Origin of the sequence: Micromonospora sp. NPDC005305 (assembly GCF_040607315.1) — a bacterium.
GTDB lineage: Bacteria > Actinomycetota > Actinomycetes > Mycobacteriales > Micromonosporaceae > Micromonospora.
Genome location: NZ_JBEXGL010000030.1, coordinates 1 through 57,671 on the forward strand (window position 1 = coordinate 1; position 57,671 = coordinate 57,671).

Genomic DNA, 57,671 nt, shown 5'->3' on the forward strand with positions numbered 1-57,671 from the left:
CGATTGGCGCTCACCCATGGACTACGAACGATCAGAGACCCGCCTGGAGGCCCAGGCCGCATAACGGAGCCCTCCACGAATCCAGGGGATTGACAGCTCGGCTACTGCCTCTTGCTTGCTGAGCCCATCGGTGATGCGGCGATGGGGCTAAGCGCGTGTTCGCTCGTCCTGGCGTATGCGGCACAGAGCGATGGTGTGCAGGGCGTGACTGGCGCCGCGGTCGCCTCCCTCGGTGGAGGCGGTGGCGGCGGACCGGTCCAGAGCTGGCCGGAATGAGGGTTGCGCCGCCGAGGTGGGCGAGGGCGGCTTCGGAGTGCAGGCGGTCGGGGTTGTCGCCGGCGGTGGTAGTGAGCAGCTGGGCGGCGACGTCGGGGCCGACGCCAAATAGGCCCATGGTTCCGGGTGCCGTTCTTGGGACGATGGGTGTCACCCAGTTGTTGGTTGATCAAGTCGCACGAGCGCTGTGACTAGTCTGTACGGGTGAATGCGCCCCGGCTCGATCGAACGACGTTGGAGTTTGCGATCGAGCTCTCAGAGCGCGCGGGCGCGCTCGCCGCCGAGAGGTTTTTCGCGGCTGATTTCGCGCTGGCGATCAAGCCGGACGGTACTGAGGTCACGGATGCTGACCTGGCCGTCGAGACGATGATCCGTGGCGAGTTGGCGGCACGCTTTCCGGCTGACGAGATCTACGGCGAGGAGACCGGTGCGACGGCAGGCACCTCCGGCCGGCGGTGGGTCATCGATCCGATCGATGGCACCAAGTACTTCGCGTATCGCATCCCCGTCTTCGGCACCAACCTTGCGCTTGAGGACGAGCACGGGCCAGCCCTTGCCGTGATCAACCAGCCCGTGGCCCGCCAACTGATCTATGCAGGTCGTGACTGCGGGTGCCGTTTGCGCATCGGCGGCAGGGATCTCCGACCGGTGCTGCGGGACAACCCCAACCTGGCCGCCGCCCGGGTGGAGCTCGTCAATCCGGCTGGCTGGCCCGCTGATCTGCTACTCACGCTGCATCGCCATACACGCATCGCCGGCCACCTGGGCGGTATCGGCGGTCTGCTCACCGGCCTGGTAGACGCGATGGTGATCGCGGGCCCTGAGATGGGATACGAGGACCTCGCACCGCTACCGCTGATTCTTGAGGAGGCTGGCGGAAGGGCGACCGACCTTCACGGTGGCCCCCTACTTACCGGAGACGGAACTGCCCTGCTCAGCACCGGACGCCATCATGACGCCCTGCTGGACCTGTTAGCGCCCGTTCTGACCGGCTGACTCCGCCGCCTTGGTCCTGTAGGCGTAGCCGGGTGAGACAGAGCATTCGATGCGCCACCGGGGCCGGGCAGCCGGCGGAACGAGCTTAAAGGACGTCGAACTCGTTGCCCTCTGGGTCGGCCATCGTCACGTGATCAGGCGTACCGTCCGGTTCGTCCACCCGGAGCACGGCCCCGCCCGCCGCTACCAGCTTGTCGACCACCGCCTGGACCCGCGGCCAGCGCACCTCGAACGGCTCTTGCCGGCCGCCGCCGACGTGGATGTCGAAGTGCATGCGGTTCTTGACTACCTTCGGCTCCGGCACCTTCAGGAACGAAACAGCGGGCCGGAAGCCGTCCGGGTCCTCGATGAAGGCGCCGTCGTCCCACTCGTCCTCAGGAATCTTGAAATGGGTCTGCCATTCCTCCCAGGTGGCGAACCCTTCCGGTGGGGCGGCCAGGACGTACCCCAGCGCGAGGCACCAGAACGCAGCCAGTTCGCGCGGGCGCGCGCAGTCGACGGTCAACGACCACTGCACGGACATCGCCCCACCATAGGCCGCTAAACGTCACACCGAGGGCCGGGCGAGTTCGGTCCGGCTACTCGCATTCGCCCGTGTGCAGCTCTGCACTCCATGCCGTACCCCGACCGAGGCGACGCCTCTTCAAGCACCGCCAGACATGGGGCGCACTAGCGCGTGTCGCGGGCACCGGACGGCGGTCTTCGTTGAGATCACCTCACTGGCCGTCTGACGCCTCGGCCGCCCCGATCTCTCGCCGCGGCTCACCCGCGGCATGCTTGCCCCGCTTCATCGGCTTGAACAGGGAGGTGACCCCCGCGCCGACGGTCCCGGCCGCACCGGCGATCGCCCCACCGACTCCCTTCACTGCGGTTAACGCCTGAGGCTCGTCAGGGACTCCATCGCCATCGAGGTCGACGCTTCGGAAGGGTCGGGTTACGGTGCCGGCTGCGTTCGCCACCCAATTGCCCGTAGCTTTGGCTGCGTCCTCGAGCGCCACGAGCGCCCGGTTCGGCTCATCCTCTTCTTCTTCCGCCGTGACATTGATCGGCACTGCGAGGTGGGCGGGGAACTCCGATGGCGCCTCGGCAAATGCCGTTCTCGCCGCCTCGACGACGTCGCGACCAAAGGCGAACCGAGCGACACCGCCAGCAACGGCGCCGACGCCGTACTCGATCGCTGCCTGCTGCCTGCCGTTCAAGCCGGAGCGCACGGTCTCCAACCGACCGGTCTGCACAGTCCGGACCAGGTCTTGTGCGGCGCCTCCTGGAAGGGTGTCCGCAAGGGTGTTGGCCCAATGCGACCAGTCTTTGCGGCCGGAGGCGATGCTGTGGCCGATGCCGACGTTGCCGTCCGTCGACGCGCTCGCGAGGTCGGTTGCCATGGCTGCGATCTGCTTCTGACTGACGCGTTCGTTGGACAGGCCGTAGACGAGAGCGTGGGCCTGGTCCCGGTCGAGATCCATACCGTGAATGTCGGCGATCGCGAGAGCGAAGATCGCGGTGATCTCGAACTGGAGTTGCTCATCACCAGCTGGCAGGAGTCCGGCGACCTTTTCGGCGCCTGTCTTCGCGGCGCTGAGCGCCGCGCCTTTCGCGAGCGCTTTCGCCGCCTCCTTGCCGGCCTTCTTCGCCGCGACCTTGCTAGCCTTCTTCGCCGCCTGGGCGCTCACAGTCTTGGCAGCCGTGGCGGCGCCACCGCCCGGGATCAGGGCGATACCGACGGCAGCGGCAATCGAGCCGGCAGTGACGATCCCCCCGGCGATGGTGATCGCAGCGACGTAGTGCCGCTCGAGCATCGTGATTACCTGGGCGGGAGTCGCGTGGGGGTTCCGCTTCCGCACCCTCATCACGTACTTGCGGGCGATCGCGTGCCGTGCGCTGACAGCCTTCGCGATCTCACGCTCGGCCTCTTCGTTGGGGAGTTCCGCCTCCAGGGTGATGTTCTCGACGTCAGTCACAGGATCGTCTCCCCCGCGGTCAGGTACTTCTCAGCGCCAGCTCAGCTGCACGAGTTTAGTTAGCGGACCGTGTCGCAGGCGACCCCGAACATCTCATCGCGCTGATAGCCGACAACCCAGCTTTGCCGCCCGCTGCCGGTGGTGGTCACAGACCGCCTCGCAAGCCCTGCCGTGGCCCTGGCCAACGCCGGGCTTCTTCACCGACGCTGGTGCCCGGCCGGCGACGTGCATCTGCCACCGCCGCCGGTCGCCTGTCAGAACCACCTGATCTGACAGGCATCCGGCAACCCTCGCGGCGCGGCCGTGACGCCGGCTGACACCGCAGGTCAGCACCACTTCCCGGCCACGGCGGGGGCAACGGGCGCTGACAGATCGGGCAGCTACCGTATCGGCCACACCACCCCACATTTCGCTGCATCCCGGTTCGGTCCCATCTCAGGGATCCCCGCCGCACCCCTGCGGTATCCGATGCCCACCCGCTTCGGCCGGTCGGCACACATCCCGCGCGGCGACCCCCTCGAGGACGACCAGCAACTCGCACCACTGCGTCTTCCCGTCCGCCTGAAACCGACCCGCGCCCCGTGGGCCGGTCACTCCTGTGCGCCCACGCGCAAGCCCATCAAAGGAGGATCACGCATGTCCCCTGTCAACGGCACTCCGCTGACCCGCCACGGCAGCCGGGTGCCCGCCGTCCCCGCACGACCGACCGCCACGACGGCCGCTCCGCCGTCAGGGCCCCGACCGGCCGCCTCCCGAGCGGCCGCCACCGCGTCGCGCCCGACCGTCACGCCGGCCCCGAGCGTCGCCACGATGGTGATCTGTCTGCCCGAGAAGTTGCCCGCCGCGGCGCTCACGAGCCACCACCTCGACACACACTTCGGTGTCACCGGCACCCTCACGGCGCTGTTCTGGGCGGCGCCGCAGCTGCGGCTCTGGCAGCACCACCTCATGATCGAGCTGCGCAAGGGCCGCCCCGCGCCGTGCGCGGGCGGACCGGTGCGGCTGCTCGACCTGGCTGGCATGCGCCACGCGGCCGCCGTGGGCGCCGGCATCCGCCACCAGGTCTGGCAGCGGGTCGTGCATGGCACGAGAGCGGCCACCCCTTGGCCGATGTTCGAAACCCGCCACCTCACCGACCCCGACCGCTACCCCCTTGAGTCCGCGGTCGCGGACTTCCATGCCCAGCCCCGCGTACAGGCCATGCGTCTGCACGCCGCCACCCTCGGTCCCGGGCAACCCTCCGTCGGGGAGCTGGAGATGTACCAGGCGGGCGAGGTCGCCTACCAGCACTACCGCGCCGCGAGTGCCGTCGCCGGTGATGCGATGCTCACCGCCGATGGCCGCAAGCTCGCCCCGGCCAGCGATGCCCTCGCTCACCGCATCACCTACCTGGAGCAGGCCCTGGCCCACCTTGATTCCCTCGGCCCACATCAGCGGCTGCTCGCCATCGCCCTTTAGTACGAGACAGGCCGCCGACCCCACTGTCACCTCAGGAACTCCGCCGCTCATTGTCTGACGCTGCCGCTGTCGGCCGCATCCGGCTATCGAGCTGCGGACCGCTGCCACTCCCCCGGGCCGGCCCAGTCGAACCGATCTCGCATCACCTCTGACCTGCCACGACTCCGGCCGGCGCGTCACCCGCCGCCAGGCGCGGTGGCTGCGCGCCGGCCGATGGACCGCCTGGAGGCGACCGGCGGGCCCCGCCAGCTCCCGGGCGCGGGGCTCTCTTTGAGCCGAGACCGGCGACAGGCCACTCTTTCCTCTTCCACATGCGATCCACAGGCGCTCCGTCACAACACACCGACTGTGCTCCGCGCCGAAAACGTGTGGCGCGCTGGCAGGACCTCCCTTGCCTGCCCTGCCACCGCCGCACTAGCTCGCGGGGTGCCGCTTCGGAGGTGTCGGAGCGGTTTCGGAAGCCGGGCGACGCCGAGGCGCCAAGAGGCAGCGGAAGCGTCGAGGCTACCTACCGCCGGCACGGACGAAGCTCCGAGCGGGCAGCCGCTAATGGACGGGTGCGGACGCGGCGCACAGAACCTGTAAGCGAGGCGTCGTCCTGCCGGTCAAGAGCGGGCCGCCAGGTCGTCGCGCTCCTCCGGGGTCATCTCCTGGTATGCGGTCCAGAAGGTCTGGAAGGACGCGGTCAGCTCCGTGCCGTAGGTGTTGCTGGTGGCTGCCTGGCGGAGGGTGAGTTGGCCGTCTTGGACTGCGGTGGCCATCTCGCGCAGCAGCGGGTTGTTGCTGCGGGCGAGTTGTTCCACGAGCTGGCGCAGGGCTTGGCCGCGCTGCTCGTCGGCGCCGGTGATGTCGTCCATGGCGTTCACGCCGTTGCCCCGGCAAGGGGGTGGTCGTAGCGGCCGCCGTCAGGGAGTGCCGGTAGGGCGACGGTGTCGAGGTCGCTGAGTTCGCGGGTGAGGGCGGCGCGGAAGACGAGGACGGCGGCGGCGATCTGTTGGCAAAGCTTTGTCGCTTCCGCCCAGATCCGGAACATGTTGGCGACTTCGGCGGCAGCGACGCCGTAGCCGACGAGCGCGCCGACACCGGTTTCGGCGGTGACGGTGCCGGCGGCAGCGGAGACGCCGGCGATGATGGCGGCGTCGATGAGGCCTTTGACGACACCGCCAAGGGATTCACCGGCGGACCACACGGCATCGGCCATCTCGCGGTATGCCTTGCTGATGGCGGACATGGGGGTGTGGAGGTCGGCGGTGGCGTTGGCGGTGGTGGTGAAGTAGCGGAAGGCTCCGTCGCCGGCGATGCCGTGCCAGAGGGGGCGCAGGGTGCTGCTGCCGGACTGGACGTTGTAGGCCAGGTCGTGCAGGGCGCCGCCGATGTTGTGGATGACGGGTGCCATGGTGGCCAGGGCTTCCCAGTCGCCGGAGACCTGGCTTTGGATCCTGCCGATGGGGTCGAAGCCGAACACGTGGTGGAAGACCTCGTTGAGCCAGCTCGCGGGGCTGAGGTAGTCCATCCACCCCAGCGGGTTCGCGGGCTTGTCCGGGTCGCCCGGGGTGTCGAGGTGGCCGCGGACGTCCCGGACGTCCACGAAGTTCGCCGGAGTGCAGGGGTTGTTCGCCAGTTCCAGCTCCAACGCGGTGACGCAGCGGTCGACCGCCGGTGGGAGACAGCGGTCGAGGCGGTCGGCGTTGGCCAGGTCGGTCGTGCGGTAGTAGCCGGCGGCGGCCCGCAGCTCGGGCGCGGAGTTCTCCAGGAGGCACGCGAGCCGGTTCAGGGTGCTGTTGAGGACCTCCACCGCGTGTTGGTGCGCCTCCTTGGCGATTTTGATCAGCTCGCCTCCCGTTGCGACGTCGGCGTGACAGTTGAGGTAGGCGCGGATCTCCCACACGTCGTCGGCGGCGCGATCGACCTGGCGAGCGAAGCCGACCAGCGCTTCCGGCGCGACTGACAGCGTCATCTGTGCGCCCTAGTCGGTGAGGAACATGCCGGTCACGCCCACCACGGCCAGGACGACGGCGACTGCGAGCACGTAGAGCCGCGGGCGCGGTTCCCGGACGAAATAGGTGGCCAGGCCGAACGCGCCGCTGAGGACCGACACGGCGTACCACGGGAAGCTCGCCGGGGTGACCTGGCCGATGAACAGCATCCAGGTGGCGATGACCGCGACGAAGACGGTGGCGTAGGCGATCCACTGCCGCAGGTTCCGGTAGGCGGTGTGCTGCAACCGGGCGACCGACTCCCGGTAGTCCTCCACCGCCGCGGCCCGTTCCTCGTCGCTGACCTGCCGCCGCTTGTTGCGGCTTCCAGCGCCCCGGCCCCCACTCATGCCGCAGAAGATACCAACGGCCGTCACGCCGCCGCTGCCCTGAGTAACGCCGACGGGCCATCTCGACCGCGAGCCACGAGCCGATCCACACACGCTGAGCTGGTGCGGGCTCGGCGGCAAGTCGCGCTCACCGCGAGCGCCATGCGCGCAAGAACCATCGTCGCCTCCCACCAGCTGGCGGCCTTGGCGCCATACACCGCCAACGCCTCGCTTTCGCCGGATCCGGCCACGTGATGCCCGGCTGCGCCGAACCAGGCTTCTGGCCTGTCCCGAGATGCGGTCCATGCACTTGATCAGCGCCGCCTTCGAAGCGTGGATCAGTGCGCGGACCCCCGACCCCGAATCGAACGATGAAAGGACAACTGGCATGACCGACATGCACACGGAAAGCCCTCCCGCGCACAGCGCGATCCAGGTCCTCGCGGCGCTAGCCGAACTCGGCCAAGCCACCGCCGCCGAAGTCGCCAAGCACGCCGGACTCGGCTACTCCACCACCACGCCGAAGCTGCGCGCTTGGGAAGGCTCCGGGCAGGCCGAGCGAGTCCGCACCGTCGACGGCCGCACCCTGTGGCGGCTCACCGACGCCGGCCGCGCCGCCACCGCCACCACCGCTACCCCGCCGCCAGCTGCGGCCGACGCACCCGCACCGGCCGCCGAACCCGAGGTTGCGCAGCTTGACGCCGCCGAGGCGCAGCTTCAGCCCGGTGACGCCGACCCGCCGGCCACCGTCGACACCACCGGCCCGCCCGACAGCTCTCCTGCCTCCCAGCAGGAGCTCGAGCCGGAAGTACCGGAGGCCGGGGAGCCCACCGCCGGCAACGTTGCGGGCAAGGCAACCGACCCGGCGTGCCAGACGCCGGCAGGCGGTCCCGACAGGGGCGACAGCCCGCGCGGCGAGGACCGCTCAACGGCGGGGCGCCGGAAGGGCGGGTCGCTGAGAGGGACGGTCCTGGACATCCTCGAAGCGCACCCCGACCGGGCCTACAGGACCGGCGAGCTGTGCAAGCTCATCGACGCCGCGAACGCCGGCACCGGCGCGGCCAAGGCCAGCGCCGGTGCGGTCGCCAACGCGGCCATCAAGCTCGTCGCCGCCGGCAAGGTGGTGCAGACCGTCGAGCGCCCCGCCACTTTCCAGCTCGCCCCCGGCAGCGGCGGCGAGTAGTCCACCTGTCCGGCAGCCCGAGGGCGGGCGTCGAAGTTGGCGCCTCACGCCCGCCCCCGGTGCTCCTTCACAGACAAGGAGCGTCCCGAGTGTCTCCCACCCTGAACACGATCGCTACCGCCACCGGCGGCATCCTCGCCGGCCTCGCCTTCGCCGGAGCCCTGCTCTGGCGGCAGCAGCAAGCCCTGCAGACGGCCCGCTACCAGGCCACCCACGACGACATCACTGACCTGCCCAACCGGCGGCTGTTCCTCACCCGGCTGCGTGCCGCGCTCGCCGACCGCACCCCGGTCGGAGTGGTGCTGCTCGACCTGGACCGGTTCAAGGCCGTCAACGACACCCTCGGCCACGACGCCGGCAACGACCTGCTCGAACGGATCGCACGGCTCCTGACCAACCTGCCCGCACCGGTGCAGATCGCGGCCCGGCTCTCCGGCGACGAGTTCGCCCTGCTCGTGTCCGGCGACCGGGACGACACCGCCGCCGTGGCCCACGCCGCCTGGCAGGTCATCGCCGCCGCCCCCATTCGCGTGGTCAACGGCGAGCTCCGGATGGCCGCCTCGGTCGGCCACACCCACAGCGGCAACCGGCACACCAGCCCCCGACAGCTGCTCGCCGAAGCCGACACGGCCATGTACCAGGCCAAGCGCTCCGGTAGCGGCGTGTGCGAGCACCATCCCCTAGCCGCCGCAGCTGGGCGGCGCAGCCGCGACCGCCACTACCGCTGACCACCGGGCGCCCGGCCCGCACGTCGCCGGCCGACATCCGCACCGGCCGTCACCGATGCCGGACCGCCGCGGCCGGCTGCCCCGGGTCTGCGCCGCCCGCGCGGCCCACCGGTCCCCCGCCCACCAATGGGCCCGTTCCTGATGCCGAGGACCCCGCAGCCGCCGGCTGCGGGGTCCTCGCCTTTCCCGCTCGATGACAAGGAGACCCCTGTGTTGTCCTTCGCCGCTGTCCACACCCTCGCCGGATGCCTGCTGGCCGTCGACGCCGACGCCGACGCGCTGGGCTGGGGCCGGCCCGTGACGCTGCTGCTCATCCACGACCGGCCGCTCATCACCGACGGGCCGACGCCGGTACGCCAGATGCGCAGCGTGGAGTTCCCGCTGCACCGCGACGACCTGCTCACCGACCGGGCCGGCCTGCCCGCGCTGCTGCACCGCCTCGCCACCAGCCTCGACGAGCGGAAGGCGGCCGTGCCCTACCCGGCCACCCTCGACGCCATCGTCCGGCTGATCCGCGCGACGCAGCCCGACGTGCGGCTGCTGGCCTGGGCCGCCTGCTACGACGACATACTCACCGTCGACGGCCAGCCGAGGCAGGTCCGGCGCATCGACGCCGTCGACACCGACGGCCGCGTCTACCAACTCACCCACCACCTGGGTGAGGACCACCCGCTGCTGCTCGTCGATGACGCCCCCGACCCGGACGACACCCCCGCCACCCAACCCGGCCTGGCCGCGCTGGTCGCCGCCACCGCCCGTCACCCCTACTGGAGCGCGTCGGGGGGCACGGCATGACCGGGCAGCTGCCGCCCGGCACCGGCCCTGACGAGCCGATCTTCACCGTGTGCGGGCCTGACGGCGCGTCCATCCGGTGCCGGGTCTGCGACGCGGTCGACCAGATCGTCTCCGACGAGGTGCCGTCCATGGCCGGCTACGGCGAGGACACCTACACCCGGTGCACCCGCTGCGGATCCGTCGAGACCACCGACCCGATCTTCGGCTGGCGCCCGCGGCCCGCCACCTGGCCGCCCCGCCCGGACCACGACGAGCCCTGACCGATAGGGCCCATCAGTTCCACCCGTCCCAAGTGGACGGCTCGGCCATACCGGCGGGCATCGCCACATGCAGCAGTGCCCGCGCCAGCCGCGGCAGGCCTGTCCGGGCCTCCCCACCACCCGAATGCGCCTGCCCGCCGCAAGGCGGGCGGGCGCACCCCATTTCATCCGCCTCTCAAAGGAGTCCTGTCCCGTGAGCAGCCACTGCTACGTCGGCGTCACCGAGCCCGACCGCCCGCACCTCGCGCGCGCCCGCTTCGTGCTCTGCGACGGCCACCCGAGCGTCATCCTGCCCAGCCTGGCCGCGATCTGGGCCGGGCCTGCCCACTACGACACTCGCGCGTTGGTCACCGCGATTCTCGCCTGCGACTGGGAGTACCTCGACCCGGACATCACCGCCGCGACCCGCTCGCCCTTCGCCGGCCAGCACCCGGTGCCGGGCGTCGGCATGATCCTGGCCTCGACCTGCGCCGACGCGACAGTGGACGTGCTGGAACCGCTCACCGTGTTCCCGTTGAGTCACGCCGGGCACCTCGACGTCGAATGGATCTACCTGCTTGACCCGGACACCGCCACGGTGGCCGTGTACACCGACGACGGCAGCCGCGTCGCCCGGTACCCCCTGTCCGGGTGCCTGCCCCGGTCCGCCGCGGCGAACCGGCGCATGGCAGAGCTTGGCGGCACGGCAGCGGCGGCGGGAGCGCCGCGGTGAGCGCCCGCGCACTCGCCGCCCTCGCCGCCGCGGTAGTCACGGTGGTGGTGCTGTGCGCGGGCGGGGTCGGCGCGCTGTTCACCGGCGGCGGCACCGCCTCGGCTGCCTGCTACGGCGCGGTCGGCGTCGACGGGCATGCCATGGAGGCAACCATGGTCGTGTCCCCGCCCGCGGCCGCCGGATGGAACAGCGACCAGGTGGCCAACGCCGCCGTGATCGTCGCCGTCGGCGCGCAGCTGAAGGTTCCGCCTCGGGGCCGGGTCATCGCGCTGGCCACTGCCATGCAGGAGTCGACCCTGCGCAACCTTCCCGGCGGGGACCGCGACTCGGTCGGGCTGTTCCAGCAGCGCCCGTCGCAGGGCTGGGGCACACCTGCCCAACTGCGGGAACCGCGCTACGCGGCCGGGCGGTTCTATCAGGCGCTGCTGGCCGTCGACGGCTGGCAGGCCATGGCGCTGACTGACGCCGCCCAGGCGGTGCAGCGATCCGCTTATCCCGGCGCGTACGTCCGCTGGGAGGACGACGCGATCGCCCTGGTCCGCGTCCTGACCGGCGGCACCCCAGCCGGGCCTGTCGCCGCCGATCTGGAGCAGGCCATGAGCGACCCGTTGTGCCTGTTCGACGGCGGCGACGGCCAGCCCGGCAGCGAGCAGGTGTCGCTCCCGCCGGGGTTCGCGCTGCCGCCGGGTACCTCGGCGCAGGTGGTGACGGCGGTCGGCTGGGCCCTGGCCCAGCTCGGCACCCCGTACACCTTCGGCGGGGACTGCACCGCACCCCATTCCGGTGTTCCCGCCCGCCAGTGCGACTGTTCCTCGCTGGTGCAGCAGGCGTATCGGGCGGCCGGCGTTGCCCTGCCACGGACCACGAGCGAGCAGGTCGACGCGGGCCAGCCTGTCACCGACTACCGGGACCTGCGGCCCGGGGACCTGCTGTTCATCCCCGGCAGCCGCGGCAGCGCGGCCCGCCCCGGCCACGTCGGCATGTACCTCGGTCAAGGGCTGATCGTGCAGGCCCCGCACGGCGGCGACGTCGTCAAGATCACCCACTTGGCCGGGTGGGTCGAGCAGCTGGCCGCGGTGCGCCGCGTCGCACCCAGTGGGCTCGCTCGCCCAACCGGGACCGGACACCCGCCTCGCGCTCTGACGACCAACTTCCAGGACCACGTGGACGGCCAGGCTGAGCGACAGCCAGCCACACGTGGCCTAACCTGCGACGCGACCATCCGGTCACCGATCCGACGGGCACCGTCACAATCCCTTGCAATGACGGCTGTTCTTAGCCATGTCTCAGCCGCGAGAGCACGAGGTCGTGCAGCAGGCCGTTAGTCACGATGGCAGTTCCACGGGCAGGGTCGGCACAGCCGCCCACGTCGCTGAACCTGCCGCCGGCCTCTTCCACAATGATCTGGCTCGGCGCCAGGTCCCAGACATACCCAGTGGGGTCGAGGGCGACATCCAACTTCCCCTCCGCCACTGCCATTTGCGCCAGGAAGCCACCTGATCCGAAAGTCCACCGCGCTTCCGAAACCAGCCCTACCAGGGGCTCCAGCAGCCGGCGGCCGCTCCACACCTCCAACTGGGCGAAGCTCAGGTGAGCCTCGGCCAAATCATCCACACCTGACACACGGGCAGGTCGGCCGTCGGCGAAAGCCCCACCACCGCGGGAAGCCCACCACCTGCGCTTCAGCGATGGCGCAGACACCACACCAACGACGGGGCGAGCGTCTTCCAGCAGCGCGATCAATGTTCCGTAGTGCGGCAGACCCCGAGCAAAGTTGTTGGTGTGGTCGATCGGATCGATCGTCCAGCAACGACCCTCTTGGATCTGCTCGCCATGCAGCTCCTCCGCGGCGATCGCGTCTCCCGGCCGACGCTCGGCCAACACCGCGGCGAGTTCCCGTTCCGTCGTCAGATCAGCTTCCGTCACCAAGCTGCGATCGGCCTTGACCGTGACGGCCGCGCCCGCATGGAAGAACCGGGTGTTGATCCTGTCGGCGCGCTCGGCGAGCTCCAGCGCCAAGCTCAGGTCCTGCTCATATCGGGCACCCACGGCCCGACCCTATCCCGGCCGTCCGCGGGAGGACCTCCAGGCACATGCCTGCGGAACGCCGAACGGATCTGGTTCGCATACAAGCGCTCTGCTCGTTGCTTCGACCCCGCCGCCCGCGAGGCCGGGCGGTTCCGCCGTGGCGCCTTCTGGTCGTTCCCGGAGCGTCACCACTTCTGTCCAGCAGAACGAAAGGGACATCGCATGACCGAATCACCAACAGCGTTGACGGGGACGGTGAGCTACCAACCGGGCGAGCGCGTCGCGCTCGAGCGCACCAGCGACCGGCACACTCTGCTTCGGCCGGGCGACGAGGGCACGGTGCGCCGCTACGACCCGCGCCAGCAGGTGCTGGACGTGCGGTGGGACAGCGGCTCCCATCTGGCGATGCTGCTCGGCGCAGGTGACCGCGTACGTCGCCTGCCCGCCACCAGCTGGAAGTGGGTGCTCGACGTCCTGCGCACCGCCGGACAGGCCGCCGGACGGGACGCCGCCGCATGGTGGGCGCAGGACACCATCGGCGGGCGGGCCACCGGAGACGTGGTCGCGGCTGCCCGGGAGATCCTCACCGCTATCGAGGCGGGCCGGGACATCGACGGGCTGCCGGTTGCCGACCCGTACACCCTGGCCGACGACGCCGACCAGTACGCCGAGCATGTCCCGCCTGGCGCGCCGGCATGGGAGCGGCCCACCGCGCAGCAGTGTGACCAGGCGCGGTGGGCGTGGTGCGACGGGTACGACGCCGCCGCCGAAGCCGAGGCGGCCCGGCAGTGCCGCGTGGTGCTGCACCCCGACGGCGACGACCGGGACCTGCACCATGTGTACCCGGACCGGGTGCGCCTGGGCGGGCCGGGCGTGTTCGCCGGCGACTGGGCGTGGGCCCCCAACGAGCACGGGGAGCTGCGCATCCCGGTCGGGTTCGTCGGGACCCTGGTCGACACGTGGAACGGGTGGGCGGTGTTCACCTGCACCCGGGAGGTGGCCGAGGCGATCGTCGCCGACCAGCACGATGCGCGCGACCGCTATCGGCAGCACCTCGCCGCCGACGGGATCATCGGTGAGCGGCAGGAGCAGATGGTCGACGAGTCGATGGCCCGCCTCCGGTTCGACGGCGACGTCATCGTGGCCGACGAGTCCCGGGTGTACGACGACCCGGACGCCGTCGACCGCATCACGGCCGACGTGCACGGCCGGTACACCGTGATGGGCCGCGCCTGGACCTGGACGGCGGTGCACCCCTACGACTGCGACCAGATCGCCGGCGACCTCCCTGGCCCGCCTGCGACGGCGGCTACCTGACCCGGCTTCCCCAGCTCATTCCCGGGTGAGGTCGTCCAGGTGCAGCCGGTACCACTGCTCGGCGGTGATCAGGTGCAGCACCGGGCCGCGGCCGATCGCGGTCACCTGCGGTGGGAGCGGGGCTGCGCCGGGCAGCACCAGCCGGTACTCACCGACGACTCGCATCGCCTGGCCAGCAAGTTCACCCACAACGAGGCGGTCCTGCTGCGGTCCGTACCCGCCGAGCAGTCCGACCCGGGTGCCGCTGACCGCCAAGGCCTTCGCCCCGAAGAACGGATTGCGCCAGCCGGCGACAGAGTCATCACGGATCTGCACGATCGGGAAGTCGCTGTAGTAGCAGGTCCACACCGATTCGTCGGTGACATTGACTGCATAGCAGTCGTCGATGGCACCCCATTGGTTGTCCGTGTGGGACGGGAATCGCCACGCCGGCTCGAGCTGCGGTGAGAAGCGCACCAGGCCCGTGTTGCCCATCGGCGGCGCCGAGTTGGGGTCGCCCCAGCCGTAGTTGCCGTAGACGCCTTCGTCGAAGTAGCCCACCCATACCTCTCCAGCGGTGGTGGTGAAGACGTGTTCGATGCCGTCACCGAGGGTCGCCTGCGCCTCGATGCGTCCGTCGCTGCCGTAGATCATGGCGTTGCGGTCCGGGCCGTCCTTGCGCCACCGGCAGCGGGCTCCGACCACCAGTACCCGCCCGTCGGGCAGGGGCTGGACCGAAGGGTGGGCCAGCGTCAACCCGGGCAACTCGGTCACGTCGACGGTGTCCCCCGCCTGCCTGGTCACTCGGGCGGTCACGGGTCGGGCCGCCGTCGGGTCGGGGAATGTCGCCCAGCCGGGTTGGGTGGTGACCGACCGCAGGGCCGCCTCGTCCTCGGATGTCGACCACAGCGCTACCAGCTCACCGGCAGGCCCGATGGAGGCCGACACGAGCGCGTCACGCGGGTCAGCCCGCAGGACCTGCGAACCCTCGCCGAGCTCCCACGTCGGCAGCGCCCGGCTCGTCTGCTTCCTCTTGCGCCATCGGCCCTTCCAGCTCGTCACCCCGGTACCTCATCACCTCACCACACCGCTGCGCCAGCCGATTCGATCTGCGGCAGACGCCCCCACGGCGGCGGCATACCGAGACGCGCTCACCACCACACAAGCGTTCCGTGGCTGCCAGACGGCCGGACGACATGAAGCGACACGACCGACAACGAGGAGCACCAACATGTTCGATGACCCTGCCGACGAGTTCGGCGAGTACGCCCACGAGGAGATCCTCCAGGCCCTCGTCCGGAGCTTGCTGACCAGCGCCGACCTGGATCAGCTCTGCGACGAGGCCGACCTGCCCCTGCTCACCCACGACGACGGCACCCCGGTGACCGTCACCTCCGCCCGCGTCTACCGCGACGCCGGCGTCATGACCCTCGACCGTGGCGTGTGGCTGGAGCTGTCCGACGGCAGCGTCTTCGGCCTGACGGTGAGCATCGCCCGCCGCCCCCGCGACGAGGTCACCCTCCGCCGCAGGTAGTCCCTCACCACCGGATCGACTTGATCGATCCGGGATTGGGTGCGTTCCTTGTCGTCGCCCACCGCCGGTGGCGGCGACACCACCACCCCGGCAGCCCTTCCTGGGCTGCCCTTTGAGCACCTCACGGAGTTGCTGATCGGCCCCTGCCAGGGGCTGTTCCAGTACCTGCCCGTCTCCGCCGCGCGAATACCGCACCAGCTGCCCGCGCACCCGGAGACGGGTGCGCGGGCCCCTATGACAGGAGGACTCGCATGGACCCTGCAACCTCACCCGACCCCAGCGACCCCACCCCGCAGCCAGCCGACGGCCGCCGGCCCGGCTACCTCTACCGGCAAGTCGCCGCTCACCTCGCCGCCCACCCCGATCAGGTGTTCAAGGTCGGCGAACTCACCGCGGCGATCGCCGCCCCGTCCACCGGGGCGGTGTTTGAGGCGTTGAAGAAGATGGCGGCGGCCGGGTATGCCACCCACACCACGGGCCCGCACCGGTTCCAGATCACGCAGGCCGGTGTCGACGCCGCCGGGACTTTGCCACCGCCCGCCCCGCGTACACCCCGCCAAGGACGTCGCGGGGCGGGTCGGCGGCAGCCGGTCACACGCCCCAACGGGGACCTGTATTTCCCGCGCAAGCTCGCGGGGGCGACCGATGTGGACGTACTGCGCCGGCTACGCGAAAAGCGTATACCGGTGCTGCTCTACGGCCCGCCCGGCACCGGCAAGACCGCCCTGGTCGAGGCCGCCTTCCCGGACCTGCTCACCGTCGCCGGCACCGGCGACACCGTCGTGGAGGACTTCCTCGGCAACTTCATCCCGCTGCCCGACGGCGGTTTCGAGTTCGTCTACGGGCCCCTCGTGACGGCTATGCGCGAGGGGCGGGCGTTGCTGGTCGACGACGCGACCCTCATTCCGCCGAAGGTCCTCGCGGTGCTCTACCCGGCGATGGACGGACGGCGGGTCATCACCATTCCCGGCTACCGCAACGAACGCGTCGACGCCGCCGACGGCTTCTACGTCATCGCCGGCCACAACCCGGGGGTGCACGGCGCGATCCTCACCGAAGCGCTCGCCTCCCGGTTCGACGTGCACATCGAGGTCACCACCGACTGGGACCTCGCCCGCCACCTCGGCGTCCCCTCCCCCGCCGTGGCCGCCGCCGTCGCACTCAACGGTGATCTGGCCTCCGGGCGGGTCAGCTGGGCGCCGCAACTACGGGAGCTGCTCGGCTTCGCCCGCGTCCGCAAAACCCTCGGCCTGCCCGCCGCGGCCGCCAACCTCGCCGGCCGCGCACCTGAGGAGGACCGGGAGCAGGTTCTCGCCGCGCTGCGGCAGCACTTCGGCACCGAGATCACCCCGCTGACCCTCGGCAAGCAGCGCTAATCCCCTGGAAGGAGTACTGATGCCTCAACCACACCACCTGCAGCCCAGCCCGACCCCGCCCACTGGCGGCGACCCGGCTTGGCGGGAGTGGAGCGACGCCTGGACACGGCATGTCCCGGTCCTGACCGGCCGGACCGATCTGACCGTCACCGTCGCCCCCGGCGCCGGCGGCGGCGCACCGGCCTGCTTCTACCCGGCGGCCGGCCGCATCGAAGTCGACGCCACCCACATCGGCACCCCCGACGTCGCCAACCCCCGCCGCGCCGGCCACAAGCGCCTCGTCCCGACCGCCTACGGGCTGCTCGTTCACGAAGCCGCCCACGCCGTCCACAGCCAATGGAGCACCCCGCCCGGCACACCGCCCGTCGTCGCCGCCGTCGCCGAACTGCTCGAGGAGTCCCGCATCGAGAACCGGCACCGCGCCCGCCGCCGGGCAGACCGGCGGTGGCTGCGCCACACCGTCACCACCCTGGTCAGCCCCGCTGACGCCCCCGTCGACGACCTGTGGCACGCAGGCCAGCTCGCCGGCCTGCTCCTGGCCCGGGTCGACGCCCGCATCCTCACCGCCAAAGACATCAAAGGTGTCCGCGCCGCCGTCACCGCCATCCTCGGCCGCCGAAGGCTGCTGCAGCTGCGCGACGTGTGGCGCGACGCCCACACCGTCGGCGACACCGACGCCGAGGCGATGATCGGCCTGGCGTGGCGGTGGTGCCGGATCCTCGGCATCGACCCCCGCCGCCAATCGGACACTCCCACCGTCGATGCGGGCGTGTTCGCCGGTGTGCTTGCCCAGGCACTGGCGGACTACCTCGCCCACACCGCAGGGCTCACTCCCGCGCAGTATCGGGCGCAGCAGCTCAACGCTCGGTTCTCCGCGCCCACCACCTGGTCGCTGCGGGACCCCACCGACGCCGAACGCGCCGCCGCCCGCGCCCTCGCCGCCCGGCTACGGCGGGCCCGCACCCACCAGCCGGAACCCGACACCCGGCCCAGCCTCGCCCCGCCGGGACGGCTGCGCACCCGCCACGCCATCACCGCGAAGGCGCAGATCGCCGCCGGCGCCGTGCCGACGGCTACCCCGTGGCAGCGCCGCGCTCAGGTGCCGCCGCCGAAGCCGACCCTGTACCTCGGGGTCATCGTCGACGCATCCTTCTCCATGCACCCCTGGGCGGCACCGATGTCGTCGGCCGGGTGGATCCTCGCCCACGCCGCCCGCGCCAATCAGGCGGTCACCGCCACCATCGCCTTCGGCAGCGACGTCACCCTGCTCGTCCCACCCCGCCAGCACCCCCAGCAGGTCCTCGAGCTGCGGGCCGACGGCGGCAGCGCGGCGTTCACCGACGCGGTGAAACTCGCCGACGAGCTGCTGCAGCTGCGCCAGCCTGGCCGGCTGCGGATGCTCACCGTCGTCTCCGACGGCGACCTACCCGACATCGCACCCGCCCAACGGCTGATCACCACCTTGCACCGGACCGGCTGCGCCGTGCTGTGGCTGCGCCCCGCCGACCTGCCCGGGCACACCTTCACCGACACCACCACCCTCACCGTGGCCGACCCCGTGCAGGCCATCGGGCACATCGCCAACGCCGCGGTCAGCGCCCTCGAGCGCGCCTGACACCTTCCGGCGGCCCCACACCGGACGGGCCGAACCGCGCCGCCCACAGGGCCGCGGGCGCCGCCACACCTCACCGGCTGGCCAGCAGGCCCGCGGATCCCGTCCCGCACCTCCATCGCCGTTGCCGGATACCGGCGCGACATTCGCGCGCCCCCGGAACGGCCGATCGACCCTGCCCGACTCCACCTCACCGAACGACAGGAGAAACCATGACCGAGTTCAACCGGCTGCTGGTCGGCTCACCGGCCGACCTGCTCACCGCAGTGCCGTACTTGCTGGGCTTTCACCCCACCGACAGTTTCGTCACCGTCGGCGTCGCCGGCACCCGAGTCGTCGTCGCAGGCCGCGCCGACCTTCCCGAACCCTCCCAGGTCGCCGCCTGGATCGAGGGAATGGCCCGGTCGCAGGTCCGCCTGCTGCGCCACGCCGCCGCCACTCGCGTCATCGTGATCGGCTACGGGCCCGCGACCGCCGTCACCCCGGTCATGGACGCCATGACCCCACGCCTCACCGCCGCGGGCCTCGACATCCTCGACGCCCTGCGGGTCACCGACGGCCGCTACTACTCCTACCTCTGCCAGGACCCCGCCTGCTGCCCCACCGACGGGACGCCCTTCGACCCCCACCGCAGCGACGTCACGATGCACGCCATCGTCGCCGGCTGCCGAGCCCTGCCCGATCGGGCGGCGCTCGTCGCCAGCATCGCCCCCACCAGCGGGGCCGCCCGCATCGCCCTTACCCGCGCCACCGTCCAGGCCCGCGCCCGCCGCCGCGCGCTGCTCGCCGCGGCCGGACACGACGGCCTGGTCCGCGCCGGCGTCGACGCGGTGACCGCCGCGTTCGCCCGCTACCGCGACGAGCAGGTCCTCAGCGATGACGAGCTGGCCTGGCTGACCGTGCTGCTCACCGACCCGGTGATCCGCGACGCCGCCTGGCAGGTCAGCGACGACTGGCAGGTGCCCATGTGGACCGACATCACCCGCCGCGCCCACCCGCCCCTCGCGGCGGCGCCGGCCAGCCTGCTCGCCTTCACCGCCTGGCGATGCGGCGAAGGCGCCCTGGCGTCCGTCGCCGTGGACCGTGCCCTCGCCGCCGACCCCGACTACAGCCTCGCGCAGGTGATCGACCAAGCGCTACGCGCCGGGCTTCCCCCGTCCGTGCTGGATGGCTGGCCCCACATCGACCAGCCCCCGTTCTGACCGCCGGGAAAAACGCCGATGCTGCCATTCCTCGACGCCGTGTCCCGGCTCCTGCACGACCACGGCTATGCCTTCGAGCCGGAACAGCTCGCCGACGTGTGCGCCCACCACCCGGACGAGGTGTGCGCGCTGCTCGCCGCAGCGGGCACCATCGCCGCTACCAGCGCGCAGATCGCCGTCCTGACCGACGCCACCAACGCGCTCGCCGCCACCCGCACGCACCGCGGCACACGCCCATCGCTGCGGGAACGGCTCGACCGCGTCGGGGAGGCGCTAACCACCGCCCTCGCCCGCCACGACAAGGCCACCACAGCTCTTCACCGCGCCTGTGAGTCCCTCATCCACGCGTGCACTGACCCGGTATCGATTCCCAATCCCAGCACCGCAGCGCGCAACAGGCAGACCGGCCGCGACGCGAGGCCCTGACGACGCGCCACGGCGCCGTTCACCAAGTGGCCGCGATCGGCAGGCCGAGGACCAGCACCACCACCGCCCGCTGACCGACGTCGCGCGCCGGTGCCTTGCCCGACCACACCCACGCCCAGAAAGGGGCGCTACCGCCATGGCCCTGCACCTCTACTTCGACCTGACCCAGACGCTACGGCTGGCTGAACACGCCGTCGCCACCACCGACCAGGCGCCCTCGTTCACCGAGCACGAAGATGGCATCGCCTGCCCCGGCGCGCTGGTGTGGGTTCACGACCACGGCGTCTACCTGATGTCCAGCGGCCTGCCGCGCCTCGAGGATCCGAACCGACCCGGCAGCAGCCTCGTCGTCTACGCCAACGGTTGGAACCCCGGCACCGACGGCCACCGCCGCGACCCGGATCTCGGCGGCGACGACTTCGCCGAGCACCTGCACCTCACCGACCAGCCCACCCCGCTGATCACCACCCTGCGCACCGCCGCAGCCGCCGGCTACCCGTGGCTGCACCTGACCGTGCGCACCGACACCTACGAGGTCCGGGTCACCCGGATCCGCCACCAGTCCTGACACCAGCCGACGGTCCCGCCGCCCGCCAGGGCGGCGGGACCGTCTCCGTTCTCGAGGAGCAACCTGCGATGACCACACCCGAGACGACGACGTCACCACCGACCCTGGAATCCGTCCTACTCGACGCCTGGAACATGTTCCACCCGGGCCAACCCGCACCACTGGGATGGCTCACCCACACCACCGCCCAGATCCACGCTCACCTTCACCACCAGCACACCCCGCCGCAGGCCCAGCCGCCCGCCGCCGATGCGTACGCACTGGCCCACTTCCGCCGCGAGGTGTGGCGATCCCTGCGCGAGGCCGCCAGTACCCACGACATCGACGCCGACGCTGCAGACCGGGTGCTGAGCGCGCTGGACCTGCCAGCACTGCCCCGCCGCTGGCAGGTCCGCCTCACCTTGTCCGTCCTCCTCGAGGTCACCGCTACCGGCCGTGAGGACGCCTTCGACACCGCCGAAGCAGCCGTCGAAACTGCCCTCACCGCCGCGGAGGTGGGAGCGCGGTTCGAGTGGGACGGCAGCGAGCGCGACGGCGCCGACCCCGGCGATGTGGACCCGGCCGCCGACGAACCGGCCGAGCTGAGGTGAGGGCCACGGCCCGCTGCACCGAGGCGATCAAGAAGCGCATCTTCTTCGGCTTGTCGAGGTCGACCCGCCGCACAGAGCCAGGCCAGACCCACGGCAGGGAATTGCCCAGCCGAATTCTGAGACCTGGTTCGCCTGCCAGCTCAGGCTGTCGCCGTGCTGGGTGCCGGGCGCGACGCCCGAGCGGCGAGGCGTGCCGAGTAGTTGGCCCTTGAAGATGTCCCCGACATGCGACTCTCACTCGCTATGAGCAAGATCTTGCCCCATCAGCGCCCAGGCTGGTCGTGCTGCTTCGAGTGGCCTACCTCGGCTTAACGAATGCGCTGGCGATGCTGCGGCTGCTGCTGACAACGAGATGACGTGCATTGGCGTCATTCGGCGTGGCCGTGGTTTGTCGAGGCCGATAGGTCCACTCCGGGCCCTGAAAGCCTGCTGATCACCACGCGTTCAATCCGTAAACCGTCCTCGACCGACCACGGCGACCACGACCCCACAGCCCGGCCCCGCGCACCCCTGGTTGAGTAGCCGTATGACGCCTTAGAGTGAGAAATCGGCGACGGGAGTTCTTATGAGAGCCGACATGGGCCGCGTGCGGGTGCGTCTTTTCTGGTGGGGCGGTGCCTTCCGACGACTGGTTCTGGTCAGAACAATCGACTGCTCGACGCACAGCGTCTGCGAGATGTGGCGGTCCCAGCCCGTCAACGAGGACGAGGTCGCCGCCGCCGGCCTCGTCCTCAAGCCCGCTCAATGGCATCAGCTGTGGTCCGGCCTGCCAGTGGAGAGGTTCGATCTGCCGGTCCCGCTGTACCGGGTGTCGTACGAGGACGACCCCTACGAACGGGAGGCGATGAGCGAGGCCCTGAGCCACCCGGACTTTCACCTGATCTTCTCCGTGCACACCATTGTGCACTACGACCTGCGCGAGTCGGTCCTGCTCGCCATGGACCGGCCGGAGGTCGGCACCCACAGGCTGGCCCGGCCGTTCCGCTTCTCCGCCGATCACTCGTCCCTTACGTTTGCCCGCCTGACCACCGAGGCGCCGCCGGCCCGTAGTTCGTACGAGGTCAACCTGAGCGACGTGCGCGGCGTAATGATCGGCGATGGCAACGAGCAGATCAACCGCTTCGACATCACGGTGCAGGACGCCGAGTTCGATCTCGAGCGGGTCCTCGCTCGTACGGAAGTTCGGAGGGCTATCGCCGAGGTCACCATGAACCCGGGCGACGAAAGCCGCCGCGCCAGGCTGATCAACGTGCTTGCGCATCCCGGCTGGTTCGTGTCGTGGCATCCGGCCCGCCTGAGCGTCAACGACCCAGGGGCCAAGCGATCGACCAGCTTCCTCGCCGCCCTGCTGGGCTTCAACGTCGACGTCAAGGTCGGCGACAACCAACGGCAGACCAATCGTTTCACGTACGTGACGTCTTGCCTTCCCAAGGCCCAGGACCTGCTGGCCAACAACGTGAAGCTGGCTCGGGCGGTCGCAGAGCTGATCTGCCCGGCCCACGCGACCACGGATACGGAGTCGCTGCTGAAGGTCGTCAACGAGGCCGTACAGGAACTGCCCGTGGACTTCGTCAACGGTCGCCTGCAGGCGCTCATCCTGGAGCCCTACCCGCGGATGAGCCTCGTCCACGTCGACGGAGCGATGGTCGGCGAGGACTTCGTCCAGGTGAACCTCTTTAACGTCGTCGCCGACATACCCAAAACCGACTTCGAACGGAAACGGCCGGAGCGCGAGTGGTTGGGCGAGCCCTACTTGCCGAAGAGCCCAGGCCGCCGGGGCGAATACCGGGGCCCTAGCGGACCAGCCCTCTTCTGATCAAGCACAAGACTACTGAGGGACATCGATGCGTGACGCTACCCTGCTGTTCATCCACGGATTTTGGTCGTCGCCGGCCACCTGGGACCGGATAGCCTCACGACTCGATGCGGACGTCGACCTGGCGCCCCTCCGCATCAAGCGTTTCGGTTACCGGTCACCCAAGCTGTCGCTGCCCCTACTGCCCACCCGGATCCCCGACCAGAACGACATCGCCCAGGACCTGGCCAGCTACATCGACCATCAGCTTTCGGCCGGACCGCTCGCCGTCGTCACGCACAGCCAGGGCGGACTCATCCTGCAGCGGTACCTCGCATGGATGGTGCACGAGAAGCGCGAGTCCGACCTCGCCCGGATCGAATTGATCGTCATGCTCGCGTGCCCGAACGAGGGATCCGAATACCTGCGCTCGATCCGCCGCGCCGCGGGCTTCGGACGTCACCCACAGGCGCGCGACCTGCAGACTCTCAGCGCGGACGTCGCCGACACACGCCGCACTGTCATGCACCACGTACGCATCCCACTGCACGCGTTCTCCGGCAGCTCCGACAACGTGGTACCGCGCGCGTCGGGTCAGGGAGCGTTCCAGAGGGTCGGGTCGCTGCCCGGCGACCACTTCTCCATCCTCAACCCGGACGTGCCCGGTAGCTCCACCGTTCCCGTGCTGAAGGACCTGCTGGTCCAGACCTTCATCAAGGATCCCGCCGATCCCCAACAGCCAGAAACGAAAGGCCCGAAGTACGTCGTCAACTTCCATGGCCCATCCATAAACACCTCCGTCGGCGACGGTCACCCGAACAACGGCGACTCCTGAGCACGCACCGGCCCGTCCCGTGATTCATCGTCGTCGCGCCCGTTCAAGCCCACTCGGTGGCAGATGACAGTGACCACCCGAAACCCCCGGCGCAACACGCCCTCGCCGGCACGGCCTACGGGTGCAGACACAAGCCCGCGAGACGACGGGAGCCCAGCCCCACCTGGGCGCCGCACGTCCTCGAAACTGTCCGATTTTCACGGCGCCGACCCCGGCGATGTGGACTCGGCCGCCGACGAACCGGCCGAGCTGAGGTGAGCGCCACGGTCCGAGGCCTGGTCGTCGCTCGGCTCCGCACACACGGTCGCCGTTCTGTACCCGCGGCACCTGCTGCTTCGCCGCACACGAGCACACCACCGCGCACAGGCACGACGGCGCCGAGCTGAACAGGGCCGCGCCTGTGCGCCGCGCACTACGACCACTATCTCGGTGACTTTCCAGCACGACAACCCGCCGCACCGAGCTGCTTCCTCAACCACCGGCCGACGAACCAACGGCACCGAAGCCCTCGCCGTGTGAACACGACTTGATCTATGGGGAAAGTCCAGCGTCACTGCATCCGGCCGCCGCCCCTGGCGAACCCGACAGCGACACCCCACACCGCTGGCCAGGGGCGGCGGACCCACGAACCAAACCCGTCGAAGGAGGCAACAAGCCGTGCAGATGCCGCACCGCCACGCCGTGCCGCGCACCGTCAACGACGTCCTGCTGTGGCTGCTCGCCACCGACGTCGCCGCCGCCCACCAACCCCATCCCGACCAGCCACGTCGCTGCGCCAACCTGCGTTGCGGCGGCTACCTATACCCGTGCCCGCCGGCACGGGACGCCCAGCGCGCCTGCCAGGCCGCGACCCGACCTGCCCCGTCCACACACGGCAGCGCCCGAGTGCCCGTACCGACCGCCCGGTTCGCCGGGTGGTTCCGGCCCGCGCGCACGCAGCCGGATGCCTCACCGCGCGCCGCCTGACCGACAGCGGAGCAGCCCACTCGGTCCGGCGCTACTGGCGCCCGACGACCCTGCACGGGCTGACGTACCGGTCAACCGGTAGCCGGACCCACGGGGTCTGTGCCTGGCACGGTCAGCGCTGGCTCTCCTCAGCCCTCGAGCAGGCGGCTCGGCACTCCCGGGGAGATCCCGGTCCGTCACGGCCCCATCGCGCATCCGCTTCGGCACCTCAACCTCAGTTCGGTCTGCAACGGGGCGCCGGTCACTGGCAGCGCCGCTGCGACCATGCGAAAGGAAGCCTCATGGAACCCGTTCTTGAACCCGACATCAAGTGCGACGACGACGCTGAAATCAGCGTCGGCGACGCGGTCCTCGGCAAGTCACGGCTGTTGTCACGGCAGTGCGACACCTGCATCTTTGCCCCCGGCAACCGGATGCACCTCGCCCCCGGCCGGCTGCGCGCCCTCGTTACCGAAGCCCTCCAGCGCGAAACGTTCATCGTCTGCCATCAGACATTGCCGCACGGCGGTAAGCCAGAGGCCAAGCCGGCAATCTGTCGGGGCTTCGCAGACCGCTACCGCACCCAATCGCTGCAACTGATGGAACGGCTCTTTGGCTTCGTCGAGGTCGACCCGCCACAATCAGCCGAGCACAGACCCGCGGCAGGGAGTTGACCGCCGTGAAGTACGAGGCCCGCTTCGCCTGCCGCCCGGGACTATCGTCTGCCGGTGCAAGGCCCGCCGCGGCTAGTGGTCCGCTGGAACCACCAATGTCGTAACTGACCCCTGCCGCATCGCCAGGCGTAGTGGGGTGAGCAGGCCGGCCTTCAGCGCTTGGTGCTCGGATTGCACCACAGCGCAGCCGATCCGCCCTCAGCCCAGGGAGGACTTTGCTTCTGACGGGGGTGTCGCCACAGCGAGGCGCCGGGCGTCATCATGGCCGGATGGTGGCAGTAGAGGCGTGGTTTCGCGGTGGGCCGGTCGACGGGAGACTGATGCCTGTGGAGGTCGCCGCCGACGGCAGCCCGCCAGCGGTGGTCAAGCTGCCTCAGACTGGCTCTTACGTCGGGGCGAGCGATGTCGCGGCGCCCGCAGTGGAGCACGTCTACGACCTCGTCGACAGGATTGATGACGTCGAGGTCTACCAGTACCGGCAGCCCGTCTCCGAGCCGGTCAGATTGACCGATTAGGCGGGCGGCCCTGCTCAGCTCAGCTGTTCCCGTTCGCGTTGCCGGGCGGCAAACCGTTCCAGTGCGGCCTGGTGGGCGCGTCGGTACTTGCGCCAGTACCGGATGCGCCACCAGCGCAGCTGCACTCGTTGCAGGAACGATGCCCGCTGAAACGATCCCACCTCGTAGCCGTACCAACCATGCTCATGCTCGGCTTCGCTCGGTGCCTCGCGTGTCATGCGGCCAGTGTCGCACCGACTCCCGCCGTTGACGTGGCGGCCACGCGCAGCACCAGGTCTCCACCTGGAACGCGTGCGACCGCCGCCACTGACGCGCTGACTGCGCTAGGTGCAGGTGAGCCGACCGTGGTGGCTGCGATCGAAGTGAGAACACCGCCTTCGCGCATCGGCGATGGCTCCACCGGGCTTTGTACGTGCGCCCGGGGCTAGACCTGCCGGGACACGACGTGTCGCTGCTGCTCGACGACGAGGCCGACCCGCTCTGGGATGACACTGCCGGAGCGCGACCGGGCGGCTGGCTCATCGTCGGGCGGTGGACCGGCCAAATCAGATGTTGCCCCAGGCAACCGGCGACTGGGTCAGGACTTCCGGGGGAGGCACCTGCGGAGACGCTGTGAGAGCGTTGGGGGTAGCGCGCTCGATACGGGGCAGCGCGCCATGCAGCCTGGGAGACCTCCACACCCATGACCACCTGCTATGACCCTGCCCAGAACCAGCCCGGCCAGCAGCCGATGCCGCCGACCGCCCAGTTCCCGCAGGTCCCCGCCCGACAGTTCCCGCCGCAGCCCGGCCAGGTGTTCCATGCCGTCGGGACCATCACCGCCAGGACGCCTCCGGCCGCGAGTACGACGTCGACGGAGAGGGCGCCATCTACGGCCACGACGACACCAAGGGCTTCCTCGACATGATCAACCCCGGCAACTCGGTGAAGGCGAACGTCTACTTCGAGGTGCCCAACGGCACGAAGCTGAAGGCAATCACAATCGCCGCCGGGCTGTTCACCTTCGCCGAGGACGCCGTCGTCAAACCCTGACAGGCCAGAGGCCTTCGACACCTACCCGGTCTCGACGCGCCAGCCCGCGCTACCCCCTCAACTGTTCGGAGCTGTTTCCCTTGCACGTACGTCAGGAGCCGATAATGGATAACGAGATTCAGCTGATCAGTGACGGCGATGGACTGGCGGTCATCGGACATCCGACGGCTGTCGAACGTTTCCTCGTCTCCGAGGGATTGCTGTCGAGGGACCTCGGACTGCACCGGCTCGGATCTGTCCTCAGTGCCGGGGCGGCCGCGGCACAGGCGGGTTCCGAGATTGCCGCCAACTCGGGTCGCTGGGTGCAGCTGACCAAGGAGTCCGCGCAGGCTGTCCACAAGTACGGGCTGATGCAAAGCAAGACTCCGGGCGTGCACCATGCGATGCTGGGGCAGCCGGGCTCGATCAAGAAATGGCTCCAGATCTCCTCGAAGGGGCCTGGCGCGATCGCGGGTAACCCGGCACTACTGGCCGGTGCTGCTGGGATCATGGCGCAGCTTGCGATGCAACAGAGCATGAAAGAGATCACCGACTATCTCGCCACGATCGACGAAAAGGTCGACGATGTGCTCCGCGCCCAGAAGGACGCCGTGCTGGCCCGCATGATCGGAGTCGGCTTCGTCATCGAGGAGTCCATGACCATCCGCGAGCAGCGGGGCCGGGTCGACGAAGTCACATGGTCGAAGGTGCAGGGCGCGCCGGCGACGATCGCAGAGACCCAGGCGTACGCGTTGCGTCAACTCGACGCGCTCGCGGAGAAGCTGGAGCGCAAGACCACGATCGGTGATCTCGCCAAGGCGGCCAAGGAAGCAGAGTCCAAGGCACAGGAGTGGCTCGCTGTCCTGGCTCGCTGCTTCCAGCTGCAGGACGCGATCGCCGTGCTCGAACTCGACCGGGTGCTGGACGCGTCGCCGGGAGAGTTGGACGGGCATCGCCTCGGGCTGAGGGCTACCCGGCAGAACCGGCTCGAACTCATCTCCCGGTGCACCGAGCGCCTGCTGGCCCGCATGGACGTGGCCGCGGGCCGAGCCAACGCCAAGGTGCTGCTGAATCCGATGGACTCCCCGGCTGTGGTGAAGTCGAGCAACCATGTCTCGACCGCCATCGTCGAGTTCCACGGGCGGCTCGGGATCGAGGGCGATCGACAGTCATCCGAGGCGAGACGATGGACGGACGCGGCCAAGGAGGCGAGGGACAAGGCGCTCGAGACGGGAGCAGACGGCGTCGGTGCCGCCAGGCGCCTCGGCGACGAGACCCTCGGCCGCGCCAAATGGGCGACGGGCAAGCTCTCCAGCCGGATCGCCGAGCGAACGCTCCGCCGGCGCGGGGACGACGAGGAACGCGAAGAGCATGACTGAGTGGGGCCGAGCGTCAGCCACATGGCCTCCCCGGTGGGTCTGGACCACTGAGTCTCGGGCTCGGTATGCCTCGACAGGCTTCATTTGAGCCGTCCTGACCCCGTCAGCGGCCACCTTCGTCTTGGGGTCCTCCCGTTGCTCTCGATCTGCAGGACTCCACGGCCGAGCGTCCGGTAGGAGAGAGACTTTCCTCTGCGGTTCTCAGCGCTGCTTTCCAAACCTTGTCGGTGGCGTCCTCGGGCGAGCGATCGGCGCAGCGAGCGGATGTCTGCGCACCGCGGGCCGCCCGACAACACGATCACATGGTGGCTGGCCCTACCGCGTCAGTTCTGACGCCACGTCAGTGAAATATTGAGATCGTCGTCTACCGGCCTCGCCACGGCGACGAGCGTAGATGCCGTCCGGACCGCTATCAGTCGGCCAAGGTTTCGGCCGCCTGCTGCAGGTGGCGGGCGGCCGCGGTCAGCGCGAGGACGGCCCGGGTCGGCAGCAGGCCCGGGCGTGACCCCTGGCGCAGGAATTCGCGGGCCAGGGCGACGTGCCATTGCCAGTGCCAGTCCGCCCTGCGCGGCTCCAGGTCGTCGAGGCACAGGTACGTGGCGCGCTCGGTGACCAGATTGAGAATGTAGGCGTCGGTGGGATCGCCGGGGTCGGGCTCGAGGCTTCCGGTGCAGTCGCACAGGCCGGTCGCGAAGCCGGCCTCGGCCGCGAGGCCCGACCACAGCATGGACTCGATGCCCGGGCGGCGGACCTGCAGGACCAGGTCGACCAGCAGGCGGGTCGTGTCGGTCGCCCAGTGGTGGAGGCCGTACTGGGAGGCGTCGATCAGCAGGGGATGGGGCTCGCCGACGGACTGCACCAGGACGTTGCCGGAGTGCAGGTCGCCGAAACCGCCGGCGTGCAGCACCTGCTCGCCGAGGCGCTTCGGCGCGACGCCGGGCAGCGCGCCCGTGTCCACGAAGTCGCGTAGCAGGGAGGCCATCTGCTCCGCGTCGGCCTGACCGGCGCCGCGGTCGTCGCGCCACACCTGTGCGTAGGTGCCGAGGGCCTCGAGGACGCGGCCGTGCAGCACCGGCGACATCGTGAGCCACTGGCTGACCGGCTGGCGCTCGCGCAGGCCCGGCTGCAGCAATTCTTTGAGGTGGCCGCGGTGCAGTTCGCGGGCCACCTTCGTCGCCTGCTCGGTGGTGGTGCCCGGCTGCTGCAGCCAGTCCTTGAGCGTGACCGCGTCTTTTGCCAGCTCGGCGGCGATCGCGCTGTAGCCCGACTGCTCGTGGGACCGCAGTTCGCGGTCGAGCCGGACAAGTACCTGCGATCGCAGCGCCCGCGCCGCTAGGCTGTTCGCCTCCTTCTCGGCCGCGAGGGATGCGCGATCGAGGCCGATCTTGAGGACGAACGACTCTGTGGGCTGGCCCGGTTGTACGCGAACGACCTTGCAGACGTGGGCGCCGGAGCGGCCGGGAGCGAGGTGCTGGACGGTCAGCGAGGTGCCGGTGTCGTCGTCGGTCCCGAGGCACTTGACGATCAGGGTGCGCGCGATCAGTTCGCCGCGCCTCATGGCGTCGCGGTATTCCCCGGGCGGGTCGCCCAGGCTGTGGAGCATGGATTGCACTCCCGCCTCGGGCGCGAAGACGATCCGGAATCCGTCCTCCCGATCCTGCACGCGCATCCGCTCGCGGATCCTGCGGGCGAGGTTTTCGCCATCCCAGCCGTTCCGGTCGCCCTCGAACGCTGGAGACATGGTCAGGTGGTTGTCACGGATAATGGCATCATCCGCACCGGCCCCCATGGAACGTTTTAGGAAATTCGGGTTTTTTTTCGATTCCCCGGTCACGACGAGGATGTAGCAGTTGTCCTTGCGACGTTTGCGTAACTCCTTCACCACGGGGAGGCAGGTCTCGTCGTTGAGGTCGAAGTCGAGGACTGCGAAGTCGAAGTCCACCTCGCGCGCCAGCTTGACCGCCTCGGCAGGGGTACTCGCCTCCTCGTACTCCACCTCCCATTCTCCTAGTTGGGAGAAGCCGTAGTCGAGGATGTCCTGGACCTGCCGGATCACGGCCGGCTTGTCGTCGACGACCAGCCCGCGCGCGAGGGTTTTCATGTCGGCATCCTCCATCGGTCGAGCTCCACCGTCACCGCATAGGTCCACGGCCGCTCGAACTCGGCCTCGTACAGCGTTCCGCCGAAGCGCTCGAGTCGGTGCCGCAACGTTTCCAGGCCTTTTCCGCTGCCGCCGGACTGCGGCGCGCTGCCGGTATTGCGGACCGTGATCACCAGGCGGTCCTGCCGGTAGTCGAGTTCTACCCGGAATTCCTGCGGCACGTCGGCCACCCGGTGGGTCGTGCGTGCGTTGTGCCGGATATCCAGCAGCACCTGCTGGAGCAGCCGATCGGTACAGAAGACACGGAAGGCTCCGCGCTGCTCGGCCGGCAGCAGCCCGTCATCGAGTACGTCGCCCCGTTCCCCGAAGAACTCCCGTACCGTCGGCAGCGCGTCGACCGGGCCGCGCGCGACGAATTTGCGCAGTACGGACTTGTCACCGTCGAGCGCGAACCGCAGCCACCACAGGAGGTCGGGGAGCAGGATAGCGGCCTCTTCCTTGCCGGGGACCATACCGGACTTGATCTTTCTTACGAAGTTGTCGACGCGCACCGTGGTCTCGTCGATGAACTTCGGCCCGTCCTCCGAGAGGGTTCGCTCCCACAGCGGAATCTCCTCCTGGGACAGGTCGCGCACTGCGCTGTGACTGACCAGGATGTCCCGCAGCATCGCCGCGTTCGGCAGGATCACACCGAGCAGGAAGTTTTGGCAGTGGCTCCAGGCCTCCCCGATCGCCTCGTGGTTGCGCGGCAGCCAGCCGGTGGCGATGACGAACTCTACGGTCGACTTCGCCAGCCACATCGGGGTGGAGAAGTCGTGCGCCGCGTAGGAGATCTCGTGCCTGATCTGCGACCAGGCCTCCTGCTTGCCGGCCGGCGGCGCGTACAGCGGCCGCCGCGTGTGCGAAAGCAGGTAGCGGACTAGCGGCACGCTGACGTAGCTGGACCGGATGCCCGGCGCCTCGTTTTTGTCGCGGAGGTCGTCTAGGAGGCGGCCCAGGGCGTCCGTGAGCTGCCGCGCCACGCGCAACCGGGGAAACGGTGCGCCGGTGCGCGGCGCGGCCATCAGCTGCAGGACCTCCAGCATGACCTGCGGGACGACGAGCCCCTCGTCACGGTTGGTACGCAGGATCCGGACCAGTTCGGCGGAGAACCGCTCGGGTGCGGCCCGGGCGAGCAGGATGACCGCTTGCACCCGCAGGCGCGCCTCGATCAGCAGCGCGGCCTCGCCCACGAGCATCGCCGCCGTCATGTCCACGATCAGGGCACGGCAGCGGGGAAACGACAGCGGCGCCGACGACAGCCACTGCGGCTCGGCGACCAGCAGCCGGATCAGCGCGTCGCGGTACTCCCGGTTGCCGGCCGCCTCTTCGAGCCGCTCCACCACCCGGGCGCGGCGCCTGGTGTTGACGTCGGCGTCGCGCAGGCGCAGCCGCCAGCTCAGATAGGCCACGCATTCGCGCTGGGTCACGTCGGCGCCGAACAGGTCGGCCGCCTGCTCCTCGAACAGCTGCTGCTTGGTGCGGGTCTCCAGCAGGTTCAGCAGCCACTCCCGGTGGTTGGCGAGCAACTCGGGCACGGGCGCGTAGAGCGTCAGCTCCGCGTACCGGCGGCGCAGCGCGCAGATGCCGCAGTGGCCGCTGCGCAGATTGCTCATGGCGGTCTGGGCCACGTAGTAGATCCTCACCGCGGCCCGTTCCTGAGGCGAGGACTCCTCCGCGCGGCGGACCCTGGCGATGCGCTGCAGGTTCACCGCGTCGCTGTCGCTGAGCCCGCTGACCAGCAGAACCACGGTGATTGTGACGGCGCCCTTGTCAGCCGCCAGCCCGACCAGCTGCTGCACCGTCCGGCCGCTGCTGGCACCGGAGTCGAGGATGAGCGCGTGCTCTACCGTCGGCAGCGCCGCCGATCCGGGCAGCTGCCAGTTCGCGGTGTGTGCCGCCCGGGGCACCGAGACCGCCTCCGCCCGCATGGCCGCCGGCAGCGCCTGCTTCATCTGGTCAGCGGTGACGGTCAGATCGTCCGCCGTGCCTTCGGGAAAAAGGATCGTCACCCTGGCCGACGCCTTACCGAAGGCCTCACGGTGGCGCCGTCTGATCTCGCTGACCAGGCGGCCGAACACCGCGTCGGTCCAGTCTCGCTCGCGGAACAGCAGCGTCGGGTCGACGTAGGCGGTGTAGTGCCGGTCGGCCGGGCGCTCGATGTGCCCGAGCCGGGCCGCGGCGTTGCGCTGCATCGTCTCGACGTACAGGTCTTGGTTGATGACCGGCACCGGGAGCGGCTGGCTGCCGTGCTCGGGGCTGCGCAGCACGGGGTCGATCGGCTGCGCCGGGCCGTCGTCGTCCGCGGGGAGGCCGACGTCCACCACGGCGAGCGACGCCAGCGGCAGGTCGACGCCGGGTTCGCCGGGCGCCCGCGCGTCGACGACGGTCGCGACGGCGACCGGATCCATGCCCAGGTCGAGCACCTCGGCCACGACGCCGGCTACCGAGTTGCCGCTGGAGACCACGTCGGTGACGAGCAGCACCCGCGGCCGCTCGTCGGTGTGGGGGACGTCGCGCAGGAAGTCGTAGTAGGCGCCTTGCGCGGTCAGCGTGCGGGCCACGGCGGCGGCGACCTCCGTCGGCGTGTGGGGAAGCCGCAGCACGACCAGCGGCACATCCTCGGCGGACGACGGCAGGCAGTCCTCGGCGCGGGCGGCGAGGGTGACGCCGACGAGCGCCCGCAGCTCCAGCTCGGACAGCACGCCGTCGAGGTTGAACCAGCGGCTGGTCCGGCGCAGGCTGGGCGTCAGGAACCGCCCGCGGCGCACGTTCCCGCCGGCCGCCGTGCCCTCGCCGATATTCTCGGGCGCGTCCCCGATCACGGCGGCGATCCGGTCGCCGACCCAGGTCGCCATGGCTCGCACAGCGCTTCGAGGTGACGCCCGCAGCCGGACCCGCTCGCCGTCGGCCACGACCAGCGCCGTGTGCCGGGCTAGGTCGTCCACGGCGGACATCTCGTCGGCGGTGAGCTCCGTCAGCGGCAGCGGCTCGCCTGCCGTGGACATCCGGCTCAGCACGTGTCGCTGCGCCGGCGTGCCGCCCGCCCAGTAATGCCGGTTGCCCGGCGCCAGCACGAGGACGGGCGGGGGTACCTCCTGACCGGCGGCGACGCGGTCGTCATACTCGGCGTTGACGTATTCCATCGCCACCGCCATGAGCGGGCGGTTGACGCTCGGGAACGCCAGGATGGCGGCCCGGTCGCCGCGGAAGCCCGCCACGATGTCGATTACCTGGAAGGCGGCGCGGCCGATCTCGACGTCGTGGGCGCCGCGACCCTCGTCCGGCGCGTTCACCGCCACGACGAGATGTGGGTTTTTCGCCAGGTTGCTGCGGATGTCGTCACGGCCGTTCTCGTTCAGCCCCAGGGGCGAGTAGAGCGTGACCGCCAGACAGCTCGTCGCCGCCGTCTCGCCGTCCGAGTCCGCCGTCGGCGTCCGCAACTCGCCAGCCTCCGCAAGCGCGGAGTCGCCCGGGTCGGCGAGGATGTCGCACTCGATGAGGGTGCCGGGCACAATCGCGGGCCCCCGGCCGGCGATTTTCTCGGTATTGCCCCTGTAGACGTAGCCGCTTGCCTGCCCCTGGCTGCTCAACAGCAGGGCGCCCTGGAAGGCGCGGACCACTCGGGCGACCTTCCACATCCCGCGGGCCGCGTCCTGCGCTCCGGTACGCGTGTCGGCCACGCTTACGCCCCCGTCGATGCCTCGGCCGGTGTCCGCCACGACTAGCCGGATCATCGGGCTGCGCGTCGCCGCGGCGTGCTGGGCGAAGCCTTCCAGCGACGGGTCGAAGTCGGTCGCCCGCTGCCCGTAGGTCTCGGGGTCGACGATCACCCCGCCGATCAGCACCTCGCTCGCCCCGGAGTGCCGTTCGGCGTTCTCGAGCAGCTCGAGCAGGATGCCGCGGGTCACTGCGGCGGCTGTCTCGGGCCGCAGGCCCAGCTCGCGCAGCGTCCGTTCCGCGGCGGTCGGCCGGGTGACCAGCGTGATGTCGCGCAGGCTCTCGCTCGGCAGCCACTGGTAGCGCATGATGCGTCGGTAGCGGTGCGGCCTCTCGGACGTCGGCGGAGCCATGAGCACGTCGCCGTCCGCGTCGGTCGACGTGGCGCCGCCGCCCGCGACCACCTGCTCGTCCAGGTGCTCGCCCAGCGCCTCGACTACGCCCGCCTGTTCCAAGTAGAGACGGCAGTTGTGCCGTTTCACGATGCGCTGCGCCGCGAGTGGATCGGCCGGTGTGCCGCTGGGCAGCGCGTCGGCGCTGGGCAGACGCACCTTGCAGTCGGCGCCCGCGGCCGCAGCTGCCCGGACGAAGACCAGCAGGTGGCCGAGGGCGACGAAGTCGGCGAAGCCCAGGTCGCTGAGGTCGATCAGCAGACGTCTGCCTCGCAGCGGGCCGGGTCCCAGGCGGGCCAGCGCCGCAGCCCACGTCGTCGCGTTGAGGCGGCTGCCGATTCTCAGATCCGTCATGGTGGGTGCCGTTCTGTCCAGGGCTGGATCGGCGATCGACTTCGAAGCTACCCACAGCGACTCGCGGATCACCATCCCGTAAACGCGTATTGATTTCGCACCGGCAGACATGATCCGATCCGACCGTGCCGAAAATAGGCCGGAGTGGAGGTGCACGGACGTGACGGTCCCCAGCTACGACGGAGCGCTCGCCGAGTTCAGCGCACTCCGGACCGAGATCGACTCGCGATCCAAGTATCAGCAGCAGATCCTGTCGTTGCAGCTGACCCTCACGAGCGCCCTTTTCGGACTCGGCCTGGCCAAGCCGGTGCCGCTGGGCGTCCTACTAATCATCCCGCTAACGTCTTACCTGCTCTGTGGGCGCTACATTGGACAGCGCTCTGCCATCCGCTGGGCGTCGCGGTACATATCCGAGCAGCTCAGCCCGCGAGTGCCGGATGGCCTCGGCTGGTCGGCGTGGGTCGCCCGGAACCGCCGACCCGACCGCCTTTTCGACTGGTACGTGCCAATGCTCATCTGCTTCCCCGGGGCGAGCCTGCTCGCGCTCGGCTGGACCCTGCGGCTCGTCTTCGTCCCAGGCCACCGCTCCGGCTGGGCCACCACCGGTCTGGTCGTCGTCTGGCTGGCCGGGCTCTTCGCCGCGGCGGGATGCGGCTATCTCGTCAGCCGCGTCTTCCGCGACCGATCACCGGCGGCACCCTCGAGCCCATGATGCGAAGCGCTGGGCGGAAGGCTTAGCCGCTTGCGCGGGCGACCGCTTCGCGCGAACGGCTGTGGTGGTTACATGGCCGCGTCCGCCTCCTATAAGATCCGGTCCGGCTTGTCCGGCAGCCCACTGGCCGCCTGAGTATTCGCTGCGACCCTAATGGAGATACCGGGTCAGCCGTTGGCAACCTTTCGATCGCCATTCCGAGCGCAATGCACTCACATCGGCGAGCAGCGGATGCGATGCGCCGGCGACGCCGCATCGCTAGTGATAGCGCCTTCAAGACCGCTGGTGGTTGGGCACGGTACTTGCCTCCCCTCATCGCCGTCGGTCCGCTGGAGGCTGTGCGCGTTGGGCTCAAGGCGGTGTTTACGGTGACCCGTGCGCGGACAGGTGTCAGCGAGGGCGTCAGCGAGGTGCCGGTTGACGTGCGCTGGAGCCGTTGCGTGCCGGAGACGGCCAGTGGCGGCGCACGGTGCGTTCGGACCTGCCGATTCGGGCGGCGACTTCGGCCGGGTGCAGCGTGGGGTCGCGTCGCCGCCAGTAGGCGACCGCTGGGGCGGTGTCGACCGGCACGTCGTCTGGGTTGGTGTCCGGGGCCGCATGCGGCAACTCCGGGCTGCTCGCGCCGTCGTTGTCTGCAGGTCCTGGCTGCGAGGCCTCAGATGGCCGTGTCGGCGGCGTGTCGTGAGCCGTGTCGTGAAGCGTGTCGCCGCGCCGTGCCCGGGTGCGGGCCGCACGGATGACGGTCGTGGCTGGTGATTGTTCGGCTAGTGGCGGAGCTATTGGCGGTGTGACCAGGGCTGTGCCGAGCGTCGCGGCGTGGATCCTGGCGGTGATCTCGACGAGGCTGACGCTGGCGACGATGACGAGCCCGTCGACGGAGATGGGCAGGAGGTAGGCCGCGCCATGTTCGGTCTCCCCGTAGCGGGCCGCGACGCCGACAAGGTGCCAGTAGCTGACCCAGGTTGCGATGGCGGCGATGACAGCGGTCGCGGCGAGGCGGATGGCGCGGAGCAGGCGACGGTGGTGGGGTGCGCGGGAGATCAGCTCGACGGTGAGCAGCAGCGCCAGAGGCGGCCACGCGGCGATGATCTGGCTTATCGGGTTCGGCCGGGCGTGCAGCACGTTCGCGGCCACTGACGCGACGACGCCGAGGGCGAGGCTTGCCCGTACCGCCCACCGCAGTCGCTGCAGTTGGTCAACGTCGTCACCAATCAGAGCGTCCGGTGAGTTGTGACTGCTGGATGTGTTCGCGGTCATCCGGCGCCTCCCTCCGTGTTGAGCGGGCGGCGGTTGCCGGAGGCATTGCTGTGGCGGCGAAGGTCGGCGATGAGTCGATCGGCGAGGGTGAGGCTGTCGTCGCTGGGTTCGGCGTCGATGTCGTTGAGCCGGCGTGCCAGGGTTCGGCGCAGCATCCGGATTCCCTCGACATCGCCGAGGTCTGCGCGGGCTCGCATCGCTGCCTGGTACAGGGCTTCGTGGTGGGGGTTGTGAGTGATGGCGGCGTCAAGGACGGCCAGTTGCTGCACGGGCTGCCCGGTGAGGGTGTCGGCGAGGGCGAGGTGCGCGTCGAGGGCTTCCTGGCGTATTGCCTCCCGGTAGGGCTCGATCCATTCGTAGTCGCAGCCGTCGGCGAGGGGACCGGTGTAGGCGTCGACTGCTTGGCGTAGCGCGGCGGCGCGGGTTTGTGGGTCGGTAGCCTGCGCGGCGTCGCGGATGGCTGTGCGCATGCGCCACAGGTCGATGTCGAGCAGGTCTCGGTTGAGGACGTAGCGGTGGTCGGGGTGGGTGACGTGTCCTGCGGATCGGCCGGCGTGGCGTAGGACGGCGCGCAGTCCGGAGACGTAGGTGTAGAGCCGGCCGGCGGCTTTGCTCGTTGGGGCGTCGGGCAGCAGGTCGTCGAGGATCGCCTCCGTGGAGGCCGCGCCGTCGTGCACCGCCAGGTACACCAGCAGCTCGAGGGATTTGGCGCGTGTTGTGCGGTGGGGGTCTGCGCCGACGACGGCGGGTGCGCCCAGCACCTGGATCCGCACGGGCTTGCCGTCCTCGGGGTCGCTGCCCCTGTCGCTGGTTGCCTGATCTGGCGCCTGCGAATTCTCAGGGAGCCTGGATGCTGGGCCGGCGGTGCTGTCCTGGTGCGCGTCTTCTGGCACGGCAGCGGTGCTGCGGGGTTTGTCGGCTCGGGTTTCGCCGCCAGCAGCCGGGTCGGTGATGGCCCCTTCGGTGTGGGTGGCAGGAGAGGGCGGAGTCTCGGCTGCGGGCGAGTGGGCAGCGTCGGCGCGCGCAGCGGATAGGCGTTCGGTGGGCGCGGGGACCTGTGGCAGCCCGGTGTGTGACTCCGCGAGGGTGGTGAGCAGGTCAAGGGCCTCGGCCGGGTTGAGGACGGTGAGGCGGTCAATCTCGTCAGGGTGGGTGGTGTGCCGGGCGTCGCGGTCGCCGGAGGTGGTGGTGCCGTCGGTGGCGACGGTGATGGTGTCGCCGGGGGGCCAGTGGCCGAGGAGAACGCCGTGGATGTTCAGGCGTGGGCCCTGGTTGAGCAGGGCGGCGATCCGGGCCTGCTCGCCGCTGGGGTCGGCCAGCAGCATGACTGGTGGGACGGGTTCTTCGTAGGGGTTGGCGGCGCGCAGCTCGTCGACGGTGCCGACGTCATGCTGCTGGAGCAGCCGGGTGCGGTGCATCGTCTGCGCTTCGAGGATCCGCAGGGCCTCGTCCAGGTCGGAGGTGACGGTCAGCCGCGGCGTACGGGGCACGTTGGCTTGGCCGAGCAGCGTCGCCGCGGTGGCTGAGGGCAGGACCACCTCGGTGCGGGCGTCAGGATGTTCGGCGCCGCCAGCGGCGAGGGCGGCGATGAGGAGTCCGCGGGCGGCAGCGTGCGCGCCGGGCCCGGTGAGGCCCAGTCCCGCCGAACGCCGCGGCGGCGACAGCAGGGTGTGCGGTGTCGGCACGACCGGCCTCGGGCCTTCGTCTTCAGCCTTGTCAACGGCAGGGTGCGCCTCGTCGCGGTCCGATGTCCGGTCGTGCCGTTCACCGCTGGCGGTGTGCCGGTCCGGGTAGGGGTTGGCGGCGCGCTGGTGTGCCGGATCGCCCAGGTGTGAGTAGCGGGCGGTGGCGCGACGCAGCCCGCGACGGATCTGGGCGACGACCGGCGGCATGGGGGTCAGGGTGGTGTCGTCGAGGCGAGGCCGGTTCGAGGGTGTGCGGGGGACGTAGCGGCGTCGGCGGTGGGCCCAGACCAGCGCGACGGCGGCGACGATGGCGCCGGCCAGGCCGAGGTCGACCCAGCTGCCGGTGGGAAGCGACACGCCTGGGGAAGGCTTCTCGGCCGGGCGGCTGGTGTCTGCCCTTGGGCTGATCGCGTTGCCTGTTGAGCTGGGTTGGGCGGCGTTTCCGTGGGGGTTCGTGGTGGCGGCGGGTTGCGGGGCGGGCGGGTGTTCGGTGTGCGCTGGCGCCGGACGTGACGGTCGCGGGTCGGAGTCCGGCGCCCCATGCTCGTCGGGATTGCCGCCCTTCGGTGGTGCTGTGTTAGCAGGCGGGCGTGCCGTGGGGGGTGGGTCGGCGTCTGCCGGCAGGTCGAGGGTCCAGCCGGGGTAGATGACGTTCGGGTCGCGCAGGGTGCCGCCGACGTGGGTGAAGTGGGTGCCGCGGTTGAGGGCGAAGATTTCCGGCCAGCGGTCGGCGTCGCCGAGGGTGCGTGCGGCGATACGGCAGAGGCTGTCTCCGCGGCGCACGGTGTAGGTGGGTGTCTGCGCGGCTGGTCGTGGATCCGGGCTGGCCTGGTGGTGGGACGTGGACGTGGTGGTGGTCGGTTCGGCGGCGGGCATTGCGCTGTTGCTCGTGTCGGTGGCGGGGTTGGCGTGTGCGGTGGCGCCCGTGGCGGTGGTGACGGCGGTGGCGCCGAGCAGCGCCGCGGTGAGGCCCTGGAGCGGGCCGGGAAGGCGGAGGGTCGTCGTCCAGCGCAGCCGGCGTGCCAGCGCGGCATAGGCGTGGGTGAGGATGGCGGTGGCCAGGAGCAGCCACAGCGCCACTGCTCCGGCTTCGGCGAGGACGATGACGAAGCCGGTGCTCATCGGTTGGGCGATCCACTGCCGAGCGGTGGCCGGTGAAGGTAGCTGCGGGGTCCATGTGCCGGTGGCAGCAAGGATCACCGGCACGGCTGTTGTGGACAGGACGACCGTGGTGGTGGCTGCTGCGCGTGCTGTTGGGAACGTCACCTGGCCTCCCCTCGTGGCCCGCGCTGGCAGGCGGGGTGCTGCCGGTGCGTGGGGATGGACGGTGCCGTGACGCTATGGCCGCCGTGGCGGTGATGGGCGGTGATGAGGGCTTACAGAACCTGACACGACCTCACACGACCTCACACCCGCAGGTCAGCGCCGCCCCGCAACAGCTCCTGACACGTGGCCGCACGGGCAGATCAATGCTGCTGATGGGGTGAGCGGCTGGGTCAGCGCGAGGTGGGCGCGGGTTGGTCGCTGGCGGCAATGCCAGCGAGTTGCAGCCGCCTCTGGTAGCCGTCCAGGAGCTGGGCAGCGGCGTCGGCGTCGCCCAGCGCGCTCAGCTGGTCGGCAGCGAGTTGGTGCAGCGTCTGGTTGTAGGGGTCGACGCGGATGGCGTCCTGCAGGAGCCGCAGCCGGTGGTGTGGATCGGTCTGGGCCGCCGCGGCGCTGGCGTAGGCGTCGAGGACGAGCCGGCGGGTGGCCTCGCGCGGCGGGTCGATCCAGGCCCAGGTGTGACCGGCGGCGAGGTCACCGGTGTAGGTGTCGATCACCGTTTGCCAGGCGGGTGCGGGGTCGCTCAGGGCGGTGGCGGCGTGGTGGGCGGCGGCGTGCAGCCGCCACAGGTCGACGTCGACTCGATCGGGGTTCAGGTGGTAGCGGTCGTCGGTGTGTCGGAGGACAGTGACGCCGGTGGCGGTGCGGATGGCGGCCCGTAGGTCGCTGAGGGTGGTGTAGAGGCGGCCGGTGACCGTGTGGGCGGGCAACCCGGGCCAGATCGCCTGGACGAGGTCTGTGGTGGTGGCGCCCTGGGGATGGACGGCGAGGAGCACCAGCACTTGCAGGGCGGCGCTGCGGCGGATCGTGACGGGCTCCCCGCTGGCGAGGAGAGCGAGCCGGCCGAGCACCCGCACCTGAAGACGGGGGTTCGTGACCGCTGGGATGTCAGGCACTGCCGCCCGACGGTCACTGCCTGCTTGGCGGGGAATCCGGGCGTGGCCAGTCTCCGCTGGCTGCCGCCGCGGCGGAGCCGGTTCGCCGACGGAGTCCTGCCGTTCGCGAGCGGGGTGGGCGATGACGGCGAGCAGGTCCGTCGCGGCGGTGCGGTTGAGGACGCAGAGCCGAGGTCCTGTCCGCCCGGTGTGCTCGTCGCGGCTGTGGCCGTCGCGGTCGATGCTCCAGGTGGTCACGGGCGGTCCGGCGCCGAGCATCACGACGGTCGCGCCCACGTGTTGCAGGGTCGCGAGTTGGGCGGCCGTCGGAGCATTCGGCGGGTCGGTGAGCAGCAGCAGCTCCGGAAGGCCCGCTCCCCCACCGGGCGCGGGAGGTGCCTTGATGAGGGAGGCAAGCAGCGCGGCCGCATCGTCGACGGTGTCGACGACGCGCAGGCCGGGGATCGCTGTGTCCGTGGAGATGTCGGGCAGGAGGGTGGTGAGAGCGGTGTGGGTGATGAGCAGGCGGGTCGTGTCTTGTGGGTCTCGCATGGCGGCGAGCAGTCGGGTGAGCAGGATGCCGCGGGCTGCGTCAGCGGCGCCGTCTCCGGTGAGGGCGACGCAGGGCGTCGGCAGGGCTGGCAGTGCCGCGGTGGCGGGTGTGACGGGCGGCTGCTGAGTGTCTGCGTCGGTGAGGGCTGTGCGGACGGCGGTGACGGTGGTTGGTAGCGGCGCCAGGTCCGAGTCGTCGGGTGAGGGTTGTCCGGGTTGGTAGGCCCGGCGGCGGCGCAGCCACACCAGGGCTGCCGCGGCGGCGACCTGTTGGGCGGTGGTGTCGGGTAGCCAGCCCCCGGGCACGGTGACCCCATCGCCGGCCTGCGTGTCGGCTGCGCCGTCGTGCGGGTGGAGGGTGCCGGTGGAGGCTGAGACCGGCGGGATCGGTGTGTCCACGGTGGGGAGGTGGGCGGTGTTGAGGGCGGCGGCGCCAGCCACGGTGGTGGCCGCGGCCTGCCAGGGTGTGGGCAGCGGTAGGTGGCGCAGCCATCGGGCGCGGGCTCGTGCCCGGCGGGCGGCGGTGGCCGCGACGGTGCAGGCCAGGCCCAGCCACACCAGCCAGGCGAGGGCGGTGAGCCCGGCCGTGAGGGTGTGCTGGTTCAGCGGATCGGCGATCCAGCTCCGCATCTGCGCCCCGGTGGGCGACGTGGGCAGCGGCGGCCCGGCGAGTGTGGTCAACAGCCCCGGCGGTACAACCAGCATGGTCAAGACGAAGGCGGCTGACACCACCCGCCGGGGCCACCTCATCCCCCGCACTCCCACCCGGTGACCTGGTCGCAGGCTGTGGGTCGTCGGGTCATCGGGCCGGCCGACGAGGCGGTGGGGCTTGTTGGCGCAGGAGGCGGGTCCACAGCTGGCGCAGCCACCACCCGGCCACGGCGATCGCGTAGATCACCCCGAGGATTCCGGAGGCGGGCCAACTGACCAGCGCGGCGGTGATGACGGCTAGTGGCGCGCCGAGGATCAGCCGCAGAATCGGCTGGGACACGACCGCCATGACCGCGCCGATGCCGAGGAGCAGGCCGCCGACGCGTCCGGCGAGGTCGATCCACAGGACCATGTTCGGCCAGCGATCGGCGGTCAGGGAGTACTGGATCAGCGCCATGCCGAGCCCTGCGGTGATCACCGATCCGGTGGGGAACGCGAGCAGCTTCGACCAACCGCCGGGTGGGGTGCGCCATTGTCTGGCGGCGACGAGCGCCATCACGGCGGCAGCGGCGACGATCGGGGCGATCGGCAGGAGCGTCCAGCGGAGGAATCCGCCGACGGGGTCGCCGATGTAGAGGCTGCCGAGGACGGCATACATTCCGGCGACGGCGACGCCGAGGGATGCCGACGCCAGGATCCCGGTGCCGGTCTGCGAGCCAGGGCTGGCAGACGGGCCGGGTGTGCGGCTGGTGCGGGCGGTGATGGCGGAGGCGAGGACCGTGCCGGCGCCAAGGCTGGCGATCACGGCGAAGACGGCTGCCACGGCGAGTTCACCCCAGTTGAGCAGCGCCCACTTGTACATGAGGCTGCCGTTCCACTCGGGGGTGAGCAGGAACTGGGAGATCAACGCGAGCGAGGCGAAGCCGGGTACGGCGATCGCGACCGCCCGCCGCACCGGCGGCACCGGCTCCTCCCCCACCTGCTGCCCGGCGGTGGCGTCGGCGGCGCCGGCTTCCGCTGCCCCGCGGGCCGCCGCCAGCGCAGGATCGGGGACCACGGTGGGGGTGATCCCTGCGGTTTCGGTGAGCACCTTTTCCAGTAGCGGCATCCGGGCGACACCGCCGACGCAGTAGACGCCTGCGAGGTCTTCGGCCCTGATCTCCGCGGCCGCGATCGCATCGGTCGTCAGTTGGGCGGCGCGGTGCAGGATCGGGTGAGCGGCCTGTTCCAGCAGGCCCGTATTCAGCACGATGGCTGAACCCTGCGGCTGCGGAATCGTGACCGCGACATGGTCGGCCAGGGCGTGCTTGCCGGTACGGACGCTGGCCATGAGCGCCCACCGTTCGCCGTCACGTTGGTCAGGGCTGGTGCCGGCGAGCAGGGCGGCGAGGGCGTCGTCGATCGCCGTGCCGCCGGCGGCCGTGTCGGCCAGGGTGGCGAGGACCTCGAAACCGGCCGGGCCGCGTCGCAGGACGCTGACCTCCGCCCCCGCGCCGACGTCACAGACCGCGATGAACGATCCGACTGGCAGCTGCACGCCCGTGGCAAGGAGGTGCCCGGCGACCGCCACCGGCGCCTCGATCAGCGTGGGTTGGGACAGGCCTCCGCGGTGCGCCGCGTGACGCATCCACGTCCGCCGCCTCGGGCCCCACCCTGCTGGCACGACCAGCCGCACATCCTCAATGTCGGAAGCGGCCACCTGCTGCGCCTCCTGAGCGACTCGACGCAGGGTCGCCGCGACCAAATCGAGGGGATCGACGTCCGTGCCGGCGACGTTCAACCGCTGGTCAGGAGGCTGCCGCGGGGAGGGGATGAACCGATCAGGGACAGTAGCGGCCGCCTGCCACGCCTGGTGGCCCGTCAACGCCGCCCCGTCTGGGGACAGAAGAACTGCGCTGGGCAGCTCGGGTTCCCCGTCGAACAGCAGCGGCGCCCATCCGCCGTCCGGCCATGCCACCACGGCGCTGGTGCTGGCGCTTCCGCAGTCGATCGCCAGCCGCGCCTGCCCCGCTCGCATAGATCTTAGTCAAACACGAGGATCACCTTCACGTCACCCGTGAATTACTCACAGCCACGCACCAGGGTCCGCAGATTTGGCGGTGACGGGCCACCGCAGCGCGGTGCCCCGCGGTGGACGAACTCCGGCGCCCCCTCGCGCCTGACCAACCACGACTTGACCAACTACCGCACCATCAATAGACAGACGTCAATCGGCAGCCCCTATTGGAGGAGGCCATGAAGCCAGCCATCTACCCGATGACAGAGCATGCACAAACCGTAGCGGACAGGTGGACGCAGGCCGCCTTGTCCTGCGATCCCGCCGACCATGCGCGGGCCGAGGCGGCGGCCCGGCTCGCTTACCAGGCGGCCGGGCAGCGCGAGCCGTCCCGCTTCCTCTGGTGCCCCTCTCCCCTGTCCGCTGTCGAACAACTGCGACGCCTCCTCGAAGACGGACACACGTCGCTGGTCACCTCGGTGCGGCGCGACAACCTCAACCGGTCCCTGGCTGTGGCGCGGGCGCCGATCTGGGAGCAGACCAGCGAGCTCGATCGGTTCAACGCCTTCGGGGACTTCCACCACTTTATGGAGTGGACCGGTTACTACGGTGAGCAGCGCTACGACGGCGTCGAAGCCGTTACGACCTTATGGAGCACCCGTACCGCTGCAACCCCGTCACCGAACCGGAGCGTCGAACCCTCGAACCGGTGCTGCACACGGTGCGGCGGGTGTACGACCTCGTGCATGGCCCGATCTGGGCAACCATCGACGGCAACCTCACCGCCAGCTACACCATGCAGCCGGCCTGGTTCTGGGACGCCGAAAGCAGCATCGTGGACCAGGACGACGAAGGACGTGCCGTCGTTCGCTACTGCCTGAATCCCCGTGACTGGTTCTTCGAGCCAGCCTGGAACTACTACCCCGACTGGCTCCTGCTGGCCGCCATCGACACGTACCAAGAGGTTCTGGGCACCAGGCCAGGTGCCGCCTGGGAAGGATGCCGGGAGGTGGCCCTGGCAGCCGGGCCCTGGTGGCCGCTGACCGACGTTGCCGTCATGAGTGAACGCCCCACCGTCCTGCGGATCAACGCGCAGGGCCGGCTGCACGCCGAGGACGAGCTGGCTGCCGTCTGGCCCGACGGCAGCCTGATGTGGGCGCGGGACGGCAAGGCGCTCCCGCCGCGCTGACCATCCGACACAAGCAGGTCGCAACGGGCGACTCGCCGGCCGCTTCATCCGCGGTTGGGTCACTCAGCGACGGCGAGAACGCAAGTCGGCCGGAGAGGTGTGCCCTCTGAGCTATGTCGGACACTAAATTTTGAACCGCGACCCCTTGCACTGCCCTAGCCACCGCGAGCGTGGTCGTGCTCGCCGGAAGTGGTTGTTACCTGCACAGATGGGGCAATCTTTGGTCGCTTGTTGTCACTGCTTGTGAGCGTCAGGACAGGGTTCTCGGGGGCGCGAACGGGAGCACCGTCGGAACCGTTCACGCCTCATCGCTCCGCCACCACTGCGCAGTCCTGGAATCGGCGTACGGGCCGACCTCACCTCAGCGGCAGCCGAAACGTGGGGGTTCGTGCTCAACCAAATCTAGCCGCTTGGTGACCTCTTCGGACGCGCCGAAGAGGTCACCGAGCATGAAGCCCTCGTCAGGGCCGGGCCGCTGAGATTGGTCTCCAGAGAATAGGAATACTCCTGGCTGGCAGACGGACGCATGCCGAGGAGAGCACCTATTACCGGGCCGCGCGCCGGTGTGCGACATCGGCTGCTTGCGCTCATCTCTGGTGAGCCCGGTCCGCTACCCAGACGCGCTGTAATAGATCCGACACAGAATGCGCCGTCAGATCTTTACAAGCTTCCGTTGGCGGCGTTTGAATCAGCCATGGCGATACGTCGACCCGGCACAAGCTCGGCACGGCCGTGGGCGTGAGCACCACGCCGCCGCGGACCATGGCCGCTGCGCGCGCGTCGGGGGTTGATCGCCTCCTCTGCGCGTACGCCTGGCTCGAGCCGTCGTTCGCCCGCTACGTCTACACCGTGCTCATCCGCCCCGGTCTGTGCGCCATCCCACCGGCGTACGGCGTCGACTTCGTGGCGCTGGCGCGGCACACGATGGCATCGCGGCGGCACCGCGCCCTGGTTATCCTGCTCGCCACGCTCGACGTGCTGCTCGTCGTGGCCGCGGTCCCGATCGTCTTCGCACTCGGCGGCCTCTCCGCCGGCATTTTGCTTACCGCGGTGATCATCATCGCCGGCGGTGCATTCCTCATCTTCGTACTGACCGGATGGCACCTCTACGTATCGCGCACCAGAGCCAGCCGCATGCTCTCTGATCCCCACGGCCCGGGCACCTCCGCACCGATGCTCGACAAGGACCTGGAAGAGCGCCTGCAGGCGCGCGCCGGTGCGAACGTCATCGTTTTCGGCCACGGGATTCCGTTCGTGGGCGCGGGCAAGCTGCTGAACCGGTGGAAAGTGCAGGTCGACACGACGAAGGCAGGCACGGACGCCAAGGGCAACGTACGCACGATCCTGCCGGTCAGCGCGGAAGAGCTGCAGAAGGCGCTCTCGGTGACCATTCGTCAGGCCGGGATACCCGACGTCAAGGTGCACAATCGCCTGTTCGTGGCCGGCAACTACGCCACCAGGGTGCAGGGGCTGCTGCCGCAACCGGAGCAGCCGCCGACGTCCAGCGTCGATCGCAGCGAGATCCGCAAAGCGATCCAGAACGCGTCCGAAACGGCCCGCACGTACCTCTGCATCGAAAAAGACTCCTGGGCCGGCGAGCTTGTGGTCACCGTCTTCGTCCGGGCGGTCGAGTTCGGTACCGATCTGTTCGTGGAGTTCTACGCGTACGTACTGTTGCCGCTTCACCCCGTGGTCGCATCGGCGAACAAGATCCCGGTGACCTGGCTCGGTCGGGTTGGCCAAGCGGTCCGTTACGCCGTGCCGATCAGCCTGCGGCTGGCCCGCTGCGCGCCCGGCACACTGCTCCTGATGGCACGCTGGCGCTGGTTCATCGCCATGCGGCCGACCCGGCAACGACGGTTGATCCGCAAGCTGTCCACCTTCAACTATGGCGCGTCCGGCAGCATCCGGGCCGCGGTGGCCGCCAAGCAGCGGGAGTGGCTGTTCGCGTACGAGGACGAGGAGATGGTCGTCCAGACGCTGCGCACCCAGATCCTCAAGGTGATCGTCAAGTACGTGAAAGACCACGGCATCGACACCTCGGACCTGGAGCGGCAGCAGACACGAATTTTCCATCAGACCTACAAGATCGGCGATATCAAGGGTCGGAACGTGGTGATCGGCGACAACACGATCTTCAATGACCTCGCCATGGGATGGAGCAGCGCCGAGGACGAGGACGACGACGAAAACGGGGACGGCAAGGGCGCAGCAGGCAGCTGACAACGAAGGGGGCGACCGTGAGCCACTTCCAGACAGGCAGCATCAGTGGTCAGAACATCGTGGTCGGAGACGGCAACCAGGTCGCCTACCACGGGTCGTGGTCGCCGGCGCTCGAAGCGCTCTCGCAGCGCGTCCAGCAGAATGTCGCAACGGTTCAGGAGATCGAGGCCGCCCTGGCCGAGCTGCGAGCGGAGCTGCAGCGCCAACCGGTGCGCCGGGAACGCGTCCGCGAGCTCCTGACCACCCTGGCCACCGGGGCCGGCGCGCTGACCGCCATGGTCGAGAGCATCGACAAGGTGCGGCAGGCACTGGGCCTGCAGCCGTGACCGGACCGGTCTACGTGCTGGCCGACACATCCGGCTCGACGGTCCGAGACGGCTTCCACGAGGGCCTGCACCTCGCGTTGCCGCACCTCGTACGGCTGGCGGAAGACCAGGGACTGGACACCCGGATATGTCTCGCCAGCTACGGCGACGATGCCACGCTGCAGGTGCCGCTGATCGGCGCGCGCGACCTCACCATGATTCCGCGGATGCCTGCGGGCGGGCTGAGCTCGCTCGCGGCCGGCCTGCGGATGCTGGTCCGCGTGGTCAGCCACGATCTTCGGCAGCTGCGCTCGGACGGCATCACGACGGGCCGGCCGGTGACACTGGTCGTCGCCCACGGGCTGCCAACCGACCGCGACCAGCAGGTGCTGGCGGCCCGTGAACCACTCGACAGCGACCTGCACGTGGTCGCGCCGCTGGGAGAGGACCACCTCGCGTTCGCCGCTCTCGCCGCGACGCTGCACCCGATGCGGACCGGAATCGCGGGGCGGGTGGCGCGTTCAGTCATCGAAGCGGCCCGGCGCGCGTGGGCCGGGTCAGGGGGTTCCCAGTGACCAGGACCGGCCGGGTCGCTGCCCGGACGGCGCGACTTGCGTGAGCACCGTGTCCACGCCGCCCATCGCCAGCCAGGTCTCGTCGCCGACGATCGCCGCAGCAAGGAAGTCTGCCCGCGTCCCCGGAGCGCGCACCGTGACCGCGTCCCACCCCCGGCGGGCGAAGACGGCGTCCGCCCGGACGGCCACCACCTCCCCGGTCACCATTCCGGCGAACACCCGGGACCCGGCGACTGCTACCGTGACCACCTCACCCGGCACCGCGACGGATATCCAGGAGGCGATGTCGTCGCGGGCGATGTCCCAACGCGTCACCAGAATCCGGCCGCGGTCGGTGGCCGCCGCAAGCCAGGCGACATCGTCGGAGGCTCGGCCGACATCGAGCCGCGTTGCCTTCTCTCCAGGTGCGCCGCACGTCGGCAGGTCGTCGTCCGGGTCGTCGGCCGGCCAGGCGCGCCAGGTGCTGCGGCGCAATCGGTGTCCGTCCACCGACCACACCAGGTGGTGGAGGCTGTCGTCGATCGTCAGCGCCGTGATTGGGCCGCGTAGGGCAAAGCCGTCGCGTGCCGCGACCACCAGCCTCGGGGTGTCCGCGGTGACGACGTCCTGGCGGCAGTGGACCTCCGCGGCGTGCGCGCCCTGCGCCCCCGGCCAGACGACCACGGCCCGCTCACCGTTCCTCGTCACCGCGACGTCGCTGATCCCGTCGTTCAATGGGGTCGCCAGCTTTTGCCAGGGTGTCGGGCCGGTCCGGCCGACCGCCGCTGCGAAGATGCCGCGGGCAGTCCGGGATACCACCATCAGGACGCCGTTCGGCCACGCAGCCAGCCGCACCACGCCGCCCGACCCCGCCGCCGGCCGGACCTCGTCGGCCGTCGCCGTGCGCCACACGGCGACGACCCAGTCGGCGATGTCAGGTCGTAGCCCCGCCTGCTCGGACAACACCCGCCGGGCGGCATCCGGTTCGCCGTGCGCGAGCAGGTTCGGCACCCCGAGTTCGGCGCCGACTGCCAGCAGGCGCACCGCCCGGTCGTCGTGTGGCAAGAGGTCGAGCAGTCCGCGGCTCAGTCGCCGAGGCTCGGCGGCGAAGGTCGGGTCGGTTTGGAGCAGTCGGCGCAGTGCCCGGCCCGGCTCGTCGACGCTCAGCACGCTGCCCATCCTCCTTCTTCGCCCTCGCAGGGTCCAGGTCCGAACCGGAAGGGAGCACGATGGCCGACGACAGGCGCGCCACCGAGGATAACCGCACCCTGGTGCTGGCGTTCTATGTGGTGGTCGATGTATCACAGTCGATGGAGGTGACCGGGGCGATCTACAGCGCCAACGAGATTCTGCCCAAGGTCGCCGACGCGATCGACAGCAGTCCAATGCTCGCGGACATCGTCCGCTTCGGCGCGATCGATTTCTCGGACGATGCCCGCGTCGTACTCCGCTTGGGCGACTTGCGGAACGTGCCGACGCTGCCGAAATTCACCGCCCGCGGCCGCACCTCGTACGCAGCCGCGTTCCGCCTGCTCCGTCAGGAGATCGAAAAGGACGTCACCCAGCTGCGCAGTGACAACTTCCGGGTCTACCGGCCTGCGGTCTTCATCATCACCGACGGGGAGCCGACCGACGACGATCACGAGCTGAAGACGGCGTACGAGGAGTTGACGGACCCGCGATTCCAGGCGCGGCCCAACATCCTGTTGTTCGGGGTGGGGAATGCCACGAAGGAGGCGCTCGACCCGTGGGTGTTTCCCAAGACCGGCAACAAGTCCATGCGCAGCTACGTGGCCCGGGCCGGCGCCGACCCGAAGACCGCCATCACCAGGGCGGCCGAGGCCTTGCTGGGCAGCATCGTCGCCTCCGCCGCCTCGGTGAGCGAGGTCGGCGAGAGCGGTGGATTCGTTCCGCCGGACGACGAGGACCTCGATGACTGGATCTGATGTCGACGCCGAGCACGGCTTGTCTACTCGAGTCGGTGGTCCGCCGGGATGGTACCTGCACGACAACGGTCGATGGGTGATCGAGGATGCCGGCCGGCAGGCGGAGGTCATCGCAATGCCGGCCGCGGGCCGGGCCGGCACCCGGCCGGACACCATCGTGGACGGCGGCCGGCTGGGCGGGCTCACGTATCGGGCCAGCAGCCAGCGCGGCCTCGGTCATCAGGAGGTGGGCACACCGCGACAGGACGCATATCTGGTGCGACCCACCCCGGACCGCCGGTGGCTGGTTGGCTGCGTCGCCGACGGCGTATCCGAGGGCAAGCTGTCGCACGAGGCTGCCGACATCGTCTGCCAGGAGACCACCGTGCGCCTCGCTCGTGGCCTGACCGGCCTCAATCTTGACCGGGGACCAGAGGCCTGGGCCGAGCTCGTGTCCCGGTGGCCGGAGGTCGCCGCGGCGCTGCCCTGGTCGCAGATCGTCCAAGCGGCGAACGCCGCGCTGCGACGGGCGGCCAAGACCGCCGTACGCCAGGGCCTGGACCGCGCAGGTGACGCGGCCGGCCTGGCGGAACTGGAAAGCAGCTGGGACGATGCCAGCGCGCGCAAGGTCATGTCGTCCACCGCCGTGGTGTTCGCAGTCGGCGCAGCCGCGGCAGCCGATGGCGGTCACCCAGCCGTGGTAGCGGCCGTCGCTGGCGACTCCGCCGCGCTTCTGCTGCACGGCAACGAGTGGGAGCCGCTGAGCGCGGTTAAGAACGACGGCGTCGAGATAGCCACCACTGCGGTCAGCCCACTGCCCGGGCCTGTCCGGGCCGCGCCGCAGGCTCGGATTCTGCAGCCGGGTCAGGCCCTGGTCGTGATCACCGATGGCCTCGGTGATCCACTCGGATCCGGCGGTGGTGTAGTCGGCCGCTTCCTGGCGACGATGTGGCGGCAGCCGCCGGACATCCTCTCGTTCGCCCAGCACGTTGGGTTCTACCGCAAGTCGTTCACGGACGACCGGACGGCTGTGGCGATCTGGGTGCAGCGGCCATGACCGACGAACTGGTGATCCGACGCCGCACGCTGGGCAGTCTCGAATTCATCGGCCGGGGCGGCACCGCTGCGGTGTATGGGCTGCCCGACCTGCGGCCGGAAAGCCTCGGCGTCGAGGCGCCGCAGGGTCTGGCGTATAAGGAGTACTCGCCGAAGACCCGCGCGCGGGCCGGACCGGGTCTGGCACCCGGCCTGCAGGCGATGGTTGGGGTGCGCAGCCGGCTCGCGCCGGCCCAGCGGGCCCGGTGGGACGAAAGGGTCATCTGGCCGGTACGCCTCGTCGTCGACGACCACGGGGCTGCCACCGGCATCGTAATGCCGTTGATTCCACAGCGCTTCTTCCAACGTGTCACGCCGCGGTCCGGCGGAGTCATGTCGGTGCCGCGAGAGGCGGAGAAGCTCTTCGGCGACGTGGAAACAATGGAGCGGATCGGCGTCGCACCGGTGACCCAAGAGGTACGGGTACGACTGATCGGTTGCATCGCGGCGACATACGCCCTGATGCACTACGCGGAGGTGGTGATCGGCGACATCTCCGGCCGCAACCTGGTCTACGACCCGGACCCGGTCCGGCCCGCGGTACTGGCCTACGACGCGGACAGCGCGCGTCTCACCGGGAGCCGCTCGCCGTTCGGCAGCCAGCCGCACACGCCGCGCTGGGAGCCGCCCGAGGCACTGGCCGCCGCACGCCGCCACCGCGAGTCGTACGGCACCGTCCATCCCGATGCCATCGTCGCGCAGAGCAAGAGCACGGACGTCTACAAGTTCGGCCTGCTCGTGGTCCGGATCCTCGACTACGGCAAGGGACGGGCGGTCAACCGTGACCCTGCCGCCGCCACACGAGTCCTTCGCCGGGCGGGCCATGAGCGGGCCGCGCGGCTGCTGGTGCGCTCGTTGGCGGAGCAGCCGGGCGACCGCCCGACTCTGCGGGAGTGGTACGAGGCACTCCGTCGGAATCGAGCCGTGCCGAACGATCTGCCTCCAAGGCCCGGCGGGCCGGAGGCGCCGAGAGGATCGACGGGGCCCCGCGGCACCAAGGGGCCGCATGCACCGGAGGATCCTCCACCGGCCGAGACCGAGCGGCTGGTGGACGGCACGGTCATCGGCAGCTGGGTGTTCCGCGCAGAGAGCGGCTGGCATCGGCGCGATGGCTGACGACCGAACCCGCTGGTGTCGCAGCTGCGGCAGCGACCCGACCGCGAACCAGGTGTGTTCCGTCTGCGGCACGCCGCTCGATCCACCCGACGACGGCCCAGAGCGGATCGGACGCGTGGTGGTCCGCAAGCGACTGATCACCCGGCTGGCCATCGCAGTGGGCGAGCGAAACGACGACGTCCTCGTACTGGAACACGGCGAGGCCACCGTGGCGGTCCCTGCCGAGCAGTTCGACCGGCTTCCGTCCGTCGAATCCGCGTCGGCCGGGGTGCGCAGCGCCGCCGGCCGGCTCTGGGCCGCGCTCGGCTGCGCGGCTGTCGCGAAAGCGCGCTGGTCCCCGGAGGCGGTCGCCGCCGCCGCGCTACGGCTGGCTACCACCACCTTGGGCGCTCGGCGAGCCGCGGCGATCGATTTGATCACCCTCGGTCGTCCCCTACCCGCCGGCCTGGATCTGTCCGACACGGAAATCGCCTGGTACCGGGCGCACATCGCCGCAGTGGCAGGCGATGTGCCGGCTGCCCTGAAACAGTTGCGTATCCTTCCGCCCACACGGTACGTCCCTCGCGTGGGCCTGCTGCTGAGCCGGTTCCCGGACCTGGAGCGGGACCCGGACTGCGCGGCGAACGCGGTAGCCCTGCTGACGCCCCTCGTTTCACGGTCGCTCGACGCCATGGCGCTGGTCACGGCGCTCGACCCGGCTGCAACGGACGTCGTGGAGGTCGCGGCCCGCTATTGCGAGGCAGTTGGGCTGGCCCCCGCCGACGGGCCGTACGCCCGAGCGCTCGCCGCGTATCGCGAAGGACTGGCCGGTGTGCCTTCGGCGGTCCCGGCTCAGATCCTGGGCCTGCTTCCGGTTCCGCTACTGGATCGGCTCATCACCGCCGGGGCGCTCACCGAGGTGCCGCCGGGCCTGCCAGCAGCGGCGGCCACGCATTTGCGCTGCCGGCTCGCGCCTGAGCAGGTGGACGACGAGACGCTCATCGGGGCCGGTTTCGCCGCGGAGGCGGCCCGCCGCGCATACCTCGCGGGTGACACCGCGAGGCTAGCCGGATTGCCAGACGGCGACGAGGCGGTCCGCCATTACCGCGCGTTGCGGGAATACGTGGACACCGGCCGGTTGCGCGAGGAAGACCTTCGCCTCGACGCGCGCGCCGTCATCCGGCTGACCGATGCTGTTGCGATCGACTTCGCGGGACGCCGGTCGGCGCCGGAGCCGGTGGCAGCCGATCCGACCACCTGGCCACGCCTGTGGCGCAACGCCATGCTCGGCAAGGTGACGGTCGCCGCCGACGTCCGGCAGAGGCATCCCCAGTTCGGGCTGTGGCTTGACCTGTGCGGGCTTTACCCGGACCTGCAGGCCGGCCGGTGGGCGGAGGCGGCTGAGACCGGACGGACGGTGGCACGAGACGCGCACGACCCGCGCACGCGCGCCGAGGCACTCAACCTGGCCGCGTACGCCCACTGGCGGCTTGGACGCGGCGAGGAGGCGCTGCAATTGTTGGACCGAGCTCTGACGATCCGTCCCGTCGCCGATCTGGCCGTCAACGCGGCACTCATCGCCGAGGAGAGCAGCTACCTCGCCGCCCTGCCGTACCTGGCCCGGACAATGCAACTGGCGCGCGCCGATCACCTTCGGCGGTCGGCGGTCCAGCGGGCGCTGGACCTGTGGCAGGCATACGGGCGGCGCATAGAGCTCCCCGCGACGCTAGGTGCCATGATCCGGGCAACGCTGACGGGCCCGATCGACGACGACGGGCTGCACCGGCGGCTGCTCCTGCTGGCACTGCAGCACGATGGCTCCTGGCTGCTACGGACCACCGTGACAAGCAGCGGACAGGTCCAGGCGCTCACCGCGCGCTACTACCGGTCCCGGGCGGCGCTGGAGGAGCAGCGGTCCACCACCACCCTGGCCCAGACCGCCATAGAGCTCGGCACGCTGTGGACACTGCCGGCCCGGCCCGACTGGGCGGATGCGGAGCGAGACTGGCTCGCGGCGACGATCGACGAAATCCTCGCGGAGGAACCTGCCGCGTCCGTCGATGCTCTGCCCGCTGTCGAGGAACTGATCCGTCATGAGGTGCTGGACCTCCCGGGCCGGATACGGTTCGGCGCTCGCGCGGCGGTTCGCATTATCACACAGACCGAATGGTCACCTGCCCAGCAGAGCCCGTCGGTCGCCGAACACGCCCTGGTCACCGCCGTGACGACCTACCGGCGGCGACGGGGCGAACTCGACCCAGCCGAGCTGCGGGCGATCAACGAACTCCTCGGCGATCGGGTGGAGGAGGCGACGGTCGCGGTCGGCAACGCAGCCATCGAGTTCTTCAACGGCATGGTGAAGAGGTGGCGAGAGTTGGAACGCTCGGCCGGGGTGACATGGCAGGAGAACCAGCCGAACATGACCGAACGCCGCGGCCTCGTCAGGACGCTGCGCGCCCACGTCGAGCGGTGCGAGCGGTATCTCCGTCTGACTCGTGAACTCCCTGTGCGGGCCGAGGTCGTCCGCTGGCTGAATTCGTTCGTCGACGAGTGCCGGAGGCAGCTCCCGCCCATGCTGCGGCACGTCGCCTAGACGGGAGCACCCCATGGAATCGCGCAACCCGTATCTGATCCTCGGTATCCCGTTCGGTACCGGACGTGCCGAGGCGAACAAGGCTTTCGCCCGCCGCATGAAGTCGCTCCCGGCCGACGCCGCCGAGGCCGAGACCCGGAAGGTGGATCTCACCTGGGCGCTGCAGCGCATCGACCAGGGGCCGCGACAGCCTGACGCGGAGGTGAGCCTTTACCGCCTGCCCGCAGACCCGGAGGCCGGCTCGGTCGACGGCTCCGGGGTCTTCGCCCCTCCCGGTGAACCCTGCCCGATCGGCGACGCAGCGTTCGTCGATGCCTTGAACCAGGTCCGAATCGCCGCCGCCCGGGAGCGCCTGCGGCAGCTTCTGGGATACCGCTCCGCCCGTACCACACCACCCACTCCATGATTGGGAGGCCCGGAATGACCGCTTCGTTCGGTATCGACTTCGGCACCACGAACAGCGTCCTGGCCCGGACCACGGCCGAGGGCACGGTCACGGTCCCGCTCGAACGCCGCCTCCCGACGGCCTGGGCGGACCACGGGCTCAGCCGTGTGCTGCCCTCGGTGATCGGTTTCGAGAACGGCAGGCCCGCGTTTGGATGGCCGATGAAGCTGCGGAGCCAGGGCCGAGTCGAGGCAGTGAAGCGTCTCTTTGCGACCGATGACAGCGTCGAGGTCGATGGGCGGCACCTACGCGTGGAGGAGGTGGCGGCGCTCTTCTTCCGGCGCATCCGGGAGCGCGCCTCTGCGGAGACCGGCCTACCCCTGGACCAGGCGGTGGTGACGGTCCCCGCGAACAGCCGGGGTCGTGCGAGAGTGCGGACCAAGATGGCCGCCGCTATGGCGGGCATCGAGGTGCTGGCTCTGATCAACGAGCCCACGGCAGCTGCTATGGCGCATGCGCGGAAGATCGGGCTGGACGAGAGGATCCTGGTCTTCGACTGGGGCGGGGGAACGCTTGACGTGACGGTACTGCAGGCCGTCGAAGGCACTTTTATCGAGCAGGCGTCCAAGGGAGTGCAACGACTCGGCGGCCTGGACCTCGACGCGGCGTTCCTCGCGTGGCTCCGGCCGCAACTGCCCGGCTCGGCCGACTGGAAGCCACCACAACGGGGGCAGTTCCGGCTCAACCTGGAGCTCGCCAAGATTCAACTTTCGAAGCAGGCCGCCACCGAGGTGGCGCTGCCGACCGGCCGCTTCGCCCGCATCACACGGAGGCACCTCGAGACGGCCATCCGGCCCCTCATCGAGCGCACCCGAGGCCCGCTCGAGACCTGCCTGAGCGAAAGCCCGGGCCCGATTGACCACCTCGTGATGGTGGGCGGCAGCTCGCAGATCCCTGCGGTGCGGCGGTTCGTGGCCGGCGTCGTCGGCGTTGAGCCGGACGAGGCGGTGGATCCGATGACGGCGGTTGCCGAGGGCGCGGCTGTCGCGGCCGGGATACTGCGGGGCGAGATCACCGATCTGAACTTTTTTGTCGGCACCGAGCATGCCCTGGGCCTTGTCCTCCGCGATCCGGGTACCGGCGGACCGACGTTCGCCGAGGTCATCGGCCGGAATACCAAGTACCCGGCGAGTTCCACAGAGCCGTGCATACCGGTTACTGACTACCAGGAATCCGTCGCCGTCACGGTGATCGAGGGCGACCCAGAAATGCCGATCGGTCACGAGGACAACGTCGCGCTCACGACGTGGCAGATCAGGCTGCCGGAGCAGAGACGCCGGGCGGAGGCTACGCTGGACATCACGTACCGGTACGACGTGGACGGCATCCTGCATGTCCGGGTGGTCGACCGACGTACTGGCGCCGTGCTGATGGACGAGCGGCTCCATTTCGGCATCGACGTCGACGAGAAGCAACTCGCTGAACAGCGCCGGTGGATCGCCGAGCTGATGCCGGACCCGGACTGAAGGTCCGCCCTGTCGGGCGCTGACGGAACTCCGGCGGATGTGGTGTGGGTATCCGAGCTTTCCTCGGCGCCAGCGTCGCCTCAGCTCATGTAAGGGACTCCGGTGCTTGATCAGCCCGGTGGTTCTGGGGTTGCATGAGCATCCCGGTTGGTCCCGGTGGGTGGCGTTGAGTGCGGCTCTGAGGGTCCGGCCTCGTACGCCTGATTGCCACTGCTGGTCTGACCACGGGTGCCCCGGATGAGGGAAGTGGGCCGACCCTGTCGAGGTCGGGTCCGGTTGCAGCACATGAGTGGGAGCCGTTGTCAGGACGCCCTGCCTCCTTGGGACCGGGGTCGCTAACACCAAGCGCGCTGGCAAACGGAGGTAGCGGGCGATACCCGCACCGTCGACGGCGCCACGAACCGTCCTGCGCTGGCTGGGACATGAGCAGCCGACGCTGCGGTGCCCGCGCCGATGAGCCGTGCCCAGCCGGGCGGCATCCGCAACGTACGGGACGCCATGAATCCCGGTAGTGCGCAATAATGCCGCCGTGACAACCACGGCGTCGGCGACCGAAACACGCGGCATCTACGACGGGTTCGAGGGATACCGAACACCGACGGATGATGATTACCGATTGCTGCTCACGCAGGGATTGGTCGTGCTGGACACCAACGTCCTGCTGAAC

51 protein-coding genes (1 of these 51 running past the window's edge) are annotated in these 57,671 nt (G+C 70.1%); 35 read left to right on the top strand and 16 right to left on the bottom strand.

Features of this window, described 5'->3' with window-relative positions; genetic code table 11:
• Window positions 1–31: 31 nt before the first annotated feature.
• Complete coding sequence (locus ABZS80_RS30200) at window positions 32–394, bottom strand: transposase (RefSeq protein WP_355061270.1); 363 nt, start codon at window positions 392–394, stop codon at window positions 32–34.
• 86 nt (window positions 395–480) lie between these two features.
• On the opposite strand from ABZS80_RS30200, the gene ABZS80_RS30205 reads away from it, so the two are divergent.
• Window positions 481–1,272 carry an inositol monophosphatase family protein gene (locus ABZS80_RS30205; RefSeq protein WP_355061173.1) on the top strand — a complete coding sequence of 264 codons (792 nt, stop codon included), beginning with the start codon at window positions 481–483 and terminating at the stop codon, window positions 1,270–1,272.
• Between the two features lie 85 nt (window positions 1,273–1,357).
• On the opposite strand, the gene ABZS80_RS30210 is transcribed toward ABZS80_RS30205, so the two are convergent.
• Together ABZS80_RS30210 and ABZS80_RS30215 are read right to left on the bottom strand one after the other, a co-directional pair.
• The gene (locus tag ABZS80_RS30210) at window positions 1,358–1,795 is read right to left on the bottom strand and encodes a VOC family protein (RefSeq protein ID WP_355061175.1); all 438 of its coding nucleotides are present in this window, start codon (window positions 1,793–1,795) and stop codon (window positions 1,358–1,360) included.
• 193 nt (window positions 1,796–1,988) lie between these two features.
• Window positions 1,989–3,230 (bottom strand): hypothetical protein, encoded by a 1,242-nt coding sequence (locus ABZS80_RS30215; RefSeq protein WP_355061177.1) that lies wholly within the window; start codon window positions 3,228–3,230, stop codon window positions 1,989–1,991.
• 810 nt (window positions 3,231–4,040) lie between these two features.
• On the opposite strand from ABZS80_RS30215, the gene ABZS80_RS30220 reads away from it, so the two are divergent.
• Entirely contained in the window at window positions 4,041–4,688 is a 648-nt protein-coding gene (locus ABZS80_RS30220) for a hypothetical protein (RefSeq protein ID WP_355061179.1), read from the top strand.
• 605 nt (window positions 4,689–5,293) lie between these two features.
• Here ABZS80_RS30220 and ABZS80_RS30225 read toward each other — a convergent pair.
• The 3 genes from ABZS80_RS30225 to ABZS80_RS30235 are packed head-to-tail and all read right to left on the bottom strand — an operon-like array spanning window position 5,294 to window position 7,014.
• Entirely contained in the window at window positions 5,294–5,545 is a 252-nt protein-coding gene (locus tag ABZS80_RS30225) for a hypothetical protein (RefSeq protein WP_355061181.1), read from the bottom strand.
• A 5-nt stretch (window positions 5,546–5,550) separates the two neighbouring features.
• Window positions 5,551–6,645, bottom strand: a complete 1,095-nt coding sequence (locus tag ABZS80_RS30230; protein ID WP_355061183.1) for a type VII secretion target — start codon at window positions 6,643–6,645, stop codon at window positions 5,551–5,553.
• A 9-nt stretch (window positions 6,646–6,654) separates the two neighbouring features.
• A complete protein-coding gene (locus ABZS80_RS30235; RefSeq protein ID WP_355061185.1) occupies window positions 6,655–7,014 on the bottom strand; it encodes a hypothetical protein in 360 nt (119 codons plus the stop codon).
• Between the two features lie 367 nt (window positions 7,015–7,381).
• Here ABZS80_RS30235 and ABZS80_RS30240 point away from each other — a divergent pair, with 367 nt between their 5' ends.
• The 6 genes from ABZS80_RS30240 (at window position 7,382) to ABZS80_RS30265 (ending at window position 11,996) form a co-directional block, all read left to right on the top strand.
• On the top strand, window positions 7,382–8,176 hold the full coding sequence (locus ABZS80_RS30240) for a MarR family transcriptional regulator (protein WP_355061186.1): 795 nt from the start codon (window positions 7,382–7,384) through the stop codon (window positions 8,174–8,176).
• Between the two features lie 89 nt (window positions 8,177–8,265).
• Window positions 8,266–8,904, top strand: coding sequence for a GGDEF domain-containing protein (locus ABZS80_RS30245; RefSeq protein ID WP_355061188.1), 639 nt, complete (start codon window positions 8,266–8,268; stop codon window positions 8,902–8,904).
• A 210-nt stretch (window positions 8,905–9,114) separates the two neighbouring features.
• A complete protein-coding gene (locus tag ABZS80_RS30250; protein WP_355061189.1) occupies window positions 9,115–9,699 on the top strand; it encodes a hypothetical protein in 585 nt (194 codons plus the stop codon).
• On the top strand, window positions 9,696–9,959 hold the full coding sequence (locus ABZS80_RS30255; protein WP_355061191.1) for a hypothetical protein: 264 nt from the start codon (window positions 9,696–9,698) through the stop codon (window positions 9,957–9,959). The genes ABZS80_RS30250 and ABZS80_RS30255 overlap by 4 nt, the downstream gene beginning before the upstream one ends.
• Before the next feature lie 193 nt (window positions 9,960–10,152).
• Window positions 10,153–10,671 (top strand): hypothetical protein, encoded by a 519-nt coding sequence (locus ABZS80_RS30260; RefSeq protein WP_355061193.1) that lies wholly within the window; start codon window positions 10,153–10,155, stop codon window positions 10,669–10,671.
• Window positions 10,668–11,996, top strand: a complete 1,329-nt coding sequence (locus ABZS80_RS30265; protein ID WP_355061195.1) for a C40 family peptidase — start codon at window positions 10,668–10,670, stop codon at window positions 11,994–11,996. Before ABZS80_RS30260 ends, ABZS80_RS30265 begins: the two co-directional genes overlap by 4 nt.
• Here ABZS80_RS30265 and ABZS80_RS30270 read toward each other — a convergent pair.
• Complete coding sequence (locus tag ABZS80_RS30270) at window positions 11,947–12,720, bottom strand: inositol monophosphatase family protein (protein ID WP_355061197.1); 774 nt, start codon at window positions 12,718–12,720, stop codon at window positions 11,947–11,949. The two genes, ABZS80_RS30265 and ABZS80_RS30270, sit on opposite strands and share 50 nt — an antisense overlap.
• Before the next feature lie 201 nt (window positions 12,721–12,921).
• Between ABZS80_RS30270 and ABZS80_RS30275 the strand changes: the two genes are divergently transcribed.
• Window positions 12,922–14,016, top strand: coding sequence for a DUF4314 domain-containing protein (locus ABZS80_RS30275; RefSeq protein WP_355061198.1), 1,095 nt, complete (start codon window positions 12,922–12,924; stop codon window positions 14,014–14,016).
• A 15-nt stretch (window positions 14,017–14,031) separates the two neighbouring features.
• Here the strand turns inward: ABZS80_RS30275 and ABZS80_RS30280 are convergent, their stop codons facing one another.
• Window positions 14,032–14,751 (bottom strand): hypothetical protein, encoded by a 720-nt coding sequence (locus tag ABZS80_RS30280; RefSeq protein ID WP_355061200.1) that lies wholly within the window; start codon window positions 14,749–14,751, stop codon window positions 14,032–14,034.
• A gap of 475 nt (window positions 14,752–15,226) precedes the next feature.
• On the opposite strand from ABZS80_RS30280, the gene ABZS80_RS30285 reads away from it, so the two are divergent.
• The 12 genes from ABZS80_RS30285 to ABZS80_RS30340 all read left to right on the top strand — a co-directional run bounded on the left by ABZS80_RS30285 (window position 15,227) and on the right by ABZS80_RS30340 (window position 26,067).
• Window positions 15,227–15,529, top strand: a complete 303-nt coding sequence (locus tag ABZS80_RS30285) for a hypothetical protein (protein WP_355061202.1) — start codon at window positions 15,227–15,229, stop codon at window positions 15,527–15,529.
• 251 nt (window positions 15,530–15,780) lie between these two features.
• Window positions 15,781–16,905, top strand: coding sequence for an AAA family ATPase (locus ABZS80_RS30290; protein ID WP_355061204.1), 1,125 nt, complete (start codon window positions 15,781–15,783; stop codon window positions 16,903–16,905).
• 19 nt (window positions 16,906–16,924) lie between these two features.
• Window positions 16,925–18,520 carry a VWA domain-containing protein gene (locus tag ABZS80_RS30295; RefSeq protein ID WP_355061206.1) on the top strand — a complete coding sequence of 532 codons (1,596 nt, stop codon included), beginning with the start codon at window positions 16,925–16,927 and terminating at the stop codon, window positions 18,518–18,520.
• A 209-nt stretch (window positions 18,521–18,729) separates the two neighbouring features.
• The gene (locus tag ABZS80_RS30300) at window positions 18,730–19,719 is read left to right on the top strand and encodes a DUF4192 domain-containing protein (RefSeq protein ID WP_355061208.1); all 990 of its coding nucleotides are present in this window, start codon (window positions 18,730–18,732) and stop codon (window positions 19,717–19,719) included.
• Window positions 19,720–19,737: 18 nt separating this feature from the next.
• A complete protein-coding gene (locus ABZS80_RS30305) occupies window positions 19,738–20,145 on the top strand; it encodes a hypothetical protein (protein WP_355061210.1) in 408 nt (135 codons plus the stop codon).
• A 136-nt stretch (window positions 20,146–20,281) separates the two neighbouring features.
• On the top strand, window positions 20,282–20,713 hold the full coding sequence (locus tag ABZS80_RS30310) for a DUF3085 domain-containing protein (RefSeq protein ID WP_355061212.1): 432 nt from the start codon (window positions 20,282–20,284) through the stop codon (window positions 20,711–20,713).
• Between the two features lie 68 nt (window positions 20,714–20,781).
• Window positions 20,782–21,303: a hypothetical protein gene (locus tag ABZS80_RS30315; protein ID WP_355061214.1), complete on the top strand. Its 522-nt coding sequence runs from the start codon at window positions 20,782–20,784 to the stop codon at window positions 21,301–21,303.
• A gap of 577 nt (window positions 21,304–21,880) precedes the next feature.
• Complete coding sequence (locus ABZS80_RS30320) at window positions 21,881–23,119, top strand: hypothetical protein (RefSeq protein WP_355061216.1); 1,239 nt, start codon at window positions 21,881–21,883, stop codon at window positions 23,117–23,119.
• A 28-nt stretch (window positions 23,120–23,147) separates the two neighbouring features.
• A complete protein-coding gene (locus tag ABZS80_RS30325; RefSeq protein WP_355061218.1) occupies window positions 23,148–23,933 on the top strand; it encodes an alpha/beta hydrolase in 786 nt (261 codons plus the stop codon).
• A gap of 663 nt (window positions 23,934–24,596) precedes the next feature.
• Entirely contained in the window at window positions 24,597–24,899 is a 303-nt protein-coding gene (locus ABZS80_RS30330; RefSeq protein ID WP_355061272.1) for a hypothetical protein, read from the top strand.
• Window positions 24,900–25,180: 281 nt separating this feature from the next.
• A complete protein-coding gene (locus tag ABZS80_RS30335; RefSeq protein WP_355061220.1) occupies window positions 25,181–25,552 on the top strand; it encodes a hypothetical protein in 372 nt (123 codons plus the stop codon).
• 269 nt (window positions 25,553–25,821) lie between these two features.
• Entirely contained in the window at window positions 25,822–26,067 is a 246-nt protein-coding gene (locus ABZS80_RS30340; RefSeq protein ID WP_355061222.1) for a hypothetical protein, read from the top strand.
• 14 nt (window positions 26,068–26,081) lie between these two features.
• On the opposite strand, the gene ABZS80_RS30345 is transcribed toward ABZS80_RS30340, so the two are convergent.
• Window positions 26,082–26,285, bottom strand: a complete 204-nt coding sequence (locus tag ABZS80_RS30345; RefSeq protein WP_355061224.1) for a hypothetical protein — start codon at window positions 26,283–26,285, stop codon at window positions 26,082–26,084.
• A 649-nt stretch (window positions 26,286–26,934) separates the two neighbouring features.
• On the opposite strand from ABZS80_RS30345, the gene ABZS80_RS30350 reads away from it, so the two are divergent.
• Both ABZS80_RS30350 and ABZS80_RS30355 read left to right on the top strand, forming a co-directional pair.
• The gene (locus ABZS80_RS30350; protein WP_355061274.1) at window positions 26,935–27,099 is read left to right on the top strand and encodes a hypothetical protein; all 165 of its coding nucleotides are present in this window, start codon (window positions 26,935–26,937) and stop codon (window positions 27,097–27,099) included.
• Window positions 27,100–27,203: 104 nt separating this feature from the next.
• The gene (locus ABZS80_RS30355; protein ID WP_355061226.1) at window positions 27,204–28,457 is read left to right on the top strand and encodes a hypothetical protein; all 1,254 of its coding nucleotides are present in this window, start codon (window positions 27,204–27,206) and stop codon (window positions 28,455–28,457) included.
• A gap of 412 nt (window positions 28,458–28,869) precedes the next feature.
• Here ABZS80_RS30355 and ABZS80_RS30360 read toward each other — a convergent pair whose 3' ends face one another.
• Window positions 28,870–30,573 carry a response regulator gene (locus tag ABZS80_RS30360; RefSeq protein ID WP_355061228.1) on the bottom strand — a complete coding sequence of 568 codons (1,704 nt, stop codon included), beginning with the start codon at window positions 30,571–30,573 and terminating at the stop codon, window positions 28,870–28,872.
• Window positions 30,555–35,174: a hypothetical protein gene (locus ABZS80_RS30365; protein WP_355061230.1), complete on the bottom strand. Its 4,620-nt coding sequence runs from the start codon at window positions 35,172–35,174 to the stop codon at window positions 30,555–30,557. Before ABZS80_RS30365 ends, ABZS80_RS30360 begins: the two co-directional genes overlap by 19 nt.
• A gap of 49 nt (window positions 35,175–35,223) precedes the next feature.
• On the opposite strand from ABZS80_RS30365, the gene ABZS80_RS30370 reads away from it, so the two are divergent.
• A complete protein-coding gene (locus ABZS80_RS30370; protein WP_355061232.1) occupies window positions 35,224–35,775 on the top strand; it encodes a hypothetical protein in 552 nt (183 codons plus the stop codon).
• A gap of 402 nt (window positions 35,776–36,177) precedes the next feature.
• On the opposite strand, the gene ABZS80_RS30375 is transcribed toward ABZS80_RS30370, so the two are convergent.
• The 4 genes from ABZS80_RS30375 to ABZS80_RS30390 form a co-directional block, all read right to left on the bottom strand.
• The gene (locus ABZS80_RS30375; protein WP_355061234.1) at window positions 36,178–37,032 is read right to left on the bottom strand and encodes a DUF2637 domain-containing protein; all 855 of its coding nucleotides are present in this window, start codon (window positions 37,030–37,032) and stop codon (window positions 36,178–36,180) included.
• Window positions 37,029–39,593 (bottom strand): BTAD domain-containing putative transcriptional regulator, encoded by a 2,565-nt coding sequence (locus ABZS80_RS30380; protein WP_355061236.1) that lies wholly within the window; start codon window positions 39,591–39,593, stop codon window positions 37,029–37,031. The genes ABZS80_RS30375 and ABZS80_RS30380 overlap by 4 nt, the downstream gene beginning before the upstream one ends.
• Before the next feature lie 620 nt (window positions 39,594–40,213).
• Window positions 40,214–42,172: a hypothetical protein gene (locus ABZS80_RS30385; RefSeq protein WP_355061238.1), complete on the bottom strand. Its 1,959-nt coding sequence runs from the start codon at window positions 42,170–42,172 to the stop codon at window positions 40,214–40,216.
• Window positions 42,173–42,266: 94 nt separating this feature from the next.
• Complete coding sequence (locus ABZS80_RS30390) at window positions 42,267–43,898, bottom strand: Hsp70 family protein (RefSeq protein WP_355061240.1); 1,632 nt, start codon at window positions 43,896–43,898, stop codon at window positions 42,267–42,269.
• Window positions 43,899–44,823: 925 nt separating this feature from the next.
• Here ABZS80_RS30390 and ABZS80_RS30395 point away from each other — a divergent pair.
• The 4 genes from ABZS80_RS30395 (at window position 44,824) to ABZS80_RS30410 (ending at window position 48,406) form a co-directional block, all read left to right on the top strand.
• Window positions 44,824–45,303, top strand: a complete 480-nt coding sequence (locus ABZS80_RS30395; protein WP_355061242.1) for a DUF6745 domain-containing protein — start codon at window positions 44,824–44,826, stop codon at window positions 45,301–45,303.
• A 738-nt stretch (window positions 45,304–46,041) separates the two neighbouring features.
• Window positions 46,042–47,526, top strand: a complete 1,485-nt coding sequence (locus tag ABZS80_RS30400) for a hypothetical protein (protein ID WP_355061243.1) — start codon at window positions 46,042–46,044, stop codon at window positions 47,524–47,526.
• A gap of 17 nt (window positions 47,527–47,543) precedes the next feature.
• The gene (locus tag ABZS80_RS30405) at window positions 47,544–47,852 is read left to right on the top strand and encodes a hypothetical protein (RefSeq protein ID WP_355061245.1); all 309 of its coding nucleotides are present in this window, start codon (window positions 47,544–47,546) and stop codon (window positions 47,850–47,852) included.
• The gene (locus ABZS80_RS30410; RefSeq protein ID WP_355061247.1) at window positions 47,849–48,406 is read left to right on the top strand and encodes a hypothetical protein; all 558 of its coding nucleotides are present in this window, start codon (window positions 47,849–47,851) and stop codon (window positions 48,404–48,406) included. Before ABZS80_RS30405 ends, ABZS80_RS30410 begins: the two co-directional genes overlap by 4 nt.
• Here the strand turns inward: ABZS80_RS30410 and ABZS80_RS30415 are convergent.
• Window positions 48,389–49,564: a hypothetical protein gene (locus tag ABZS80_RS30415; RefSeq protein WP_355061249.1), complete on the bottom strand. Its 1,176-nt coding sequence runs from the start codon at window positions 49,562–49,564 to the stop codon at window positions 48,389–48,391. The two genes, ABZS80_RS30410 and ABZS80_RS30415, sit on opposite strands and share 18 nt — an antisense overlap.
• Window positions 49,565–49,614: 50 nt before the next feature.
• Between ABZS80_RS30415 and ABZS80_RS30420 the strand changes: the two genes are divergently transcribed.
• The 7 genes from ABZS80_RS30420 to ABZS80_RS30450 all read left to right on the top strand — a co-directional run.
• Complete coding sequence (locus ABZS80_RS30420; RefSeq protein ID WP_355061251.1) at window positions 49,615–50,331, top strand: VWA domain-containing protein; 717 nt, start codon at window positions 49,615–49,617, stop codon at window positions 50,329–50,331.
• Between the two features lie 76 nt (window positions 50,332–50,407).
• Window positions 50,408–51,367 (top strand): protein phosphatase 2C domain-containing protein, encoded by a 960-nt coding sequence (locus ABZS80_RS30425; RefSeq protein ID WP_355061252.1) that lies wholly within the window; start codon window positions 50,408–50,410, stop codon window positions 51,365–51,367.
• Complete coding sequence (locus ABZS80_RS30430; RefSeq protein ID WP_355061254.1) at window positions 51,364–52,521, top strand: hypothetical protein; 1,158 nt, start codon at window positions 51,364–51,366, stop codon at window positions 52,519–52,521. Before ABZS80_RS30425 ends, ABZS80_RS30430 begins: the two co-directional genes overlap by 4 nt.
• Entirely contained in the window at window positions 52,514–55,093 is a 2,580-nt protein-coding gene (locus ABZS80_RS30435) for a hypothetical protein (RefSeq protein WP_355061256.1), read from the top strand. The genes ABZS80_RS30430 and ABZS80_RS30435 overlap by 8 nt, the downstream gene beginning before the upstream one ends.
• A gap of 13 nt (window positions 55,094–55,106) precedes the next feature.
• Window positions 55,107–55,499, top strand: a complete 393-nt coding sequence (locus tag ABZS80_RS30440; protein WP_355061258.1) for a hypothetical protein — start codon at window positions 55,107–55,109, stop codon at window positions 55,497–55,499.
• Window positions 55,500–55,513: 14 nt separating this feature from the next.
• Window positions 55,514–57,004, top strand: a complete 1,491-nt coding sequence (locus tag ABZS80_RS30445; protein WP_355061260.1) for an Hsp70 family protein — start codon at window positions 55,514–55,516, stop codon at window positions 57,002–57,004.
• 529 nt (window positions 57,005–57,533) lie between these two features.
• Window positions 57,534–57,671, top strand: the beginning of a protein-coding gene (locus tag ABZS80_RS30450; RefSeq protein ID WP_355061262.1) for a PIN domain-containing protein. The gene runs 1,140 nt beyond the window's last position; 138 of the gene's 1,278 nt are visible here — the first part of the coding sequence; the start codon lies at window positions 57,534–57,536; the stop codon falls past the right edge of the window.

Bases quoted from the DNA above. Each gene is read 5' to 3' on its own strand.
- ABZS80_RS30200 (WP_355061270.1), bottom strand. From the start codon at position 394: ATGGGCCTATTTGGCGTCGGCCCCGACGTCGCCGCCCAGCTGCTCACT.
- ABZS80_RS30210 (WP_355061175.1), bottom strand. From the start codon at position 1,795: ATGTCCGTGCAGTGGTCGTTGACCGTCGACTGCGCGCGCCCGCGCGAA.
- ABZS80_RS30220 (WP_355061179.1), top strand. From the start codon at position 4,041: ATGGTGATCTGTCTGCCCGAGAAGTTGCCCGCCGCGGCGCTCACGAGC.
- ABZS80_RS30225 (WP_355061181.1), bottom strand. From the start codon at position 5,545: ATGGACGACATCACCGGCGCCGACGAGCAGCGCGGCCAAGCCCTGCGC.
- ABZS80_RS30230 (WP_355061183.1), bottom strand. From the start codon at position 6,645: ATGACGCTGTCAGTCGCGCCGGAAGCGCTGGTCGGCTTCGCTCGCCAG.
- ABZS80_RS30235 (WP_355061185.1), bottom strand. From the start codon at position 7,014: ATGAGTGGGGGCCGGGGCGCTGGAAGCCGCAACAAGCGGCGGCAGGTC.
- ABZS80_RS30240 (WP_355061186.1), top strand. From the start codon at position 7,382: ATGACCGACATGCACACGGAAAGCCCTCCCGCGCACAGCGCGATCCAG.
- ABZS80_RS30255 (WP_355061191.1), top strand. From the start codon at position 9,696: ATGACCGGGCAGCTGCCGCCCGGCACCGGCCCTGACGAGCCGATCTTC.
- ABZS80_RS30275 (WP_355061198.1), top strand. From the start codon at position 12,922: ATGACCGAATCACCAACAGCGTTGACGGGGACGGTGAGCTACCAACCG.
- ABZS80_RS30285 (WP_355061202.1), top strand. From the start codon at position 15,227: ATGTTCGATGACCCTGCCGACGAGTTCGGCGAGTACGCCCACGAGGAG.
- ABZS80_RS30290 (WP_355061204.1), top strand. From the start codon at position 15,781: ATGGACCCTGCAACCTCACCCGACCCCAGCGACCCCACCCCGCAGCCA.
- ABZS80_RS30295 (WP_355061206.1), top strand. From the start codon at position 16,925: ATGCCTCAACCACACCACCTGCAGCCCAGCCCGACCCCGCCCACTGGC.
- ABZS80_RS30300 (WP_355061208.1), top strand. From the start codon at position 18,730: ATGACCGAGTTCAACCGGCTGCTGGTCGGCTCACCGGCCGACCTGCTC.
- ABZS80_RS30305 (WP_355061210.1), top strand. From the start codon at position 19,738: ATGCTGCCATTCCTCGACGCCGTGTCCCGGCTCCTGCACGACCACGGC.
- ABZS80_RS30310 (WP_355061212.1), top strand. From the start codon at position 20,282: ATGGCCCTGCACCTCTACTTCGACCTGACCCAGACGCTACGGCTGGCT.
- ABZS80_RS30315 (WP_355061214.1), top strand. From the start codon at position 20,782: ATGACCACACCCGAGACGACGACGTCACCACCGACCCTGGAATCCGTC.
- ABZS80_RS30320 (WP_355061216.1), top strand. From the start codon at position 21,881: ATGGGCCGCGTGCGGGTGCGTCTTTTCTGGTGGGGCGGTGCCTTCCGA.
- ABZS80_RS30325 (WP_355061218.1), top strand. From the start codon at position 23,148: ATGCGTGACGCTACCCTGCTGTTCATCCACGGATTTTGGTCGTCGCCG.
- ABZS80_RS30330 (WP_355061272.1), top strand. From the start codon at position 24,597: ATGCCGCACCGCCACGCCGTGCCGCGCACCGTCAACGACGTCCTGCTG.
- ABZS80_RS30335 (WP_355061220.1), top strand. From the start codon at position 25,181: ATGGAACCCGTTCTTGAACCCGACATCAAGTGCGACGACGACGCTGAA.
- ABZS80_RS30340 (WP_355061222.1), top strand. From the start codon at position 25,822: ATGGTGGCAGTAGAGGCGTGGTTTCGCGGTGGGCCGGTCGACGGGAGA.
- ABZS80_RS30345 (WP_355061224.1), bottom strand. From the start codon at position 26,285: ATGACACGCGAGGCACCGAGCGAAGCCGAGCATGAGCATGGTTGGTAC.
- ABZS80_RS30355 (WP_355061226.1), top strand. From the start codon at position 27,204: ATGGATAACGAGATTCAGCTGATCAGTGACGGCGATGGACTGGCGGTC.
- ABZS80_RS30360 (WP_355061228.1), bottom strand. From the start codon at position 30,573: ATGGAGGATGCCGACATGAAAACCCTCGCGCGCGGGCTGGTCGTCGAC.
- ABZS80_RS30365 (WP_355061230.1), bottom strand. From the start codon at position 35,174: ATGTCTGCCGGTGCGAAATCAATACGCGTTTACGGGATGGTGATCCGC.
- ABZS80_RS30375 (WP_355061234.1), bottom strand. From the start codon at position 37,032: ATGACCGCGAACACATCCAGCAGTCACAACTCACCGGACGCTCTGATT.
- ABZS80_RS30380 (WP_355061236.1), bottom strand. From the start codon at position 39,593: ATGCCCGCCGCCGAACCGACCACCACCACGTCCACGTCCCACCACCAG.
- ABZS80_RS30385 (WP_355061238.1), bottom strand. From the start codon at position 42,172: ATGCTGGTTGTACCGCCGGGGCTGTTGACCACACTCGCCGGGCCGCCG.
- ABZS80_RS30415 (WP_355061249.1), bottom strand. From the start codon at position 49,564: ATGGGCAGCGTGCTGAGCGTCGACGAGCCGGGCCGGGCACTGCGCCGA.
- ABZS80_RS30420 (WP_355061251.1), top strand. From the start codon at position 49,615: ATGGCCGACGACAGGCGCGCCACCGAGGATAACCGCACCCTGGTGCTG.
- ABZS80_RS30430 (WP_355061254.1), top strand. From the start codon at position 51,364: ATGACCGACGAACTGGTGATCCGACGCCGCACGCTGGGCAGTCTCGAA.
- ABZS80_RS30435 (WP_355061256.1), top strand. From the start codon at position 52,514: ATGGCTGACGACCGAACCCGCTGGTGTCGCAGCTGCGGCAGCGACCCG.
- ABZS80_RS30440 (WP_355061258.1), top strand. From the start codon at position 55,107: ATGGAATCGCGCAACCCGTATCTGATCCTCGGTATCCCGTTCGGTACC.
- ABZS80_RS30445 (WP_355061260.1), top strand. From the start codon at position 55,514: ATGACCGCTTCGTTCGGTATCGACTTCGGCACCACGAACAGCGTCCTG.